The organism is Streptomyces sp. MMCC 100, from assembly GCF_041538145.2.
Lineage (GTDB): Bacteria > Actinomycetota > Actinomycetes > Streptomycetales > Streptomycetaceae > Streptomyces.
This window is the reverse complement of record NZ_JBGORK020000001.1, coordinates 3168646-3223884: the sequence shown is the minus strand read 5'-3', so window position 1 is coordinate 3223884 and position 55239 is coordinate 3168646. Positions and strand designations below refer to the sequence as shown.

52 protein-coding genes (1 of these 52 only partly in view) are annotated in these 55239 nt (G+C 72.9%); 21 read left to right on the top strand and 31 right to left on the bottom strand.

Annotation, left to right across the window (positions count from 1 at the left end; genetic code table 11):
* On the bottom strand, window positions 1-25 hold the 5' portion of the coding sequence (locus ABS735_RS14940; protein WP_373905687.1) for a protease inhibitor. Its footprint begins 410 nt before the window's first position; 25 of the gene's 435 nt are visible here — the first part of the coding sequence; it begins with the start codon at window positions 23-25; its stop codon lies off the left edge, out of view.
* A 358-nt stretch (window positions 26-383) separates the two neighbouring features.
* Here ABS735_RS14940 and ABS735_RS14935 point away from each other — a divergent pair, with 358 nt between their 5' ends.
* Window positions 384-1553, top strand: coding sequence for a lactate 2-monooxygenase (locus ABS735_RS14935; protein ID WP_373905688.1), 1170 nt, complete (start codon window positions 384-386; stop codon window positions 1551-1553).
* Window positions 1554-1593: 40 nt separating this feature from the next.
* Here ABS735_RS14935 and ABS735_RS14930 read toward each other — a convergent pair whose 3' ends face one another.
* The 3 genes from ABS735_RS14930 to ABS735_RS14920 form a co-directional block, all read right to left on the bottom strand.
* Complete coding sequence (locus ABS735_RS14930; protein WP_373905689.1) at window positions 1594-3201, bottom strand: ricin-type beta-trefoil lectin domain protein; 1608 nt, start codon at window positions 3199-3201, stop codon at window positions 1594-1596.
* Between the two features lie 343 nt (window positions 3202-3544).
* Window positions 3545-5788 (bottom strand): cellulase, encoded by a 2244-nt coding sequence (locus ABS735_RS14925; protein ID WP_373905690.1) that lies wholly within the window; start codon window positions 5786-5788, stop codon window positions 3545-3547.
* 154 nt (window positions 5789-5942) lie between these two features.
* Window positions 5943-9029: a glycoside hydrolase family 2 TIM barrel-domain containing protein gene (locus ABS735_RS14920; protein ID WP_373905691.1), complete on the bottom strand. Its 3087-nt coding sequence runs from the start codon at window positions 9027-9029 to the stop codon at window positions 5943-5945.
* Window positions 9030-9307: 278 nt separating this feature from the next.
* Between ABS735_RS14920 and ABS735_RS14915 the strand changes: the two genes are divergently transcribed.
* The gene (locus ABS735_RS14915) at window positions 9308-11689 is read left to right on the top strand and encodes a SpoIIE family protein phosphatase (protein ID WP_373905692.1); all 2382 of its coding nucleotides are present in this window, start codon (window positions 9308-9310) and stop codon (window positions 11687-11689) included.
* A 132-nt stretch (window positions 11690-11821) separates the two neighbouring features.
* Window positions 11822-12508, top strand: a complete 687-nt coding sequence (locus ABS735_RS14910) for a DUF4232 domain-containing protein (protein ID WP_373905693.1) — start codon at window positions 11822-11824, stop codon at window positions 12506-12508.
* Window positions 12509-12538: 30 nt separating this feature from the next.
* Here the strand turns inward: ABS735_RS14910 and ABS735_RS14905 are convergent, their stop codons facing one another.
* The 4 genes from ABS735_RS14905 to ABS735_RS14890 form a co-directional block, all read right to left on the bottom strand.
* Entirely contained in the window at window positions 12539-13507 is a 969-nt protein-coding gene (locus ABS735_RS14905; protein ID WP_373905694.1) for an aldo/keto reductase, read from the bottom strand.
* A 77-nt stretch (window positions 13508-13584) separates the two neighbouring features.
* Entirely contained in the window at window positions 13585-14133 is a 549-nt protein-coding gene (locus ABS735_RS14900) for a flavoprotein (protein ID WP_373905695.1), read from the bottom strand.
* A 67-nt stretch (window positions 14134-14200) separates the two neighbouring features.
* A complete protein-coding gene (locus tag ABS735_RS14895; RefSeq protein WP_007389386.1) occupies window positions 14201-14401 on the bottom strand; it encodes a ferredoxin in 201 nt (66 codons plus the stop codon).
* Window positions 14402-14413: 12 nt separating this feature from the next.
* On the bottom strand, window positions 14414-15652 hold the full coding sequence (locus ABS735_RS14890) for a cytochrome P450 (RefSeq protein WP_373905696.1): 1239 nt from the start codon (window positions 15650-15652) through the stop codon (window positions 14414-14416).
* Window positions 15653-16032: 380 nt separating this feature from the next.
* Between ABS735_RS14890 and ABS735_RS14885 the strand changes: the two genes are divergently transcribed.
* A complete protein-coding gene (locus ABS735_RS14885; protein WP_373905697.1) occupies window positions 16033-16482 on the top strand; it encodes a nitroreductase family deazaflavin-dependent oxidoreductase in 450 nt (149 codons plus the stop codon).
* A gap of 64 nt (window positions 16483-16546) precedes the next feature.
* On the opposite strand, the gene ABS735_RS14880 is transcribed toward ABS735_RS14885, so the two are convergent.
* Window positions 16547-17461 (bottom strand): cation diffusion facilitator family transporter, encoded by a 915-nt coding sequence (locus ABS735_RS14880; RefSeq protein ID WP_373905698.1) that lies wholly within the window; start codon window positions 17459-17461, stop codon window positions 16547-16549.
* A 190-nt stretch (window positions 17462-17651) separates the two neighbouring features.
* Between ABS735_RS14880 and ABS735_RS14875 the strand changes: the two genes are divergently transcribed.
* On the top strand, window positions 17652-18677 hold the full coding sequence (locus ABS735_RS14875) for a glutathione S-transferase family protein (RefSeq protein WP_373905699.1): 1026 nt from the start codon (window positions 17652-17654) through the stop codon (window positions 18675-18677).
* Between the two features lie 47 nt (window positions 18678-18724).
* Window positions 18725-19030 (top strand): DUF4235 domain-containing protein, encoded by a 306-nt coding sequence (locus ABS735_RS14870; RefSeq protein ID WP_373905700.1) that lies wholly within the window; start codon window positions 18725-18727, stop codon window positions 19028-19030.
* A 17-nt stretch (window positions 19031-19047) separates the two neighbouring features.
* Here ABS735_RS14870 and ABS735_RS14865 read toward each other — a convergent pair whose 3' ends face one another.
* Window positions 19048-19443: a VOC family protein gene (locus ABS735_RS14865; RefSeq protein WP_373905701.1), complete on the bottom strand. Its 396-nt coding sequence runs from the start codon at window positions 19441-19443 to the stop codon at window positions 19048-19050.
* A 214-nt stretch (window positions 19444-19657) separates the two neighbouring features.
* On the opposite strand from ABS735_RS14865, the gene ABS735_RS14860 reads away from it, so the two are divergent.
* A complete protein-coding gene (locus tag ABS735_RS14860) occupies window positions 19658-20599 on the top strand; it encodes an NADP-dependent oxidoreductase (protein WP_373905702.1) in 942 nt (313 codons plus the stop codon).
* Window positions 20600-20791: 192 nt separating this feature from the next.
* Entirely contained in the window at window positions 20792-21178 is a 387-nt protein-coding gene (locus tag ABS735_RS14855; protein ID WP_373905703.1) for an anti-sigma factor antagonist, read from the top strand.
* Here ABS735_RS14855 and ABS735_RS14850 read toward each other — a convergent pair.
* Window positions 21144-22097, bottom strand: coding sequence for a ribose-phosphate diphosphokinase (locus tag ABS735_RS14850; RefSeq protein WP_373905704.1), 954 nt, complete (start codon window positions 22095-22097; stop codon window positions 21144-21146). The genes ABS735_RS14855 and ABS735_RS14850 overlap by 35 nt on opposite strands.
* Window positions 22098-22298: 201 nt before the next feature.
* On the opposite strand from ABS735_RS14850, the gene otr(A) reads away from it, so the two are divergent.
* Window positions 22299-24164: a tetracycline resistance ribosomal protection protein Otr(A) gene (gene otr(A) / locus ABS735_RS14845; protein ID WP_373905705.1), complete on the top strand. Its 1866-nt coding sequence runs from the start codon at window positions 22299-22301 to the stop codon at window positions 24162-24164.
* A gap of 110 nt (window positions 24165-24274) precedes the next feature.
* A complete protein-coding gene (locus tag ABS735_RS14840) occupies window positions 24275-24958 on the top strand; it encodes a DUF4230 domain-containing protein (protein ID WP_373905706.1) in 684 nt (227 codons plus the stop codon).
* Between the two features lie 25 nt (window positions 24959-24983).
* Here ABS735_RS14840 and ABS735_RS14835 read toward each other — a convergent pair whose 3' ends face one another.
* Genes ABS735_RS14835 through ABS735_RS14810 form a run of 6 tightly spaced genes read right to left on the bottom strand, consistent with a single transcriptional unit; the run spans window position 24984 to window position 28828 of the window.
* The gene (locus ABS735_RS14835; protein WP_373905707.1) at window positions 24984-26765 is read right to left on the bottom strand and encodes a complex I subunit 5 family protein; all 1782 of its coding nucleotides are present in this window, start codon (window positions 26763-26765) and stop codon (window positions 24984-24986) included.
* Window positions 26765-27124, bottom strand: a complete 360-nt coding sequence (locus ABS735_RS14830; RefSeq protein WP_373905708.1) for a sodium:proton antiporter — start codon at window positions 27122-27124, stop codon at window positions 26765-26767. The genes ABS735_RS14835 and ABS735_RS14830 overlap by 1 nt, the downstream gene beginning before the upstream one ends.
* A 7-nt stretch (window positions 27125-27131) precedes the next feature.
* A complete protein-coding gene (locus ABS735_RS14825) occupies window positions 27132-27908 on the bottom strand; it encodes an MnhB domain-containing protein (RefSeq protein ID WP_373905709.1) in 777 nt (258 codons plus the stop codon).
* Window positions 27905-28204: a hydrogenase subunit MbhD domain-containing protein gene (locus ABS735_RS14820; RefSeq protein ID WP_373905710.1), complete on the bottom strand. Its 300-nt coding sequence runs from the start codon at window positions 28202-28204 to the stop codon at window positions 27905-27907. Before ABS735_RS14820 ends, ABS735_RS14825 begins: the two co-directional genes overlap by 4 nt.
* A complete protein-coding gene (locus ABS735_RS14815; RefSeq protein ID WP_373905711.1) occupies window positions 28197-28649 on the bottom strand; it encodes an MrpF/PhaF family protein in 453 nt (150 codons plus the stop codon). Before ABS735_RS14815 ends, ABS735_RS14820 begins: the two co-directional genes overlap by 8 nt.
* The gene (locus tag ABS735_RS14810; protein ID WP_373905712.1) at window positions 28646-28828 is read right to left on the bottom strand and encodes a hypothetical protein; all 183 of its coding nucleotides are present in this window, start codon (window positions 28826-28828) and stop codon (window positions 28646-28648) included. Before ABS735_RS14810 ends, ABS735_RS14815 begins: the two co-directional genes overlap by 4 nt.
* A 315-nt stretch (window positions 28829-29143) precedes the next feature.
* Here ABS735_RS14810 and ABS735_RS14805 point away from each other — a divergent pair, with 315 nt between their 5' ends.
* On the top strand, window positions 29144-29728 hold the full coding sequence (locus tag ABS735_RS14805; protein ID WP_373905713.1) for a VanZ family protein: 585 nt from the start codon (window positions 29144-29146) through the stop codon (window positions 29726-29728).
* A gap of 127 nt (window positions 29729-29855) precedes the next feature.
* Window positions 29856-31130 (top strand): ricin-type beta-trefoil lectin domain protein, encoded by a 1275-nt coding sequence (locus ABS735_RS14800; RefSeq protein WP_373905714.1) that lies wholly within the window; start codon window positions 29856-29858, stop codon window positions 31128-31130.
* 34 nt (window positions 31131-31164) lie between these two features.
* Here the strand turns inward: ABS735_RS14800 and ABS735_RS14795 are convergent, their stop codons facing one another.
* On the bottom strand, window positions 31165-31401 hold the full coding sequence (locus tag ABS735_RS14795; protein ID WP_373905715.1) for a hypothetical protein: 237 nt from the start codon (window positions 31399-31401) through the stop codon (window positions 31165-31167).
* 161 nt (window positions 31402-31562) lie between these two features.
* Here ABS735_RS14795 and ABS735_RS14790 point away from each other — a divergent pair, with 161 nt between their 5' ends.
* From ABS735_RS14790 to ABS735_RS14775, 4 genes are all read left to right on the top strand, one after another.
* Window positions 31563-32594: a PHP domain-containing protein gene (locus ABS735_RS14790; protein WP_373905716.1), complete on the top strand. Its 1032-nt coding sequence runs from the start codon at window positions 31563-31565 to the stop codon at window positions 32592-32594.
* 60 nt (window positions 32595-32654) lie between these two features.
* Window positions 32655-33311, top strand: a complete 657-nt coding sequence (locus tag ABS735_RS14785; RefSeq protein ID WP_373905717.1) for an HAD family hydrolase — start codon at window positions 32655-32657, stop codon at window positions 33309-33311.
* Window positions 33312-33387: 76 nt separating this feature from the next.
* Window positions 33388-34614: an FUSC family protein gene (locus ABS735_RS14780; protein ID WP_373905718.1), complete on the top strand. Its 1227-nt coding sequence runs from the start codon at window positions 33388-33390 to the stop codon at window positions 34612-34614.
* Window positions 34615-34984: 370 nt separating this feature from the next.
* Window positions 34985-36016, top strand: coding sequence for an SDR family oxidoreductase (locus tag ABS735_RS14775; RefSeq protein WP_373905719.1), 1032 nt, complete (start codon window positions 34985-34987; stop codon window positions 36014-36016).
* Window positions 36017-36139: 123 nt separating this feature from the next.
* Here ABS735_RS14775 and ABS735_RS14770 read toward each other — a convergent pair whose 3' ends face one another.
* Window positions 36140-36448, bottom strand: a complete 309-nt coding sequence (locus tag ABS735_RS14770) for a hypothetical protein (protein ID WP_373905720.1) — start codon at window positions 36446-36448, stop codon at window positions 36140-36142.
* Window positions 36449-36552: 104 nt separating this feature from the next.
* Window positions 36553-37842 carry an ROK family transcriptional regulator gene (locus ABS735_RS14765; RefSeq protein WP_373905721.1) on the bottom strand — a complete coding sequence of 430 codons (1290 nt, stop codon included), beginning with the start codon at window positions 37840-37842 and terminating at the stop codon, window positions 36553-36555.
* A 195-nt stretch (window positions 37843-38037) separates the two neighbouring features.
* Between ABS735_RS14765 and ABS735_RS14760 the strand changes: the two genes are divergently transcribed.
* The 4 genes from ABS735_RS14760 to ABS735_RS14745 all read left to right on the top strand — a co-directional run bounded on the left by ABS735_RS14760 (window position 38038) and on the right by ABS735_RS14745 (window position 42575).
* Window positions 38038-38532, top strand: coding sequence for an FBP domain-containing protein (locus ABS735_RS14760; RefSeq protein ID WP_373905722.1), 495 nt, complete (start codon window positions 38038-38040; stop codon window positions 38530-38532).
* A gap of 105 nt (window positions 38533-38637) precedes the next feature.
* Complete coding sequence (locus ABS735_RS14755) at window positions 38638-39894, top strand: FUSC family protein (RefSeq protein WP_373905723.1); 1257 nt, start codon at window positions 38638-38640, stop codon at window positions 39892-39894.
* A gap of 66 nt (window positions 39895-39960) precedes the next feature.
* Window positions 39961-41019 (top strand): hypothetical protein, encoded by a 1059-nt coding sequence (locus tag ABS735_RS14750; RefSeq protein ID WP_373905724.1) that lies wholly within the window; start codon window positions 39961-39963, stop codon window positions 41017-41019.
* A 332-nt stretch (window positions 41020-41351) separates the two neighbouring features.
* Entirely contained in the window at window positions 41352-42575 is a 1224-nt protein-coding gene (locus tag ABS735_RS14745) for a lactonase family protein (RefSeq protein ID WP_373905725.1), read from the top strand.
* On the opposite strand, the gene ABS735_RS14740 is transcribed toward ABS735_RS14745, so the two are convergent.
* The gene (locus ABS735_RS14740) at window positions 42543-43268 is read right to left on the bottom strand and encodes a DUF2470 domain-containing protein (RefSeq protein ID WP_373905726.1); all 726 of its coding nucleotides are present in this window, start codon (window positions 43266-43268) and stop codon (window positions 42543-42545) included. The two genes, ABS735_RS14745 and ABS735_RS14740, sit on opposite strands and share 33 nt — an antisense overlap.
* Before the next feature lie 108 nt (window positions 43269-43376).
* Entirely contained in the window at window positions 43377-43985 is a 609-nt protein-coding gene (locus ABS735_RS14735; protein ID WP_373905727.1) for a TetR/AcrR family transcriptional regulator, read from the bottom strand.
* 123 nt (window positions 43986-44108) lie between these two features.
* Here ABS735_RS14735 and ABS735_RS14730 point away from each other — a divergent pair, with 123 nt between their 5' ends.
* Window positions 44109-45725, top strand: a complete 1617-nt coding sequence (locus ABS735_RS14730) for a cytochrome P450 (protein ID WP_373905728.1) — start codon at window positions 44109-44111, stop codon at window positions 45723-45725.
* On the opposite strand, the gene ABS735_RS14725 is transcribed toward ABS735_RS14730, so the two are convergent.
* The 9 genes from ABS735_RS14725 to ABS735_RS14685 form a co-directional block, all read right to left on the bottom strand.
* Entirely contained in the window at window positions 45687-46580 is an 894-nt protein-coding gene (locus ABS735_RS14725; RefSeq protein ID WP_373905729.1) for a pentapeptide repeat-containing protein, read from the bottom strand. The genes ABS735_RS14730 and ABS735_RS14725 overlap by 39 nt on opposite strands.
* Before the next feature lie 120 nt (window positions 46581-46700).
* Window positions 46701-47444 carry a PIG-L deacetylase family protein gene (locus ABS735_RS14720; protein WP_373905730.1) on the bottom strand — a complete coding sequence of 248 codons (744 nt, stop codon included), beginning with the start codon at window positions 47442-47444 and terminating at the stop codon, window positions 46701-46703.
* 88 nt (window positions 47445-47532) lie between these two features.
* Window positions 47533-48834: an alpha/beta fold hydrolase gene (locus ABS735_RS14715; protein ID WP_373905731.1), complete on the bottom strand. Its 1302-nt coding sequence runs from the start codon at window positions 48832-48834 to the stop codon at window positions 47533-47535.
* Window positions 48835-49003: 169 nt separating this feature from the next.
* A complete protein-coding gene (locus ABS735_RS14710; protein WP_373905732.1) occupies window positions 49004-50029 on the bottom strand; it encodes a LacI family DNA-binding transcriptional regulator in 1026 nt (341 codons plus the stop codon).
* A gap of 91 nt (window positions 50030-50120) precedes the next feature.
* Complete coding sequence (locus ABS735_RS14705; protein WP_373905733.1) at window positions 50121-50441, bottom strand: L-rhamnose mutarotase; 321 nt, start codon at window positions 50439-50441, stop codon at window positions 50121-50123.
* A gap of 30 nt (window positions 50442-50471) precedes the next feature.
* Window positions 50472-51554 (bottom strand): rhamnose ABC transporter substrate-binding protein, encoded by a 1083-nt coding sequence (gene rhaS / locus ABS735_RS14700; RefSeq protein WP_373905734.1) that lies wholly within the window; start codon window positions 51552-51554, stop codon window positions 50472-50474.
* Window positions 51555-51594: 40 nt separating this feature from the next.
* Complete coding sequence (locus ABS735_RS14695; RefSeq protein WP_373905735.1) at window positions 51595-52608, bottom strand: ABC transporter permease; 1014 nt, start codon at window positions 52606-52608, stop codon at window positions 51595-51597.
* Window positions 52601-53641, bottom strand: coding sequence for an ABC transporter permease (locus tag ABS735_RS14690; protein WP_373905736.1), 1041 nt, complete (start codon window positions 53639-53641; stop codon window positions 52601-52603). The genes ABS735_RS14695 and ABS735_RS14690 overlap by 8 nt, the downstream gene beginning before the upstream one ends.
* Complete coding sequence (locus ABS735_RS14685; protein WP_373905737.1) at window positions 53638-55155, bottom strand: sugar ABC transporter ATP-binding protein; 1518 nt, start codon at window positions 55153-55155, stop codon at window positions 53638-53640. The genes ABS735_RS14690 and ABS735_RS14685 overlap by 4 nt, the downstream gene beginning before the upstream one ends.
* Between the last annotated feature and the right edge of the window lie 84 nt (window positions 55156-55239).

Genomic DNA, 55239 nt, shown 5'->3' with positions numbered 1-55239 from the left:
CTGCCCAGCGCGCGGTGTTCCGCATTGTGTGCATCCTTCCGCTCGTTTCGAGGGTGGTGCCGGCCCGGCTCGGTCGGTGCCGGAACGGCGAGCGCGAGTCTGCCGAGTCCGGCACCGGAACTCATCTCGACCCCACGGATTTCAGTAACCTTGGGTATTCAATCAGTGGCGTGAAGTCACGGAATTCGAACGTTCCAAGTCCGGAACTGGGCGATTCTTGATCGATTATTGAGATCAGAACTGGCCGAATGGCGTGATCCGCACGTTCGCCAATAGTCCTGAAACACCCCCGAAACAGGCCCGCCGACCCTGGCGGCCACTCCCGGCATACCCACGGGTATGGTGCTGGCTGCGCGAGCTCGACGACGAGAGGCGGACGTGGAATGCCGAAGCACTGGGCGGACTTCCAGTACGAGATCTACCTGAACGGCATGACGGGCGCGGTCCCGCGGCTGCCCACCGACCTGACCCGGCTGGAGGAGCTCACCGAGCGGCGCCTGGGCCCCGGTCCCTTCGGGTACGTCGCGGGCAGCGCGGGTGACGGCAGCACCGCCCGCGCCAACCGGGCGGCGCTGGCCAGGCGCCGGATCGTCCCGCGCATGCTGCGGGACGTCCATGAGCGCGACCTGCGGGCCGAGGTGCTGGGCCGCGACCTGCCCGCACCGCTGGCGCTTGCGCCGGTCGGCGTCCTGTCGATCATGCATCCGGACGCGGAGTCCGCCGCCGCCCGGGCCGCGGCCGCGCAGGGTGTGCCGTACATACTGTCCTCCGCCTCCAGCACGCCCATGGAGCAGGTCGCCGAGGCGATGGGCGAGGCCGAGCGCTGGTTCCAGCTGTACTGGCCCAAGGACCGCGAGGTGGCGCGCAGCTTCCTGGACCGCGCCGGGGCGGCCGGCTACACGGCGCTGTTCGTCACGCTGGACACCCCGCTGCTGTCCTGGCGCCCGCGCGACCTCGACCAGGCGTACCTGCCGTTCCTGCACGGGGTGGGCACCGCCAACTACTTCTCGGACCCGGCCTTCCGGGCCGGTCTGGCCAAGCCGGTGCACGAGGACCCGAACGCGGCGGTGATGCATTTCGTCGGCATGTTCTCCGATCCCGCCAAGTCCTGGCCCGACCTGGCCTTCCTGCGGGAGAACTGGGACGGTCCGATCGTCCTCAAGGGCGTCCTGCACCCGGACGACGCCCGGCTCGCCGCCGACGCCGGGATGGACGGCGTGGTCGTCTCCAACCACGGTGGCCGCCAGGTGGCCGGTTCCGTCGCGGCGGCCGACGCCCTGCCGCGCGTGGCGGAGGCGGTCGGCGACCGGCTCACCGTGCTGTTCGACAGCGGTGTCCGCACCGGCGACGACGTCTTCAAGGCCCTCGCGCTCGGTGCGCGGGCGGTGCTCCTGGGCCGTCCCTACGTCTACGGACTGGGCCTGGACGGACAGGCCGGCGTCGAGCACGTGATCCGCTGTCTGCTCGCCGAACTCGACCTCACCCTGGCCCTGTCCGGGCACGCCTCACCGGCCACGCCGGGGCCCGCCGACCTCGTCGAGGACCCGGCGTGAGGGGACGGTGGCGCCGTCCCCCCGGAAGGTGCGGGTTCCCTCAGCCGCCGGACAGGTCCACGGCCCGCGCGCCCGGGGCGTCGGTGCGGGCGATCGACAGGGAGCCGTCCGCCGCCGGTACCGGTTCGGTGCTCCAGCGCTGGTCGTCGGAGCCGTCGTGCACCTTGACGACGATGTCGGCGTCCGGGGCACGGGTGGTGGTGGCGAGCGCGAGCAGCCTCTGCCCGCGCGGCACCAGCTCCCCCTGCGCGGTGAGGTCGTAGCGCACGTCGTCGCCCCGCTCGGTGCCCTCGTCGGCGCAGGTACCGAGAATGACGACTCCGGCGTCCGCCCGCGAGTCCAGACACAGCCCCGGATCGGCGACGCTGCGCAGCAGCCCGTCGTCCTCGTGGGTCCACTGCTGGGTCCAGGCTTCGGAGCACTTCGCCAGCCGGGCGCCCGCTCCGGCCTTGGGCTCGCCCCGCACGTCGAGGCACAGGTTCGCGGCGACGTTGCGCAGCCGCGTGCGGTCGGCGGACGTGGGCATCCCGGCCGCTCCGGGCGGTTTCGGGCGGCTCGTCGCGGACGTCTCGCCCTCGCCGTCGACGGCGCTGGTGGAGGCGGCCGGATCGGCGCCGCCGCCGTCGTACGACCAGACGCTCACCACCAGCACGATGGCCAGCACTCCGGCGGAGGCGGCGCCGAACTGCCTGAGCACCGACCGGCCCGAGCGCGGCCGGCCCGGAATCCTGCGCACGTGCACGGGAATCCGGCCCAGCAGCCCGGGGCGTGAGCCGCGGTGCCGGGAGGCGCCCTTGGCCAGGGCGCCCAGCGTCGCGCGCGCCGGACGTGAGTCGAGATAGCGCCGGGCGCCCCAGCCGAGCACGGCCTCGGCGATCAGCGTGCCCAACTCCCGCTCGAAGTGACCGAGTTGGTCGGCGGCGTGCCGACAGTGCCGGCAGTCCGCCAGATGCTTGCGGACGTCCGGCAGCAGGGCGCCGCCCCGGCGGATCGGGACGTCGAGCAGCCGGCTCTGGAAGCGGCACTCCTGGCTCGGCGCGAGCTGCCTGTGGGCGTGCAGACAACCCTCGCGGAATTTCTCACGCGCTTGTTCGAGAGTGGCCGACGCGGTGTCGGTATCCATGCCGAGCAGACCGGCCGGGACACTTATGGACTCCCCTTCAACCTCCGTGTGCCACAGCAAACAACGGGCCGGTCCGGGAAGAGAGGCGAATGCCCGGGCGGCCAGCGTGCGGTTTTCCGGAGTCAGGGACTTCGCCGCCCGCATACCGCGCCCGCCGGCGGGTTTGAGCAGGTGCGGCAGCACGCCGGATATCGCGTCGTCGGCGGACCACTGGCGGACCGTGTCACGCACGGCCACCAGCAGGCGCGGGCGCAGCGCGGTGGCCGGTTCGCCCTGGGCGAGACGGGCCAGCACCCGGTGCCAGGCGGCGGCGGTGACCATGGCGGTGACCTCGGCCGACGTGGCGAGGCAGATGGTCGCGTAGTCGTGCGCGGGCTGCCAGTGGCGGGCCATCAGCAGCGCGGCGATCCGGGTGGCCTCGCTCTCCGGACCGTCCCGGAGCCGCGCGGCCAGCAACTCGTCGGACTCCCCGGGGTCGCCGCCGGAGGGCGGGTAGGCAGGCCGAGGGGGGTGGGGGGTGGGCACTGAGATGTTCCTTCCCACGCGCAGGTGACTCAGAAGTTCGGATCGCCGAAAAGGACCCACGGATTGGTGTGTACCTCTTGGGCGTGGCGCGGGAGGTGTGAATTCGCCATGGCGAAATCGGACCCGGCCCGTCAAAGCGCGTGCGAGACCCGGCCTTTACCCCCCGCACGGGTGCTTCACTCTCGCACAAACCACTCATGGTCAACAAGGCGACCGAGCAACCTCGGCCGCCTTTGAAAGAAGGTCAGAATCCCCGGCATGCCAAGAGGGCCGCACCGGCATTCCACTTTCTCGAGCGGAAGCGGCGCGACCCTCGACGGGGGGCGGCGGCAGGGTCAGCCGGTCAGCCCAGATCCGCCACGAAGGAGGCCATGCGGGCCAGTGCGGCGTTCCAGTTGATGGTGTGCTCGTTGGTCGACCAGGACTGGATGTCGTCGATGAAGCAGAACTGACCGACACAGCCCTGGAGTTTGCTCTGCGCGTAGGGGTCCTGGATGCTCGAGTTCGGACCGCCGGACAGCGTGCCGTCGGGCGGCGCGGGCAGCGCCGGGTCGAGCTGGTGGGCGTACCAGCGGCTGTGCTGGTTGTGCGCGTTGACCTCGCCGTATCCGGTGACGTACGACATGTTCAGCGCGTTGCGGCCGAGGATGTAGTCCATGCTCTGGACGGCGCCGTCACGGTACTGGGAACCGCCGGTGATGTCGTAGGCGGTGGCGAGGACGACCGCGTTGTTCAGGATCTGGTGGCTGGAACCCCAGTCGTACACGTTGCCGTCGGGGGCGTAGGGCATGCCGTACGGGTGCGCCTTCAGCGTGGCCAGGTAGCCGTCGGCGCCCCGGACGACGGAGCGGCGGACCTGGTCCCGGCCGGGGAGCCGGCTGGGCACGGTCGCCAGGTCCAGCCGGGCGGCGGCCGCGGTGCGTGCCCAGTCGAAGCCGATCGGGCCGAAGATGTCGGCGGTGTGGACCGGGGAGTCCAGCACGTACTCCTTGAAGCCCCGCTCCCCCGTCGTCAGGTACAGCTCGGCCGCGGCCCAGTAGAACTCGTCGGCGACCTCGCCGTCGGGGTAGGCGCCGCCGCCGATGCCGTCGCTCTCGTCGGCGAGCAGGTCCGGGTGGGCGAGCGCCGCGGCCCAGGCGGTGCGGGCGGCGTCGAGCGCCTCCGCGGCGAACTCCCGGTCGTAGGGGCGGTACAGGCGGGCGGCCTGCGCGGCCGTCGCCGCCAGGTTGAGGGTCGCCGCGGTGGTCGGCGGGTGCAGCTCACGCTTCTGCGGGTCGTCGCTCGGCAGCAGCGGCAGCCCGGTCCACTGCTCGTCGTGGATCTTGTGGTGGGCCATGCCGGCCAGCGGCTGTCCGTCCGGCACCTGCATCTTCAGCAGGAACTCCAGCTCCCAGCGGGCCTCGTCGAGGATGTCCGGCACCTTGTTGCCGCTCTCGGGGATGTCGAGCGAACCGTCGCCGAGCTTCGAGGGCTCCCCGGTGCGGGCGTGCAGCGAGCGCTCGTAGGTGCTGAGCAGCTCCCAGGTCGAGATGCCGCCGTTGACGACGTACTTGCCGTGGTCGCCGGCGTCGTACCAGCCGCCGGAGACGTCGAGGGTGTAGTCGCACACGCCGGGTTGGCAGGGCACCTCGGTGTCGCCCTGGTTCGGTGCCGTGCCCACGTGTCCGGCGGGGCGTCCGTAGCCGGGGCGGAGTCCGTCGCTGATGGTGGTGCCGCTGCGCTGCGTGTAGTAGTACTTCGCGGAGTCCAGGCGCAGCCGCTCGTAGGCGGCCGTGCCGATGTCGAAGGGGCGGCTGGTCTCGCCGTCGGCGACGAGCGCGTAGCCCTCGCCGCGCTTCTTGTAGCGGCCGAAGTCGATCGAGTGGACGTTCTGTCCGGAGGAGGCGTCGACGCCCCGGGGCACGCTCCAGCCGCGGGCGACGACCCGTCCGGCGTCGTTCTTCAGCTGCCACGGCAGTCGGGACGTGGCGTCGGTGACGAGGGTGGCGTTCTTCGGGCCCGACGGCAGGTAGGCGACCTGGTTGACCCGCACCCGGGGCCCGGTGTCCGGCACGTACGGCTCGGGCTCCACGCCGCCCAGCAGCGACACGTCGTCCACGCAGAACCGCCAGGCGTCGGGCGTACCGCCGAGCTGGAAGCCGACCTGGCCCTGGGCTGTGTCGACGGGCGAGGTGAAGGTGTACGAGTAGGTGTTGCCCGAAACGCTCAGCTGCGGGCTGACCTCGAAGTAGGTGTCGTACGGGGACACCGACAGGCCGACGATCGCCCGGACCACGTGGTCGGCGGGCGCGCCGGTGGCGGTGAAGGAGAACTTGTACGACTCCCCCGCGACCAGGGTGACGTCGTTCTGGCCGAGGGCGGCGTCCCAGCGGTTGGCGGTGCCGCCGGGGGCGTCGGCGCACAGCCGGCCGTCGGTCACGGCGGCGGTGACGTTGCTGCTCGTCCACCAGGAGTCGGTGCCGTTGTCGAAGGTGCCGTTCCTGACCTGCTCGGTCTCCTCGGCGCCGGCCGGGGCGGCGGGCAGCGCGGTGACGGCCGCCGCCAGCAGGGCCGTCAGGGAGACGAGCGCGGTTCTGCGTCTTTTCACGTCCGGGCTCCTCGGGAGAGGTGGCGCTCGCCGCTGATGGGAGCGCTCCCAAATCGGGTCGCAGGACATGCTTGTGGCAGACATGACACGCCGTCAACGGTCCGGACGGGACCGGTTTCCCGACCGGCTCCCGCCCGGAACGTCGTACGGCGACTCAGGCGGCGGGCGCCTCCAGACGGCTGACGCGGATCGCTCCCCGCGCCTCGCCCGGGTGACGGCTGGTCAGCGTGAGGCGGACCCGGGAGCCGCGCAGCGGGTCGAAGGTGACGACCGTGGGCGCGTCGGAGGCGGTGGCCCAGTCGGTCCGCGCCCCCTTGGCCGTACGCCAGGCACGGCCGTCCCAGACGGCGACCTCGACGGTCGCGGGCAGACTGTGCCCGTCGTCCACGGTGAAGGAGACCTCCACCCGGTCGTAGCCGCGCGTGCGTCCGTGGTCGACCGAGATCCAGTCCTCGGCGCGGGCCCCGTCGAAGGCGGGCAGCAGGGCGGTGGCCGCCTTGTGGAAGCCGTTGGACCAGCCGGTGGCCGGGTCGCCGTCGAGCACGGCGGCGGGGAGGGTGTCGGGCCGCCCGGAGTAGCTTGCGTCGGCGTGCGGGTGGTCCACGGGCGCCGGGTGCTCGGGGCGGAACTCCTGGGCCGGTGTGGTCGCCCGGTCCGGGGCCCGCCGGGCGCGGACCGTCGCCGTACCGGTGCGCAGCCCGTCCGCGCGGGCCGTCACCCGGACCGTGCCCGTCCCGGTGCCGGACCGGACGATCGCGAGCGCCTTGCCGTGGAAGGCGGTGCGCGTGGACGCCTGGTAACGCTCGGCGCTCTCCTGGCGGCCGTTGTCGAGTCCGGCCAGCGAGCCGCCCGCGACGTCGAAGGAGATCAGGTGCTCGGCGCCGGGCACCACCACCCCGTGCCGGTCGACCACCTCGGCGGTCACGAAGACCAGGGAGCGGCCGTCGGCGGCGACGGTCTCGCGGTCCGGGGCGAGGCGCAGGGCGTGCGGCGTCCCGGCGGTGCGCAGGACGTCGGTGGCCACCGCCCTGCCGTTCCGCCGGGCGACGGCCTTCAGCTCGCCCGCCTCGAAGGGCACCTTCCAGGCCAGGTGCAGCTTGCCCGCGCTGCCGTTGGGACTGGTGTAACTGCCGGGGTAGGGGCCGTCGGTGAAGGTCTTGTCGTCGCCGGTGGCCTCGGTGGTCTCCAGGTACGTCCGGCCGTCGACCGTCTTCTTCCTGTCGAAGCGGCGGGTGCCGAGGGACTTCCCGTTCAGGTACAGCTCGACGGTGTCGACGTTGGTGTACGCCCAGACCTCGACGGTGTCGCCCTCGCGGTGGTTCCACGTCGTCGGCAGCAGGTGGACCATCGGCTCGTCCGTCCACTGGCTGCGGAAGAGGTGGTACATGTCCTTCGGGAAGCCGGCCGTGTCGACCGCGCCGAAGAAGGACGCCTTGACCGGGAAGACGTCGTACGGCGTCGGTTCCCCGATGTAGTCGATGCCGGACCACAGGAACTGCCCGGCGAACCACTTGCGGTCCCGGTCCTTCTTGTGGCCGTACTCGCCGCTCATCGTCCAGGAGGCGAGGTTGTTGTCGTAGGAGGAGGTGGCCCGCCCGCCCGGGGTGTGGTTCTCGCCGGTGTTCAGGTGCTCCGGTTCCTGGTAGGTGCCGCGGGTGGAGGTCTCGGAGGACGACTCGGACTCGAAGAGGAACAGGTGCGGGTAGGCCGCGTGCAGGTCGTCCACCGACTTGGCGGTGTTGTAGTTGAGGCCGAGTCCGTCCAGCTTGGCCAGCATCAGGTCGGCGGCGGAGCCCTTGGCGGGCAGCCGGCGGTACTTGTCGGAGCCGATGACCAGGGGGCGGGTGTCGTCGGCGGCGCGGATGGCGTCGATGATCCGGTCGGCCATGGCGAGTCCGGCGGTGGAGGTGGAGTCGGGGACCTCGTTGCCGATGGACCACATGACGACGGCGGGCGAGTTGCGGGCCGCGAGCACCATCTCGGTGGCGTCCTGCTCGCACCACTCGTCGAAGAACCGGCCGTAGTCGTAGCGGTTCTTGCCGGTGCGCCAGCAGTCGAAGGCCTCCACCAGCATGATGATGCCCATTTCCTCGCAGACCTCGATCATCTCGGGCGAGGGCGGGTTGTGCGAGGTGCGGAAGGCGTTGACGCCCATCGACTTCATGAGGGTCATCTGGCGGCGGATGGCGTCGATGCTGACGGCGGCGCCGAGCGCGCCGAGGTCGTGGTGCAGGTCGACGCCCTTGATCTTGGCGTACCCGCCGTTGAGGTGGAAGCCCTCGTCGGGGTCGACGTGGAAGGTGCGGATACCGAACGGGGTGCGGTACGTGTCGACGCTCCGGCCGCCGACGCGCAGTTCGGTGCGCAGGGTGTACCGGTGCGGTTCCGCGAAGTCCCACAGTCGCGGGTGCCTGACGGTGAGTTCGTGGGTCTCGGTCGCCGTGTCGGTGACGTCCACGGTGGAGGCGGTGCGGGCCACGGTGCGTCCGTCGGCGTCCTCGACCGTCGACCGGATCTCGACCTCGCGGGCGCTGCCCGAGGCGTTCACCACGGACGTCTCCACCCGGACGACGGCGCTCTCCCCGCTCACCCGCGGCGTGGTGACGTACGTGCCCCAGCGCCGTACGTGCACCGGCTCGGTGACGACGAGGCGGGCCTCGCGGTAGATGCCGCTGCCGGAGTACCAGCGGCTGCTGGGCAGCTGGTTGCGCACCCGCACCGCGAGGACGTTCTCGGTGCGGCCGTCGGTGTGCACCAGGTCGGTGAGGTCGAGGGCGAAGCCGGTGTAGCCGTAGGGGTGGCGGCCGGCCTCCCGGCCGTTGCAGTGGACGCGGGCGTCCATGTACACGCCGTCGAACTCGACCGAGATCCGCTTCCCGGCGAGCGCCGGCGGCAGCGTGAACGCGAGCCGGTACCAGCCGAGGCCGCCCGGCAGGAAGCCGGTGCCGCTGGTGGTGCCGTGCTCGGTGGTGGGCGTCTGCTCGATGCTCCAGTCGTGCGGGACGGCGACCTCGCGCCACGCCGAGTCGTCGTGGGCGGGATCGGCGGCGTCCGTGGAGTCCTCGGCCGCTCCGTCGGGGTCCACCAGTCTGAAGCGCCAGCCGTCGCGCAGGGCGACGGTACTGCGGCCTGCGGAGCCGCCGGTCGCGTCCGCGGCCCGTACCGACGGGGCGGCGAGTGCCGTCCCCACCGCGGGCGTGGCGGCGGAGGCGATCAGAACCGATCTACGCGTGACCGTCATGACGGGTCTCCCTCAGCAGAACTCATCGAGGCTCATCAGAACTCAGAAGTACTCACAAGCGATCGCGAACAAACAGATTCTGTCGTCGGGCCATACGCGCCCGTCAAGGGCACGGAAAGCACTTTCTACCCTGCCCCGCCCGGACCACCCGGCGTCCTGCGCGACGGTCGGGCTCCGTGGGGCCGGTGAGTTCGGGGTCCGCGCGGGGCCCGAACCCACTAGGCTGGGAACAAGGTGACGCGCTGATCACTGTGAGTGTGCGCAATGGAGTGGCGACGATGAGTCCGGTCAACCCGTTCGACGATGCCGCCACGGCCCGCGCCGTCGTCGACGGCTCCGGCACCTTGCGCGAGTGGAACGAGGGCGCCCGCCTGCTGCTCGGCCACCCGGCCGCCGAGGTGGTGGGGCGTCCTGCCGCCGACCTGCTCGCGGACGGTCGCGACGGCACACCCCCCGGACGCGACGACGAACAGTGGAGCGGCACCCTGGCGCTGCGGCACCGCGACGGGCACACCGTGTCGGTGTGGGTGCTCGCGCACCGCAGACCGGCGGCGGACGACGCCCCGGCCACGTGGCTGGCCGTCACCCCGCTGGACTCCGGTCCCGAACCGGAGGACGATCCGCTGGTCAGAGCGGCCCTCGCCCAGTCGCCCTGCGCCATGATGATCTTCGACGACCGACTCCTGCTGCGCGGGGTCAACGACGCCATGGCGCGTCTGCTGGGACTGCCGCCGGACCGGGTGCGCGGTCTGCGGGCCACCGACATCAGCGGCCGGCCGCAGAACGCCGAACTGGAACGGCAGATGCGGCGAGTGCTGACCTCCGGCCGCCGGCACGACATGCAGACCCGTCTCAAGGCCGTCGGCGAGAGCCGCGCCCACGCGTGGAACGCCCGGATCGCACCGCTCACCGACGCCGACGGTCAGGTGTGCGGCGTGTGTGTGAGCGCCCACGACTTCACGGAGCAGCACCGCGCCCGAGAGCGGCTGCAACTGGTCAACGAGGCCAGCGTGCGCATCGGCACCACCCTCGACGTCACCCGTACGGCGCAGGAACTGGCGGACGTGTGCGTGCCCGCGCTCGCCGACTTCGTCAGCGTCGACCTGCTGGACCCGCACGAGCACGGCGGTGAGCCCGCAGCCGTGGTCGAGCCGCCGGTCGGCCTGCGCCGCACGGCGCACCGGTCGGTCACCGCCGACTGCCCGCAGGCGGTGGCCGCGACCGGAGAGCTGGACGTCTACCCGGCCGGCTCCCCCCAGGCCGAGTGCCTGCTCTCGGGGCAGGCCATCGTGGCCGCCGAGGCATACGGCGATCTGGAACGCTGGCTGCAGTGGGACCCCGCCCGCCTGCGGCGGGTGAAGGAGTACGGCATCCACTCCACGATGTCGGTGCCGCTCCAGGCCCGCGGTACCACCCTCGGCGTCGCGGTCTTCACCCGGTTCCGGCGTCCCGACCCGTTCGCGCACGACGACGTGCTGCTGGCCGAGGAGGTCAGCGCCCGCGCCGCCGTCTGCATCGACAACGCCCGCCGCTACTCGCGCGAGCGCGAGGCCACACTGACCCTGCAGCGCAGCCTGCTGCCCCGGTGGCTGCCGCCCACCGCCGCGGTGCAGGCGACCTCCCGCTACCTTCCGGCGGCCCGCTCGGGCGTCGGCGGCGACTGGTTCGACGTCATCCCGCTGTCCGGTATGCGGGTCGCCATGGTCGTCGGGGACGTCGTCGGCCACGGGATCCCGGCCTCGGCCACCATGGGCCGGCTGCGCACCGCCGTGCGCACCCTCGCCGACATCGACCTGACGCCCGAGGAGTTGCTCACCCACCTCGACGACCTGGTGGTACGGCTGTCCGAGGAGTCCGGCGACGACCGGGCGGGCGAGGTCGGCGCGACGTGTCTGTACGTGGTGTACGACCCGGTGTCGCGGCACTGCGCCATGGCACGGGCCGGGCACCCGGCACCCGTGCTGATCCCGCCGGACGGCCCGCCCGAGCAGGTCGAACTGCCCTCCGGGCCACCGCTGGGCGTGGGCGGGCTCCCGTTCGAGTCGGCCGAGCTGGAGCTGCGCGAGGGCAGCGTGCTGGCACTCTACACCGACGGTCTGGTCGAGAGCCGGGACCGGGACACCGACGCCGGCCAGGCGCTGCTGCGCGAGGCGCTGGCCGCCCCCGCCGACTCCCTGGACGCCGCCTGCGACCGCGTACTGCACACCCTCCTCCCCGCGGGCAGCGCCGCCGACGACGTGGCCCTGCTGCTGGCCCGCACCCGGGGGCTGCCCGCCGGACAGGTCGCCACCTGGGACATCCCGGCCGACCCCGCACTGGTCGCCCCGGTACGCAAGCAGGTACTCGAACAACTGTCCAACTGGGGCCTGCTGGAGGCGACCTTCACCGCCGAGCTGGTCGTGAGCGAACTGGTCACCAACGCCATCCGGTACGGCTCCCCGCCGATCCGGCTCCGGCTGATCCACGACACGGCCACGCTGATCTGCGAGGTCTCCGACACCAGCCACACCGCGCCGCATCTGCGCCGGGCCAGGACCTGGGACGAGGGCGGGCGCGGCCTGCTCCTCGTGGCCCAGCTCACCCAGCGCTGGGGCAGCAGGCACACGGCCGAGGGCAAGACGATCTGGGCGGAGCTGGGACTGCTCGACGACGAGGAGTGAACAACTCGCCTCGATGCGGAGTGCGCCCCCTCGTTTCCCGGACCGCGCGACGGGACACTCGACAGGAGGGAGCACACGGTGCCGGTCGCCGAGGGACCGGGTGCGAGAACCTGACGGGAGTGTGGAGAAGCGATGGCTGACACGTCCCAGCCGGTACGCCGGGCGGCCCTGTTCGCGAGCGGGGTCGCGTTGCTCGGTCTGCTGACCGCCTGCGGCAGCGAGAGCGCCACGTCGAGCGGCACCCCGGAGCCCGGCAAGGCCGCCCGCAGCAGCAGCACCGACCCGGGCAGCAGCAGCGCGGACCCGGGCAGCGGCTCCGCGACGCCCGGCGACACCGCCCCGGCGGTCGGTGCCACGCCCAGCGACACCGCGGGTTCGGCCTCCGCTTCGGCCCGCACCGACGGCCGATGCCACACCTCCGAACTGCGGGCCGCCGTCGGCCGCGTGGACCCGGGGGCCGGTCAGCGCAACTTCCCCGTCGTGCTGACCAACACCTCGGAGCGCACCTGCACGATGTACGGCTATCCCGGCGCCGCCTTCGTGGACGCGTCCGGCAAGCAGCTGGGCCCGGACCCCGAGCGGGCGCCCGGCTCCCCGCAGACGGTCACGCTGACGCCGGGCAAGAGCGCGTGGGCCGGGCTGTCGTTCTCCAGTCCGCAGATCAGCGGCGCCCGCACGGCCACTCCGGCGGCGCTGCTCGTCACGCCGCCGGACGAGCGGGAGCCCCTCACGGTGAAGTGGACGGCCGGTGAGGTCCCGGTCGGCGGCAACGCGTCGTCGGTGTCCGTCACCGCCCTGGACGCGGGCACCGGCCCCTGAGGCACCCGTCCTCGAAGTGCCGGTCCGTGATCAGTGACCGGCGATCGGGTGCGGCGCGTAGGGCCGCTCCAGTTCCTCCGTCTCCTTCTCGCTGAGCGTCAGTTCGACCGCCGCCACGGCGTCCTCGAGATGGCCCGGCTTGGAGGCGCCGACGATGGGCGCGGTCACCGGGTCCTGGTGCAGCAGCCACGCCAGGGCCACCTGGGCGCGCGGGACCCCGCGCTCGCCCGCGATGCGGGTGACGGCCTCGACCACGGCGCGGTCGCCCTCCTGGTACAGGGTGCTGCCGAAGTTGTCGGTGGCGCTGCGCCCCGTGGCGGTGTCCCAGTCACGGGTGAGGCGGCCGCGGGCGAGCGGGCTCCAGGGCAGCACGCCGACGCCCTGGTCAGCGCAGAGGGGCAGCATCTCGCGCTCCTCCTCGCGGTAGACGAGGTTGTAGTGGTTCTGCATGGACACGAACTTGGTCCAGCCGTTCCGCTCGGCCGTGTACTGCATCTTGGAGAACTGCCAGGCGTACATCGAACTGGCCCCGATGTAGCGGACCTTGCCCGCCTTGACCAAGTCGTGCAGGGCCTCCATCGTCTCCTCGACCGGGGTGTGCGGGTCGAAGCGGTGGATCTGGTAAAGGTCGACGTAGTCGGTGCCCAGGCGCCGCAGGCTGTGCTCGATCTCGGTCATGATCGCCTTGCGGGACAGCCCGGCGCCGTTCGGCCCGGGGCGCATCCGGCCGTTCACCTTGGTCGCGAGCACGATGTCGTCGCGGCGCGCGAAGTCCCCGAGCGCCTTGCCGACGATCTCCTCGCTGGTGCCGTCGGAGTAGACGTTGGCCGTGTCGAAGAAGGTGATGCCGGCCTCCAGCGCCTGCCGGATCAGCGGGCGCGAGGCCTCCTCGTCGAGGGTCCACTCGTGCGTGCCGCGGTCGGGCACGCCGTAGGTCATGCAGCCCAGGCAGACCCGCGACACGTCCAGGCCCGTCGAACCGAGCTTCACGTACTGCATCGTTGCCGCTCCTGTCTTCGCCGATCATCGGTACCAGGGCGAGCGTACGTCTTCGTGCGGGCTCGAACCCCGTCCGGTCAGCGTCGTTCGAGCAGGTCCAGTGCCCTCTCCCAGCCGAACTCCGGGCGGTCCCCGTCCTCCCCCGCGTCCCCGGTGTACGGGTCGCCGAAGCGCACGCCCATGCCGCGCAGCCGGGCCAGGCTCTGACCGTACGCGGGGTGGGAGGCCAGCGCGTCGGCCACGCAGGGCAGGACGGCGACGGGGACACCCAGACCACTCGCCTCGCACAGGGTGGCCACGGCAAGGGTGTCGGCCAGGCCCGCGGCCCACTTGTTGATCGTGTTGAAGGTGGCGGGCGCGACCACGACGGCGTCGGGCGCCGGGAAGGGCCGCGGATCGCCCGGTGTGCGCCAGGCCGAGCGGACCGGGCGGCCGGTGCGCGCCTCGACGGCGGCCACGTCGAAGAAGCCGCCCATGGCGACCGGTGTCGCCAGGACCCCGACCTCCCAGCCGCGTTCCCGCGCCGCGTGGATCAGCCGGCCGACGTCTTCGGCCACGCCCGCGGCGCAGACGACGACGTAGAGGAAGGGGCTCGCGCCGTTGTCATTTCCCGCCTGTTCGCTCACCCCGGAACCCTACTCAACGGGCGTCGGACGCCGGCGTCGGGCCGGGAGCGAGGTGCGGGTGCCGGGGTCAGCCCACCCGCTCCGACACGGTGATCGCGCCCACGGGGCACGCGCGGGCCGCCTCCCGTACCAGCGCGCTGCCGCCGCCGTCCTCGCGGCCGGGCCTGAGTGTGCTGTAGCCGTCGTCGTCCTGGGTGAACACATCGGGGGCGGTCAGGGCGCACTGGCCCGCGCCGATGCAGGTGTCCTTGTCGATGCCGATACGCATGTGGCGACCCTCCTACCAGGTCACGGGGAGTTCCAGCATCCCCTGGATCGTGTCGCCGGGTTTGAAGGGGATCTCCTCCGCCGGGACGGCCGGTCGCAGCGTGGGCAGCCGCTCGAAGAGGGTGTGCAGGGCGATCTCCAGTTCGGCGCGGGCCAGGTTCTGACCGAGGCACTGGTGGATGCCGAATCCGAAGGCGACGTGGTGGCGGGCGGGGCGGTGCCAGTCGAGGGCGTCCGGGTCGGGGTAGACGGACTCGTCCCGGTTGATGACCGAGGTCGAGAAGACGACCGCGTCTCCGGCCCGGATGGTCTGCCCGTCCACCTCGATGTCCTCGGTGGCCATCCGCAGCAGCCCGTCCGCGATCGACAGGAGGCGCATCAGCTCCTCCACGGCGCCGGGCAGCAGGGCGGGATCCGCGCGCAGTTCGGCCAGCCGCCGGGGGTTGGTCAGGAGAGTGAAGGTGCCCAGCGAGATCATGTTGGCGGTCGTCTCGTGGCCCGCGACCAGCAGGATCACCGCGACCGCGATCAGCTGGTCGCGGTCGATGCCGCCCTCGTCCAGCTGCCGCCGGACCAGGTCGTCCAGCAGGCCGTCGCCGGGTGCCCTCCGCTTGTGGTCGACCAACTCCCCCAGATACGCCTCCAGTCGGTCGCGAGCGTCCTTGGTGTCGGCGGGCAGGGGGCCGCGCAGCAGCCGGCGGGACTGTTCCTCGAAGAAGTCGTGGTCGGCGTAGGGCACGCCGAGCAGCGCGCAGATCACCATCGAAGGCACGGGCAGCGCGAAGGCCGTCACCAGATCGACGGGCGGACCCTGCGCGATCATCGCGTCGAGCCGTTCGTCGACGATGCGCTGAATGCGCGGGCGCAGCGCGGCAGCGCGTTTGAGGGTGAACTCCGGGAGCACCATCTTGCGCTGGGCGCGATGTTCGGGGTCGTCCACGCCGAGCAGGGCGGCCCTGCGCCCGCGTACGGCGGCCAGACGCGCCGAGGTGGCGGGGAAGCCGTCGCGGGTGCGGTCGGTCGACAGGCGTTGGTCGGCCAGCAGCCGGCGGGCGGCGGCGTGTCCCGTCACCAGCCAGGCCGGGCGGCCGTCGTAGAGCGTGATCCGGGCCAGCGGCCGGGCGGCGCGCAGCGGGTCGTAGGCGGCGGGCGGGTGGTAGGGACAGGTCCGGTTCTGCGGGAAGGCGACGGGGTGCGCCGTTCCCGTGTCCGTCGTCGTGTCGGTGTCCGTCGTCGTGTCGGTGTCCGTCATGGAAGACCTCGCAGACGAAGAGAGCGTCGTACCGATCTTCATTAGATGCCTCGGGCATCTATGGGGCGATGGCAAGTTCGGCCAGATCGGTGGCGGGAGCAGACTGGCCGGGGATCACCGGTCAGGGGCGGCAGGAACCCTTCCGGGCGGTCGGGTCCGCGGCGCGAGTGGCGCGATCGGGACCTCCGGCGGCCCCGGCCGCGCCCTGGAACTGGCCGAGCGGCACGGTCCGACCGACCGGCGGCCGGAGTGGCTCCGTCCGGATGTCCGCGCGGCCACGGGGTACGAGGGGCAGGATGCGGTAAGGATGGTCACGCGCCGGTCGTTGGTGTCCACCGGTCCGGCCGGCCTCACGTCACGACGACTACGGACGGATGCACATGCCTCTTGACGGCGAGTACGAACCGAGCCCGACGCAGTGGGTGCGCGAACAGGTCGAGCTGTACGAGAGCTCGGGCGGCACCAAGGGCACGACTCTGAGGGACACCGGCCTGCCGGTGATCGTGCTGACCACCCGGGGCGCGCGGAGCGGCAAGCTGCGCAAGACGCCGCTGATGCGCGTCGAGCACGAGGGCCGCTATGCCGCGGTCGCCTCCCTGGGCGGGGCTCCCAAGCACCCGGTCTGGTACTTCAACGTGACCGCCGATCCCCGGGTGGAGCTCCAGGACGGCCCGGTGAAGCAGGACATGACGGCCCGTGAGGTGACCGGCGCGGAGAAGGCCGAGTGGTGGGAGCGCGCCGTCGCGGCGTTTCCGCCGTACGCCGACTACCAGGAGAAGACGGACCGGGAGATCCCCGTCTTCGTCCTGGAGCCGTCCGACGCGAGCTGAACCGGGCGCGCCGAAGTTTCCCGGATCGGTGTGCATGGACCGGCCCGTGCCGGGAACACGTTGTTCAGGCCCCGCCGCGTTCCCCCGTCGCGGCGGGGCCTTCCGCTGCCTCCCGCGTGGGCCGGTCCGTGACGTCGAGGAAGACCTGCCCCGCCTCGGGGACGGTGCGTGCGATCGACCTCTTGATGCGCACGGCGACCTCCTCCACCCGTTCGCTGTCCAGGCCCGGCACGAGATCGACGCGTGCGGCCACCAGGGTCGAGTCGAGGCCGGTCTTCATGGTGAACAGCGCCTCGACGCTGTCGATCTCGGGCTGGGCCCGCAGCAGCGCCCGGATCCGGCCGCTGGCCTCGGGGTCGGCGGCCTCGCCGATCAGCTGGTCGCGGGCCTCGCGGCCCAGCCGGTAGGCCACGTAGACGAGCAGTGCGCCGATGCCGAGCGAGGCACAGGCCTCCCACACCACCTGCCCGGTGACCATGTGCAGCGCCATGCCGGTCATGGCGAGGCTGACGCCGAGCACCGCGGTGCCGTCCTCGGCGACGACCGTGCGCAGCGCCGGGTCCCGCAGCCCGTCGGCGAGCCCGCCCTGGCCCCGCACCTGGTGCAGGGCCCGCAGCAGGGAGCCGCCCTCCGCCAGCAGGGCGATGCCGAGCACGATCAGACCGGCCACGTAGCCGCTGAGGCTCTCGTCCGCTCCGTTGCGCAGGGCCTCGGCGCCCTGGAAGAAGGAGAAGCAGCCGCCCATGACGAAGATGCCGACGGCCGCGAGCAGCGACCAGAAGAACCGTTCCTTCCCGTAGCCGAAGGGGTGCTTGCGGTCGGCGGGGCGACGGCTGCGGCGCAGTGCGGCAAGGAGGAAGATCTCGTTCAGGCTGTCCGCGACCGAGTGGGCCGCCTCCGACAGCAGCGCGGGCGACCCCGCGATGAACCCGCCGACCGCCTTGGCGACGGCGATGATCAAGTTGGCAGCCAGGGCCACGAGTACGGTGACGCGTGTCCTGCGGTCGGCCTTCCGGCCCGGCTTCTCTTCCCCGGCTGTCCCACTCACGAAGCCCCGACTGCCCCGGCCGGCGCGACTCACACCCCGCCTTGCGGGTGGCCACCAGTGCCGACGGGCGAAAACGGGGAACGCCTACACAGGGACACACGGACAGCGGAGAGGCAGTGCCATGAGCGGTGACGACGGGACCCCCGGCAACAGCGGCTACGGGACGAAGGCGTTCAAACGCTCCCGGAGCCATTTCGCGGACCGGATCACGGCGGACGGCCGGGACGGCTGGCCGGTGGAGGCCGGCCGCTACCGGCTGGTGGTGAGCCGCGCCTGTCCCTGGGCGAGCCGGGCCCTGGTCTCCCGGCGGCTGCTCGGTCTGGAGGACGCCCTGTCCCTGGCGGTCGCCGACCCGATCCAGGACGACCGCAGCTGGCGGTTCACGCTGGACCCGGACGGCCGGGACCCCGTCCTCGGCATCCGCTATCTCAGCGAGGCCTACGACCGGCGGGAGACCGGCTACCCGGGCGGGGTGAGCGTGCCCGCGGTCGTGGACGTGCCCAGCGGGAAGCTCGTGACCAACGACTACCAGCAGATCACGCTCGACCTCGCGACCGAGTGGACCTCCCTGCACCGGCCGGGTGCGCCCGACCTGTATCCGCAGGCCCTGCGCGACGAGATCGACACGGTGATGTCCGACGTGTACGAGGACGTCAACAACGGCGTGTACCGGGCGGGTTTCGCCACCGGCCAGGAGGAGTACGAGACCGCGTGCGCGGGGGTGTTCCGACGGCTGGAGCAGCTGACGCCCCGGCTGGAACGGCAGCGCTACCTGGTCGGCGACACGATCACGGAGGCGGACATCCGGCTGTTCACGACGCTGGTCCGCTTCGACGCGGTCTACCACGGCCACTTCAAGTGCAACCGCTGGAAGCTGATGGAGAACCCGGTGCTGTGGGGGTATGTCCGCGACCTGTTCCAGACGCCCGGATTCGGGGACACCGTCGACTTCGACCACATCAAACGCCACTACTACCAGGTGCACACCGGCATCAACCCGACCGGCATCGTGCCCATGGGCCCGGACCTGACCGGCTGGCTCACGCCCCACCACCGGCAGGAACTGGGCGGCCGTCCGTTCGGCGACGGCACCCCGCCGGGGCCGGTCCGGGCCGACGAGGAGGTACCGGTACGGGGCAGGCCCTGACCCGGTACGCATACGACTGCAAGCACACAGAAGGCTAGGAGATTCCCATGGCGAAGACAGCGAAGAAGAAGAAGCTCCCCCTCGCCTACAAGCCCGTCGGCTTCGCGCTCGGCTGGCTGGGCGGCACGCTGGCCGGGATGACGTTCCAGAAGACCTGGAAGGTGATCCGGCACGAGGACGACGCACCCGACGCGCTGGACCCGGACCGCGGCTGGGGCGAGATCCTGCTGGCCGCGGCGATCCAGGGCGCCATCTTCGCCGCGGTGCGCAGCGCCGTGGACCGCACGGGCGCCAAGGTCATCCAGCGATCCACCGGGGCCTGGCCGGTCGCCGGGAGCGGCGGCCGGGACTGACCCCCCGCGGACGCCCCCTATCCCTGTTTGGGTGCCGTGGACGCGAGGGCGTGGCGGAGGGTGAAGGAGTGGCCGGCCGGGTCGGAGAAGCCGCGTTCCTCGTGCGGGCCGGCCGGGTCCTTCGCCTCCACCGGCCGCCCGCCGAGCCCCACGATCACGCGTTCGGCCTCGTCCAGGTCCGCCACCACGAAGTCCAGGTGGACCTGGAGGGAGTTCTCCGGGCGCGGCCAGCTCGGCGGGGTGGCGTTCACGTCCCGCCGGAAGGCCATGCGGAAACCGCGGGGGCCCTCGATCTCGATCCGGTTGGCGCTCACTTCGCTCTCCTCCGCCCCCAGCAGCCCCTTGTAGAACTCGGCGAGCCGCTCGGGTTCGGCGCAGTCGAGCACCACGACGCCCGCGTTGACCAGTGCCATGTCTCCTCCGATGGGTCGCGGGCGTGGGACGTCGTGCCCCGTGCCCCCTGTCTTGCGGATATCCCGGCCCGGCCGAATCAGTCGGGCGGGCAGTCACCGGCCGTCACGCGGCGGTTCACGCCGGCTCCCGGTGCCGGGCGGCACCGGGAATGGCACGATCATGTCGGAGGTTGCAGACCGTGCCACCGTTCCCTCCCCGAGTTGAGAGGTCCCGATGAACACCATGCGCGCCATCAGCCAGGACGTACTCGGCGGTCCCGAGGTCCTGAAGGAGGTGCGGCTCGAGCGCCCCGAGCCACGCCCGAACGAGGTGCTGGTGCGGGTGCGTGCCGCCGGGGTGAACCCGACCGACTGGAAGCACCGGGCGACCGGCGCCTTCCTCGGCGAACCTCCGTTCGTCCTGGGCTGGGACGTGTCGGGCGTGGTGGAGTCGGTGGGGATCGGCGTCGCCGCGTTCCAGCCGGGTGACGAGGTCTTCGGCATGCTGTCCTACCCCTTCGGCCACGGTTCCCATGCGGAGTACGTCACCGCTCCGGCGCGCACCTTCACCCGCAAGCCGGCCGGGATCGACCACGTCCAGGCGGGCGCGCTGCCGCTGGTGTCGCTGACGGCGTGGCAGGCCCTGGTGGAGCGCGCGGACGTGCAGCCGGGGCAACGGGTGCTCATCCATGCGGCGGCCGGCGGTGTGGGCCATGCGGCGGTGCAGATCGCCAAGGCCCGGGGCGCCCATGTGATCGGTACCGCCAGCGCCGGCAAGCACGAGTTCCTGCGCTCACTCGGGGCGGACGAGACCGTGGACTACCGGGAGACGGACTTCACCGAGGCCGTGAAGGACGTCGACGTCGTCCTGGACACGATCGGCGGCGACACGTCCCTGCGGTCCCTGCGGGTGCTGCGTCCGGGTGGAGTCGTGGTGTCGATCCTGGCCTTCGGGGCGGAGGAGTTCGTCGAGGAGGCCGGCCGGCTCGGCGTACGGGCGGTGCCGATGCTGGTGGACGCCGACCGGGCGGACATGGAGGAGATCGCCCACCTGGTCGAATCGGGGAAGTTGCGGGCCACGATCGCGGAGACGTTCCCGCTGGCGGAGGCGGCGCGGGCGCACGAGCTGGGCGAGACCGGTCGTACGACGGGCAAGCTCGTCCTCGTGGTCGACTGACCGTTCGGTCCTCCGGCTCGCGGACGGGTCGCGGGGCCCCACCGGCGTGGGCGTCAGCGTGAGATTTCGCTGACATATGTCAATCGAACATGCTCAAACTCGCTCGATCGGGGTAACTTTCCGAACGGACTGGGTAGTTGAGCCACCGGAAGCAGGCCGGAACGGGCCCGCAACAGGCTGGAGGCAAGGTTCGTGCGGCAGGAATCGGCGTCGCCCACCCGGCACCTCCGTGTGCGCCACCACCGGGGGCACACGGTGCTGGAGTTCCGGGGCGAGATCGACATCGCCTCGGCGGCGGAGATCACCCCGCACCTGGACCGGGAGACCCGGCGCCCCGGCGCCCGGGTGGTCCTGGACCTCGGCGGCATCGACTTCTTCGACTGCTCCGGGCTGCGCCTGCTGTACCGGGCCCGCAGCCAGGTGCTCGAACAGGGCGGGCAGGTGCACCTGGTGTGCGCCCACCCGCTGACCCTGCGCATGCTGCGGATCACCGGTCTGGGGCGGCTGCTGCCGCCTTGGCCGACCCTGGACGAGGCCCTCGGCGTCAGCCGGCCGGCCGGGCGTCGAACAGGGCGCTGACCGACTCGCCGTTGTGGATGCGGCGCACCGCCTCGGCGAGCGCCGGGGCGATGGACAGGATCCGCAGCTTGTCCGTGTGGTCGTCCACCGGCACCGGCACGGTGTTGGTGCACACGATCTCCAGCACGTCCGGCTGCTCGCTGAGCCGCCCCAGCGCACCGGCCGCGAACAGCCCGTGCGTACAGGCGAGGCGGATGGTGCGCGGGCCCGCCTCCCGCAGCCGGTCGAGGAGTTCCAGCACTGTGCTGCCCTTGGCGATCTCGTCGTCGAGCACGATCACGTCCCGCCCCGCGACGTCCCCGATCACCGAGCTGATGCTGACCCGGTCGTCGGCGTACCGCTGCTTCGCGCCGGCCGCCACCTGGGCGCCGAGCATCCGGGCGAACGCGGCGGCCTCCTTGGCGTTGCCCAGGTCCGGCGAGACGACGGTGGCGCGGGAGAGGTCGTACTGCCGGAAGTGCGCGGCGAGTTCCCGCAGCGCGTGCAGGTGGTCGACCGGGACCGAGAAGAAGCCGTGCACCTGGGGCGAGTGCAGGGTCATGGCGAGGACCCGGCTCGCTCCCGCCGCCACCAGCAGGTCGGCCACCAGGCGCCCGCCCAGCGAGATGCGCGGCGCGTCCTTCTTGTCGGAGCGGGCGTAGGAGTAGTGCGGCATGACCACGGTGATGCGGCCGGCCGACGCCCCGCGGGCCGCGTCGCACATCAGGAGCAGCTCGACGAGGTGTTCCTGGACCGGCTTGACCAGCGGCTGGACGAGGAACACGTCCCGCTCGCGGCAGTTCGCCATCAGCTGCACCTCGAGGCAGTCGTTGGCGAACCGGCTGACCCGGGTGGGACTGAGCGGCACGCCCAGCTGGGCACAGACCTCCTCGGCCAGCTCGGGGTGGGCACTACCGCTGAACACGGCGATGTCTCGCACGGACCGCTCCTCGCGTGATCCTGTCCGGCCGGGATCCCCAGCTTACGGAAATCCTGTTGCGCCGCTCCCGGGACCCCGCGCCATGATGGCGCCGTCCGCGGTCCCTCCGCTCCTCACACGTCAGGACTCCTCGCATGCGCCGACTCCTCGGAATCCCCCAGTGCCCCTTCCGGCCCACGGCTTTCGAGGACTCGTCCACGCATGCGCACCCTGAACATCGGCATCCTGGCCCACGTCGACGCCGGTAAGACCAGCCTCACCGAACGGCTCCTGTTCGACCACGGCGCCATCGCCCGGCTCGGCAGCGTCGACACCGGCGACACCGTGACCGACGACGGCGGCATCGAGCGCCGCCGCGGCATCACCGTCCGCTCCGCCGTCGCCGCCTTCACCGTCGGCGACACACGCGTCAACCTGATCGACACCCCGGGACACTCCGACTTCGTCGCGGAGGTCGAGCGCGCCCTGGAGGTGCTCGACGGCGCGGTGCTGCTGCTGTCCGCCGTCGAGGGCGTACAGGCGCGCACCCGCGTCCTCATGCGCACCCTGCGGCGGCTGCGGCTGCCCACCCTCGTGTTCGTCAACAAGATCGACCGGGCCGGCGCGCGGACCGACGGCCTGCTCGACGACGTCCGGCGCCTGCTGACGCCGCACGTCGCGCCGCTCACCGAGGTGACGGGCGCGGGCTCCCACCACGCCCGGGTCATCCGCCGCCCGCCCGACGGGCGGACCGCACAGGCGCTCGCCGAGGTCGACCCGGACGTCCTGGCCGCGCTGGTGGACGGCCCCGAGCCGACCGCGGGGGAACTGGCCGCCGCCCTGGCCTCGCGTACCGCCGACGGCTCGTTCCACCCGCTGTTCCACGGCTCCGCGCTCGGCGGCCAGGGCGTCGCGGAGCTGGTCGCGGGCGTCGTCGCGCTGGTCCCGGCCGCCGCGCCCGGCACGGCCGGAGCCGCGGAACCGCGCGGCACGGTGTTCGCCGTACGCCCCGGGCCCGCAGGCGAGCGCACGGCGTACCTCAGGCTGTACGCCGGTGAGGTGCGCCCGCGCCGGCGGCTGACGTTCCTGCGGCGCGAGTCCGACGGGCGGACCACCGAGGTCTCCGGCCGGGTGACCCGCCTCGACGTGGTCGGCGGGGACGCCACACTCACCGCCGGGAACATCGCCGCGCTCACGGTCCCCGGGGGCCTGCGCGTCGGCGACCGGCTCGGTGAGCCGGCCGACCGCGCACCGCAGTTCGCGCCGCCGACCCTGCAGACGCTGGTCCGGGCCCGGCACCCGGAGCAGGCGGCAAAGCTGCGCTCGGCCCTGCTGGCGCTGGCCGACCAGGATCCGCTGCTGCACGCCCGCCCGGCGGCGTCCGGCGCCACCGCGCTGCTCCTGTACGGCGAGGTCCAGATGGAGGTGCTCGCGGCGACGCTGGCCGAGGAGTTCGGCGTCGAGGCGGAGTTCGCGCCCGGACGGGTCCGGTTCCTGGAGCGCCCGGCCGGCACCGGTGAGGCCGCGGAGGAGATGCCGTGGCTCGACCACACCCGGTACTGGGCGACGATCGGGCTGCGCGTCGAGCCGGGTCCGTACGGTTCGGGCGGGGTGTTCGCATACGAGACGGAACTCGGCGCGCTGCCCCGCGCCTTCCACCAGGCGGTCGAGGAGACGGTCCACGCCACGCTGCTGACCGGGCTGACCGGGGCCGCGGTCACCGACTACCGGGTGACGCTGACCCGCTCCGGTTTCGTCGCGCTCAGCACCGCCGCCGACTTCCGCGGGCTGACGCCGATCGTGCTGTGCCGCGCCCTCGCCCGGGCCGGGACCGTGCTGTACGAGCCGTACCTCGCCTTCGAGGCGGAGGTCCCGCCGGACGCGCTGGCGGCCGTGACGGCCCTGCTGGCCTCGCTGGGCGCGGACTTCACCGGGACGGTGGGCGGCGACCCTGCCTGGATCGTCACCGGCGAGCTGCCGGCCCGGCGGGTGCGGGAGGCCGAGCTGCGGCTGCCGGGGCTCACGCGCGGGGAGGCCGTCTGGTCCTCGCGCCGGTCCGCCGACCGTCCGCTCAAGCCGGGGCGCTGAGCCGCCGCCGTGCACCCCGCGTACTCCCTCTCCCCGTGCCGTGCTCCAACTGCGCTGTCTGGCGCGGGAGATGGGGGGCATGCGGGTGAGTAGGAAGGAGGGCCGTCGCCATGACGACTCCCGTCAGGAAGCCCACGAGTTCCGTCGAGCGGCCCGCGAGGCGCATGCCCGGCTGGGCGAAGGCGCTGACCGCGGTGGTGCTGGTGCTCGTCGTGCTGTTCGCGGGGCTGCGGCTGAGTGTCGTACCGGGGCTGAAGGACCTGTTCGGCTCCGAGACCCACGACCGTTCGGGTCCCGCGCTGCTGCAGTCCGTCCAGGACATCAGCCGTTACGATGCCGCGTCCGGCAACTTCCAGGTCGTCGTGGACCTGGAGAAGGACGCCAAGTTCCTGCCCGACGCGATCCGCGGCACCCGCACCCTGTACGTCGGGGCGGGCACCGTCGACGCCTACGTCGACCTCGGGAAGGTGGGCGAGGACGACGTGGCGGTCGACGAGGAGCGGACGTCGGCCACGCTGCGGCTGCCGCACGCGGCGCTGGGCGAGCCGGCCCTCGACCCCGACCGTTCCTACGCCGTCTCCAAGCAGCGCGGGCTGCTCGACCGGCTCGGCGACCTGTTCTCGGACAACCCGAACGGCGAGCAGGCCGTGCAGAAGCTCGCGGCCCGGCACATCGGTGACGCGGCGAAGGACAGTGAGCTGAAGGCGCGTGCCGAGAGCAACACCACCGCCATGCTCCGGGGGCTGCTGACCTCCCTCGGCTTCGAGAAGGTGCGGGTGACGTACGGGACGTGAGCTCTTCCCGCGGACACCGCCCGGTTCACCCGGACAGGACCGCCGGGAGCGCCAGCACTCCCAGCACGGTGGTGCCCACCAGCAGCCACGCCACGTAGTCACCGACGTGCCCGGACTGCAGCCGCCGCAGTACCGTCGCCCAGCCCGGTGCGATGAGCCGCCCCGGGCGGGCGACGGCGACGGCCGCCAGGGCCACGGCCAGGACGGTCGACAGCAGTCCCAGGCCGACGCCCAGGGGCGTCCAGTGCGCGGAGGTGTGAACCAGTCCGGCGGTGGTGGCCTCGCCCATGGCGTGGGCCACCGCGTCACCGAAGCCGGGGACGGCGCCGGCGGCGAGGGCCCCGGCCAGCAGGAGGGCGGGGACCGTCGTCATGGTGTCGGGCACCCGGCCGAGGCGCTGCGTGGTTTCGGGCTCCTCCCCGGAGCCCGTCGTCTCGTCCGGGTCGGCGGCGCCCTCTCCCCCGGCGTCCCGCGGTGCCGGGCCGAGCCCCCAGAACACCCGTGCCGCGACCCGCAGTACGGCGGCCGCGGTCACCGCGCTCGCCAGGACGTAGAGCACGGTGAGCGGGCCGCCCACCGCCTCCTCGGCGATGGACTTGCCGAGCGCCGTGCCGAACGGTGGCAGCCCCGCGAGGCCCAGCGCGCCGACGACGACCATCACGGCGACGCCGCGCAACGGGCGGGCGCGGCCGTGCAGGACGTGTTCGTCGACGCTGCCGTAGCGGTCCAGGAGGATGCCCGCGCAGGCGAACAGCGCGGCCTTCACCCCGGCGTGCCCGACGACGTACAGCGCGACCCCGTCGTCGCCCTCGGGCGTGAGGGTGCCGATACCGAGCAGGAACAGGCCGGTGTGCGCGATCGTCGAGTACGCGAGGAGCCGTTTGATGTGCCGCTGGTGCCAGCACATCACCGCGCCGATCACCGCCGTCAGCGCGCCCAGCACCGTCAGGACCCGCTCCGCGTCGGCGGCGGGCAGTCCGCCGGGACCGGAGAACACGGTGTCGTAGACGCGCCAGACGCCGAAGACGCCCAGCTCGACCATGACGCCGGACAGCAGCATGCACACCGGGGTGGGGGCGACCGCGTGCGCGTCCGGCAGCCAGAACTGGAACGGGACGGCCGCCGCCTTGACCAGCAGCCCGGTCAGGACGAGGACGAAGCCGGCCAGCACCAGCGCGTCGGGAGGCCCGTGGGAGTCCAGCGCACCGCCGATCTCCGTCAGGGCGAGCTCCCCGGTGCGGGCGTAGAGCAGGGCGATGCCCATGAGCAGGGCGTAGGCCCCCAGCGAGTTGACCACCGCGAAGGCCAGCGCGCCCTGTACGGCCCTCGCCTCCTCGACCCGGTGGCCGGTCAGGGCGTAGGCGACGACGCTCATCAGCTCGAACCAGACGAACGCGTTGAACAGGTCGCCCGCGATCGCGAAGCCGCACATGCCGGCCTGGAAGACCAGCACGAGCGCCGGGAAGGCCCCGGCGTGGCCGTGCGGCGGTTCGTCGAAGGAGCGCCACGAGTAGGCGAGGGCGGCCAGGGTCAGCACGGACACCAGCGCGGCCATGCCGAGCCCGGGTCCGTCGCCGGTCAGGACGATGCCGACGCTGTGGCCTTCCACGGGCTCCCAGCCGCCCGCCCACTCGGTCAGCGGCGGGGAGGAGTGCGTCAGCAGGAGGACCGCTAGCGCCGCGGTGCCGGCCGCGACGGCGCAGGCCACGCTCTCCGCGACGAAGCGGGGCACGAGCCGGCCCCCGGCGGCGAGCAGGGCGGCGCCGAGCAGCGGGACGGCGACGAGGAGGGGCAGCAGGTGGTGCATCAGCCGCGCAGCTCGCTCAGTTCGTCGGGGTCGACCGTGCCGTGCCGCTTGGCGACCTGCACGACCAGGGCCAGCAGGAGGGCGGTGACGGTGGCGCCGACGACGACGTCGGTCAGGGCGAGGGCCTGGACCACGGGGTCGACCACCGGCCGGGAGCCGGGTGTGATGTCGGAGAACACCGGCGCGGTGGCGCCGTCGCGGTAGCCGACGGCCAGCAGCAGGACGTAGGTGGCGGCCTGGCACACGGACAGACAGCCGACGGCGTGGATGAGGTTGCGGCTGGTGGCCAGGCCGTAGCAGCCGGCCAGGAAGACCCAGGCGGCGACCAGGTAGGGCAGTACGTGCGTCAGGGCGGTCATGGCGCTCTCACTTCCCGCGCTTGTCAAAGGTGTCGTGGCTGTCGCCGCTCTCGCCCTGGTCCACGATCTCCACGGCCTGGTCCAGGAACCCGGCGAGCAGGACGACGACCGCGCAGGCGACCTCCATGCCGATCGCGGCGTTCAGCAGCGGGACGGTGCCGCCGGAGGCGAGGGTGTTGAACGTGCCGTACGGCAGCAGCGTGTTGGCGAGGAAGGCGGAGCCCCCGAGCAGGGCGGCGAGGCCGGTGACGAGGTAGGCGGAGGCGGCGAGCGCGTCGCCCGCCTCGTAGGGGGCGATGGGCCGCACACGTTCGAGGGCGCGGTAGTCGGCGCCCAGGTACAGCAGGTGCAGGGCGGTGGCCGCGACGACGCCGCCCTGGAAGCCGCCGCCGGGGCTGACCTGGCCGTGGGCGACGACGTAGAGGCCGGTCAGCAGGGCGACGGGCAGGACGAGCAGGGTGTAGCGGCGCACGGGCCGGGAGACGGCGGCGGGTTCGGGAGCGGCCCGGTGTTCGTCGCGGGTCTGGCGCAGCAGGACCACGCTGCCGAGGACCGCCGCGAACAGGATGCTCATCTCGCCGAGCGTGTCGAAGGCCCGCTGGTCGAAGGTGACGGAGGCGACGGTGTTGGCGGTGTGCCGGCTCAGGGAAGCCTCGACGGCCCGGTCGCCGTAGGGGTGGCGGTCGCCGCCGAAGCCGGGCAGGCGCAGGCAGGCGGCCACGAGGAGCGCGGCGAGGCCGGCGCCGCCCACGGCCACCAGCCACAGCCGCATGCGTGAGCTCACGATCCGCTCTCCCTTCCGCGCTGCCCGGCGTGCCCGGCCTGACCGCGCTGCCCGCCCCGACCTCGCCTGCGCACCTTGCGGACCGTCAGCAGCAGGAGGAGAGGGGTCAGGGCGGAGCCCACCGCCAGCTGCGACAGACCGACGTCGGGTGCCTGGAGCACGGTGAACAGCACGGCCAGGACGACGCCGAGGACGGCCAGGACCAGGGACTGGCGCACGGGGTCGCGGACGGCCACCGCCGCCGTGGCGGACGCGGCGACCAGCAGCAGCGCGACGACGGTCACGGTTTCAGTCACGACGACCCTCCTGCATCCCGCCGGCGAGGGCGCGGGAGGCGACCAGGTTGCCGCCGACCAGCAGCGCCCCGATCACCAGCAGCTTGATCAGGGCCCTGCCCGGCCCGGTGGCAACGCCCACCGCCACCACGACCCCGGCGCCGAGGGCCGCGGCCGTCCAGGTCGGGCCCCGGGCGTGCGGCGGGTCGTCGGCCAGGTCGTCGGCGAGCAGCCGGGCGAACACGAGCGTGCCGACCGGCCCGAGGACGGCGAGCACCAGGGCGAGGTCGACGTACGCGGGGCGGTCGTAGCCCTGGGCGAGCAGCAGGAGGGCCGGGCAGGCGAGCGCGGTGGAGAGGTTCTGGGCGGTGGCGCGGCGGCGCAGGGGCCCGGTCGCCACGCCCCACAGGGTGGCACCGACTCCGGCGGCGAGGACGACGACGGCGGCGAGGATCCAGCCGTTCACCGCCCGGTCACCGCCTGCCGAGCGCCGCGCGCCACGAGCGCCGTCACGGCCGAGGCGCCCGCGCCCACGGCGAGTTCCAGGGGGTCGACGGTGCTGACGAGGACCAGCCAGAGCGCGGCGAGCGGGACCCACCACGCGGCCACCTCGGCCACGGCGAGGAGTGTCCTACGGCCCTTCACACGCCACCTCCACGGCCCGTCACGGCCGGGCCCGGTGTTTCGACCCCGGATGCCCTTTGTGCCGCTCCTATTGCTTTTCGTTCCGACTTCGCCGTCATCCAAGCACCGTGCGAGGGGCGGCCGACGGCGGCGCGCGGCGGCTCCACCGGCCGGAGTGCCCCGGCCGGGCGAGGGAAAACCGGGAGCGGGACCCGGGGGGCAGCGAGCCGACGGGCCGGGGCGGGCGCGGCCGGTCGTGCGGTTCGCCGGGCATCCTCGACGGCTCGGCGGGTAACCGCCCTACCACGCGGGGAAGTTGACGACTGGAGGACCGAGATGGCTCGTGCCGCCTCACGGCCGCGTTCGTGGCCGCGCCCCCGTGCCGCCAGGACGCGGGACACCAAGACGGCGAACAGCAAGACGGGGAACACCAGGACGGGGGACTCCGGCCGTGGCGAACGGCACGCGCTCGCCCTGCCGTTGCGGCTGCTGGCGACGGCGTGCGCGTTCGTCTTCATGGTGGTGTTCGCGGTGGTACTGGCGCGACTGACCCTGCATCCCTCCCCCGCGTCCGAGGCCCTGACGCACACCAACCTGCACCCCGGGCGCTCGCTGAAGGCCTATCTGGACCAGCCCGCGCTGCGCGACGCCGTCAAGCAGATCGGCGGGAACATTCTGCTCGGGGTGCCTTTCGGGGTGCTGGTCCCGGTCGTCGCCCCGCGTACGCGCGGGGTGCTGCGCGTGCTGCTGCTGACGGCCGTCGTGATGCTGCTGGTGGAGTTCGCCCAGGGCGCCCTGGTCACGGGGCGGGCCTTCGACATCGACGACGTCATCCTCAACACGGGCGGCGCGCTGGTCGGTTACCTGCTTCTCGGCCGGCGGATGAGCCGCACGGTGCACGCGCGCGCGGCGCGTACCTGAGAGCGAGAATCTGGTCCGTACCAAGGTATTGACCGGCCCTTATTTCACTACTTGAATAAAGAGGCGACACCACCCCACCCCCCACCTCGGTCGGCGCCCCGCGGGGCGCCGTACGGAAGGGAGAGCCGTGGCCCGCCCACGCCTGCTCCGCAGATGTCTCCTCGCCGCCGCCCTGTCCGCCGGACTGGCCGCGTCCCTCGTGGCCGGCCCCGCCCAGGCGGAACCGGACGGCTCCCGGACCGCCGGGGCCGTCGACGCCTCGTCCGCCTCGTCCGCCGCGGCCGCCGCCGTGGCCTTCTCCGACACCTTCGACGGTCCGGCCGGAGCCGCGGTCGACTCCTCGAAGTGGCAGATCGAGACCGGCGACAACGTCAACAACCACGAACGGCAGTACTACACCTCCGGCAACAAGAACGCCGCCCTGGACGGCCAGGGCCACCTGGTCATCACCGCCCGCAAGGAGAACCCGGCCAACTACCAGTGCTGGTACGGCACCTGCCAGTACACCTCCGCACGGCTCAACACCTCGGGGAAGTTCACGGCGCAGTACGGGCACGTCGAGGCACGGATGAAGGTGCCGCGCGGGCAGGGCATGTGGCCGGCCTTCTGGATGCTGGGCACGCCGGTGAACTGGCCGGACTCCGGCGAGATCGACGTCATGGAGAACGTCGGCTTCGAGCCCTCCACCGTGCACGGCACCATCCACGGCCCCGGCTACTCCGGCTCCGGCGGCATCGGCGCCGGCTACACCCTGCCGGGCGGCCAGGCCTTCGCGGACGCCTTCCACACCTTCGCCGTCGACTGGGCGCCCGACTCGATCACCTGGTCGGTGGACGGCAACGTGTACCAGCGGCGCACCCCGGCCGACCTGGGCGGGAAGCAGTGGGTGTTCAACAGGCCGTACTTCCTGATCCTCAACCTGGCGGTCGGCGGCTACTGGCCGGGCGACCCGGACGGCTCCACGGTATTCCCGCAGACACTGGTGGTGGACCACGTCTCGGTGACGACGGGCGACTCCTCCACCGGTGGCGCGATCAGGGGCCTGGCCGGCAAGTGCGTGGACGTCGCCGCGGCGAGCACCGCCAACGGCACACCGGTACAGCTCTACGACTGCAACGGCACCGCGGCCCAGCAGTGGACGGTGGGCTCCGACGGCACGATCCGGGCGCTCGGCAAGTGCCTGGACGTCAACGCCGGCGGCACGGCGGACGGCACGGTCGTCCAGCTGTGGGACTGCAACGGCAGCGCGGCCCAGCGATGGGTCGTCACCGCCGCGCAGGACATCGTCAATCCCCAGGCCGACAAGTGCCTCGACGTCACCGGCAACAACTCGGCCAACGGCACCCGGCTGCAGATCTGGACCTGCACGGGCGGCGCCAACCAGAAGTGGACGGTCGGCTGAGGCACCGCACCGGGCGGGGCGGCCCGGACTCGTCCTAGTGCGCGGTCCAGGTGAACTTGTCCCCGCCCACCCAGCGGACGACTTCCGGATCGTCCAGGTCGTGGACGGTGATGCCGAAGGCTGCGGCGGCCTCCAGTACGTCGGTGACGGCCTTGGCCTCACCGACCACCTGGCCGTCGATTTCCACGATCCGGAACGGGGGCGGGCCCGGGTGCACGCCGAACACGAGGATCCGCGGACTGCCGATGTGCGGGCTGTCGATCTCGGTCATGCATCGAGGGTAGGCCGCAACCCGCCGGAGCGGGGAACCGTCCCGCTCCGGTACGGGCACGACCGCCCGGCTCGTGGTGCGGGTCCCGGTGCTGTGGGGAACCCTGGACTTGTCGGCAGAGGTCGGGTGGGGGCCGGTCGAGGTCGGACGAGGAGGTGGCGATGGACCCCGTCGAGGCGCTGGAGCGGATCGCGTTCCTCCTGGAGCGGGCCCAGGCGCCGACGTACCGCGTCCGCGCCTTCCGCACCGCGGCGGGGGTGCTCGGCGGGCTGCCGGCCGCCGAGCTGCGCGAGCGGGCCGGCTCGCTGGAGTCGCTCAAGGGTGTCGGACCGAAGACGGCGCAGGTGGCGCGCGAGGCGCTGGACGGACAAGTGCCCGGCTACCTCGCGAAACTGGAGGGCGAGGCGGACACCCCGCTCGCCCGGGGCGGTGAAGAGCTGCGGGAGCGGCTGCGCGGCGACTGTCATCTGCACTCGGACTGGTCCGACGGCGGCAGCCCGATCGAGGAGATGGGCCGGACCGCGGCGGCGCTCGGGCACGAGTGGGCGGCCCTGACCGACCACTCGCCGCGGCTGACGGTGGCCCGCGGGCTCTCCCCCGCGCGGCTGCGCGAGCAGCTGGACGTGGTGGCGGAGCTCAACGCCACCTGGGCGCCGTTCCGGCTGCTGACCGGCATCGAGTGCGACATCCTCGACGACGGCTCGCTCGACCAGGAGCCGGAGCTGCTGGAGCGGCTCGACGTGGTCGTCGTGTCCGTACATTCCAAGCTGCGGATGGACGCCCGCTCGATGACCCGCCGGATGGTGGCCGCCGTCCGCGACCCGCACGCGGACGTGCTCGGGCACTGCACCGGCCGCCTGCTGACCGGGCGGGGGCGGCCGGAGTCGGAGTTCGACGCGGACGAGGTGTTCGCCGCCTGCGCGGAGTCCGGCACGGCCGTGGAGATCAACAGCCGCCCGGAGCGGCTCGACCCGCCGCGGCGGCTGCTGCGCCGGGCGGTGGCGGCCGGCGTGCTGTTCTCGATCGACACCGACGCGCACGCGCCCGGTCAGCTGGACTGGCAGATCCACGGTTGCGCACGGGCCGAGGAGTGCGGGGTGCCCCCGGAGCGCGTGGTCACCGCCTGGTCCCTGGACGAGCTGCTGGCCTGGACGCGTGAGGGCCGTACACCGTCCGGAGTGGCGGGCCGCTGACGTGGTACCCGTCCGCCGGTCCCGGGCCGGGAAGGGACCAGGACAGGAAAGGAACAGTGCATGGAACGGGCGGCCGTGTTCGACGTCGACGGAACCCTCGTCGACACCAATCACCTGCATGTGACGACCTGGTGGGAGGCGTTCAGGCAGGCGGGTCACCGGGTGCCGATGCACGCGATCCACCGGGCGGTGGGACTCGCCTCCACCGACCTGATCGCACATCTGCTGGGCGAGGACCGGGACACGGACCAGGACGCCGGACTGAGCGCCGCGCACAAGGCACTGTACGGACAGTACTTCGACCGGCTGCCGGCGCTGCCGGACGCCGGTGAGCTGCTGCGCCGCCTGGCCGGTGACGGCTGGAAGGTGGTCCTCGCCACCTCGGCGGGCGGCGCGGAGCTGGGCGCGCTGCGGCGGGCGATCGACGCGGACGACGCGATCGCCGCCACCGCGAGCGCCGACGACGTGGACGCGGGCAAGCCGGCGCCGGAGCCGGTCGAGCACGCCCTGGACCTGGCCGGGGTACCGGCCGAGCGGTCCGTCTTCGTCGGCGACACCGTGTGGGACATGCGTGCCGGCAGCCGGGCCGGGGTGCGCTGCGTGGGCGTGCTGTGCGGCGGTCTGACCCGCGCCGACCTGGAGGAGGCGGGCGCTGAGGCGGTCTACGCCGACCCGGCCGACCTGCTGGCCCGCCTGCGCGAGAGCCCGTTCGCATGAGCCGCGGGTCCGTGTTCCACAGGGAGACATTGCACTGCGAGACGAGTCCGCGCGCCGTGCGGACGGCCGGTACCGCATGACCGCTGTGACACACACCCTCCGGGAAGCGCTCCGGGGAAGGCGGCCCGTGGCCGCGGTGTGGTGGGAGGCGTGTGCCGTCGGACGGGCCGTGCGGGCGGCCTGGCGTGAGCCGGGACGCGAACGCGACCTGGTGGTGCAGTCGCTGAAGGCCGCGGGCGCGGCGCTCATCGCCTGGGCCGTCGCGGGCGTGTGGCTCGGCGATCCGATGGCGTTGATGGCGCCCTGGGTGGCGCTCGTCCTCGTGCAGGCCACCGTCTACAGCTCGGTGCGGCAGGCCGGGCAGCAGTTCGCGGCGATCTGCGCCGGGGCGCTGGTGGCCTCGGCGGCGCAGGCGATCACGGAGGACAACACGGGGGCGCTGGTGCTGTCCCTGCCGGTGCTGATGCTGGCGGCCAACTGGTCCCGCTTCGGCCGACAGGGCATCTACACGGCCACCACGGCCGTGTTCGTGCTGGCCTCCGGTACGACCGTGTCGGCCGCCGCGGTCGGCCACCGGGTGGGACAGGCGGCGCTCGGCGCGGTCATCGGAGTGGCGGTCAACGCTCTGGTGCTGCCGCCGATCCATCTGAGGGACGTACGGGAGAACCTCGCGGCGCTGGCCCGGGAGTCGGGCGACCTCCTGTGCACCGTCGCCGCCGACCTGCGGGAGACCCAGTGGGACTCGCAGAGCGCGGCCGGCTGGTCCGATGACGCCGCACGGCTCGAACGGCGGCTGGACGCGCTGTACTCCGCCCGGTCGTGGAGCCGGGAGAGCCTGCGGCTGACCTCGGGCCCACTGCGCCGGTTGCACCGCGGGCCCACCGTGGCGCCGCCGGAGGACGAGGACCAACGGTGGAGCCGGGTCACCGGGAACATCGGCGCGCTGACCCGGACGCTGGCCGTGGCGGCCGACGAACACCGGACTCCCGCGCCGCCCGAGGGGCCGGTCCTCGACCTGTACGCGCGCCTGCTGCGGCTGATCGGCGACGCCTGCCACGCCGAGGCGAACCGGCTCGTGGGCGAGCGGAGCGAGGGCGACGCGGCGGCAGCCACCGAGGAGACGATGGAGGAACTGCACCGGCGGGTGCAGGAAGGGCTGCGGGAACACGCCGGACAGGGGGCCGCTCGGACGGCGGTCCTCGGCACGCTGCTGCTGCAGGCGGAGAACCTGTGGACCGAGGTCGTGCCCGAGCCCCGCGAGTCGAACGACCCCCGTGAGTCGAACGACCCCCGCGACCAGTGACGCACATCACCCCAAACCGCGACAGACCGTGGAACACCGGCGGGTCGTTCGCCGTTGAACAGAACGTGGGTACGGATGGGACAGTGTCCCCGGGCCTCACCTATTGCCCACAGGGACGATCGTTCGGCTGAAGCCCTGTGGAGCCCTTCGCCGCGAGGCGACCGCCATCCGTATCCGCCTCAAGCCGCCCCGGCCGTGATTCCCCCGTCGCGGTCGGGGCTTCCCCTTGTGCGCCTTCTGGGTGCCCGCCTTCCCAGGCGTGCCTTTCCCGCCCGTTCCTTTCCCGCGCGTTCCTTTCCCGCGCGTGCCTTGCCCGGGCGACGGGTACCCGGTGCTCTCCGCACGGGCAGGCGGCCGAAAGGAGCACAGGGTGAGCAGCGCAACGGGCAGCAGGATCGTGGTCACGGGGGCCACGGGCAACGTGGGCACCAGTGTGGTGCGGCTCCTCTCCGAGGATCCGGAGGTGGGGTCCGTGCTGGGGCTGGCCCGGCGAATCCCCGAGTGGTCGCCCGCGAAGACCGAGTGGGCCGCGGTAGACCTGGCCTCGGAGCAGACCGACCTGACCGGCCACTTCGCCGGCGCCGACGCCGTCGTCCATCTGGCCTGGGCCTTCCAGCCGACGCACGATCCGGCGACGACCTGGCGCACGAACGTACTCGGCTCCATCCGGGTCTTCGACGCGGTGGCCGCGGCCGGGGTGCCGGCGCTGGTGCACGCCTCGTCGGTAGGCGCGTACTCGCCGGGACCCAAGAACCACGCGGTGGACGAGTCGTGGCCGACGCACGGCTGGCCGGACGCCGCGTACTGCCGGGAGAAGGCCTATCTGGAACGGGCCCTGGACACCTTCGAGCGCGACCATCCGGGGATCCGGGTGGTGCGGATGCGGCCGGCCTTCCTCTTCAAGCGGGAGTCGGCCAGCGAGCAGCGCCGGATCTTCGGCGGCCGGTTCCTGCCGGGTCCGGCGGCGCGTCCGGAGCTGCTCCCGTTCCTGCCGGACATCCCCGGGCTGCGTGTGCAGGCCCTGCACACGGACGACGCGGCCAGCGCCTACCGGCTCGCGGCGCGTTCCGAGGACGCCCGGGGCGCGTTCAACCTCGCGGCCGAGCCGCCGGTGGACGCCGAGTTGCTGGGCGAGCTGATCGGGGTGCGTCCGGTGCGGCTGCCGCGCACCGCGGCCCGCTCGGCCATCGCCGCCGCGTGGGGGCTGCGGCTGCTGCCGGCCTCGCCGCACCTGTTCGACGCGGTGCTGCGGCTGCCGATCATGGACTGCACGCGGGCGCGGGTGGAACTGGGCTGGCGCGCGACGCGTACGGCCACGGAGGTGCTGGAGGAGTTCCTGCGGGGGCTCCAGCAGGGCGCTGGGGCGGACACGGAGCCGATGCGCGGTCGCAAGGTCGGCTGAGCGCGACGCGTGAGGGGCGGCGGTGCGGGTGCCCGCCGCCCCTCACGCACGGCCCCTCACTCCCGGGGCGTTCAGGTGGCTCGTCTCGGTCGCTCGGTCGCCCGGGTCGTTCAGGTGGCCCGTTCAGCCGGAGGATTCGTCGGGCACCGGGTGCTCGGGGTGTACGGCGCCCGAGTGCGGTGCGCCCTGCCGGCCCGTTCCCGCCTCGTCGGTGTCGGGCACGTCGGTCGCGGGCCCGGTCTCCGCGTCACCGGCGGCCTCCCCGTCGCCCTCGGGCCCTTCGTCCTCCAGGCCCTGCCGCTGCTCGCGCTGCTCGCGGGTGGGCGCGGCGGCCTCCCACGGGTCGTCGTGGTCCCCGGCCTGCTGGTCCGGCATGTCGCGCGGGACGGGGGCACCGTTCTCACCCGGCCCTTCGTGGCGGTGGTCGGACACGGCGCGCTCCTTCCCGTGGTTCTCCGTTCGTCCGAGGCCGTCCGGCAGTGGTTCCGACGGCCTTCGGGGCGGCGTCGGGTACCTCCTCGGTGACCGGCGAAACCTCAGTGCGGCGCCCGCTCCTCGAGCGCGGTGCGCCAGGCGGGAACCGGGTACTCGGGGGCCGGCTCGGGGCGTCTGCCGCCGCGCGCGAAGAAGTCGGCCAGGGGCAGGATCGCGGCGCCGACGGTGACGGCGTCCGGGCCGAGCCGCCCCAGGTCGACCGTCACCTTCCTGGCCGGGTGGCGCAGCGCGTACGACACGGCGTGGCGGCGTACGGCGGGCAGGAAGCGGGTGCCGAGCTGGAGGCCGGCCCAGCCGCCGATGAGGATGCGCTCGGGCTGGAAGAGGTTGATCAGGTCGGACAGGCCGGCGCCCAGGTACTCGGCGGTCTCCTCCAGGACGGCGAGCGCGACCGGGTCGGCCGCCTCGCCGCCGGACGGATAGGCGGCGGCGAGCAGCGCGGTGAGGGCGGTCTCCTCGTCGGTGCCCTCCGGCACCCGGCCGCCCTCCTCCCGCCAGCGGGCCAGCAGTGACTCGGCGCCCGCGTAGGCCTCCAGGCAGCCGAGGGCTCCGCAGCGGCAGCGGCGGCCTCTGACCCGGACCGTCAGGTGCCCCCATTCGACCGCCCGGCCCTGCTCGGCCTCGGGAGTGACGAGGCTGGCGCCGACGCCGGAGCCGAAGAGGACCACGACCGCGTTGCGGGCGCCGCGTCCGGCGCCGAACCACATCTCGGCCTGGCCGAGGGTCTTGGCGCCGTTGTCGATGAGATAGGGGACGGTGTCGGGCAGCGGGGATCCGGCGCGGAGCAGGGCCTCGAGCGGTACCGCGTCCCAGCCGATGGTCTGGCCGTGCACCACGGCCCCGCGGTCGGCGGTGTGCTCGACGATGCCGGGGACGCCGATCCCGGCGCCGAGCAGCCGTTCGGGTGGGAGTCCGGCCGCGGCCAGCACCTCGGCGATGCCGTCGCGGATGTGGCCGACGATGACGTCGACGTCGTAGCGCTGCTGGGCCAGTGGGCGTTCGGCGCGGGCGAGTTCGGTGAGCGTCAGGTCGAACAGTTCGACCCGTACACGGGTCTCGCCGACGTCCACGCCGATCATGTGGCCGCTGGCGGGAGCCACGCGCAGCAGGGTGCGGGGCCGGCCGCCGTCGGAGTCGACGCTGCCGGCCTCCTCCACCAGTCCGTCGGCGACCAGGTCGGCGACCACGTTGCTGACGGAACCGGAGCTGAGGCCGGTGGCCGGGCCCAGTTCGAACCGGCTGAGCGGTCCGTCGAAGTAGAGCCGTTGCAGCACGGCCGTACGGTTGGCCCTCCTGAGGTCGCGCACCGTGCGCCCGTTCCGCCCCGCCATGTGGCTCCTCCCCTGCCGTGCCCGGTCTGCAACATACCTCTGCGGGACAGCCGCACGCGACTTCCCTTCACCCTTAATTCATGCTATGAACTCGCGCTCTGCGAAAACAGATGGCGACTCGCCCCGTAGGCTATCTACGCTAGGTGGAAACCTAGAGACCCTAGGACACCTTTTTTCGACCAAGGGGAGGCTCCCATGAGAGCGCTCGACGAGCAGGACATCCGCACCTCCTTCATCAACTGCTCGAAGGGCGAGGCCAAGCGCCTGACCGTTCCCCGCGGTCTCGACGAGCGCCCCTGGGACGATCTCGACTTCCTCGGCTGGCGGGATCCCGGGGCACCCGACCGCAGCTACCTGGTCGCCGACCACGACGGACGCCTCACCGGTGTGGCGCTGCGGTTCCAGCAGGCCCGGAGCGGCTACTTCCAGCGCAGCATGTGCGGGCTGTGCCTGACCACCCATCCCCGGGGCGGTGTGTCGCTGATGACGGCGCGCAAAGCGGGGGCGGCCGGCCGTGAGGGCAACTCGGTCGGCCTGTACATGTGCACCGATCTCGCCTGTTCCCTGTACCTGCGGGGCATGAAGGTGCCGGAGAACGGCGGCCGGTTCGAGGAGACCCTCACCCTGGAGGAGCAGATCGCCCGGACGCTGGGCAACCTGTCCGCGTTCGTCGCCAAGGTGACCGGCTGATCCGTCCGGCGGCGCCCGGCGCGTGAGAAGGGCCCGGCCGCCCGCGTCCGGCTACCGTCCTGATCGGACACGTTCGAGGCGTCTGCGGAAGGGAACAGCCCGAGGATGCGGGATGTGCTTGAGGCCGCGAGGGCGGCTCTGCGGCGGGTGAAGTGGCTGAGGGACCCCATGGTCGTGCAGGCCGTGCGCTCCGCCGCCGCGGCTTCGATCGCCTACGTCATCGCGGTACGGCTGACCCCCGACAAGTCGGCGGCGCCGCTCACCGCGCCCCTGACCGCGCTGCTGGTCGTCCAGGTCACCCTGTACGCCACGCTGAAGATGAGCTTCCGCCGGGTGAACGCCGTGGTCGCCGGTGTCCTGGTCGCCATCGCCTTCAGTCAGCTGGTCGGGCTGAGCTGGTGGAGCCTGGCCCTGATCATCCTGGCGGCACTGGGCGTCGGGCACCTGGTGCGCGCCGAGGAGTTCACCGCCGAGGTGGCGATCAGCGCGATGCTGGTGCTCGGCGTGACCTCGCACGGGAGCCTGGCGTGGGCCCGGGTGGTGGAGACGCTGATCGGGGCGATCGTCGGTCTGGTCTTCAACCTGATCCTCGCGCCCCCGGTGTGGGTGGAGCAGGCCGGCGAGTCCGTCGTGGGGCTGGCCAGGCAGGTGCGTCAACTGCTGCTGCGCATGGGCGAGGAGGCAGCGGGGAGCACGCCGTTCCACGAGGCGGCGGCCCGGCTGCACGAGGCGCGCCGGCTCGACCACGACATCGGTGAGGTTGACGAGGACCTCCGCCAGGCCGAGGACAGCCTGCGGTTCAACCCCCGGGTGCGTGAGGGACTGCTGCACCGGGTCGTGCTGCGCACCGGTCTGGACACCCTGGAGATCTGCACGGTGGTCATGCGGGTCCTCGCGCGCAGCTTCACCGACCTGGCCAAGGAGCGGGAGCCGGAGCCCCTGTTCGCGCCGGAGACGGGGGCCGCCGTCCAGCAGCTGCTGTCCGAGATCGCCGACGCCGTGGTGAGCTTCTCGGTGCTGGTCACCAGCAGCGCGAGTGAGAACGCCGAGTCCGCGGAGGAGCGTCTGGCCACCGAGTTGCGCCAGGCCGCGGCCACCCGGGACAGGCTGGCCGACCTGCTGCTGGACGAGGTCCGGCGCGACGCCCGGCAGTGGCAGCTGCGGGGCGCGGTGCTGACCGAGGTGAACCGCATCATCGACGAGATGGACACCGAACACCGCTCCCGCCGGCTCCTGGAGGAGCTCGACCGCCACACGCGCGAGCAGCGCGAGCGCATGCCGCGGCTGACCCGCTTGTGGGACCGGGTACGGGCCCGGCCGCGCAGGCGGAACCGCGGCACCACCGCCCGGCGTTCCTCTTGAGGAACGACGAACAACGAACAGTGCGCAGGCGTATGACACAGGCACAGCGATCGAGGGGGCGTTCGGATGACCGACACCAGTGTGCGGATCGACGGGAACCGGCTGTCGCTGCCGGGCGGTGCGGCGGTGCGCTTCATACGCACGCTTCGGCTGCCCGAGACGGGGACGCACCCGCTGCCGCCGGGGCTCGGCGAGTTCCCGGTCCGCCGGGTCTCCGACTACGCCGACACCGTGCCCGAGGAGTGGCGTGCCCGCGGCGGTGTGATGCTGCCGGTGTACCTGCGTGAGGCCATGTGGCTGAGTTTCGCGGGCACGAGGGAGCCGGCCGCCCTTCAGGTGGGTGTGGGCAAGGTGTGCGCGGTCTCGGGCAGGCCGTGGAGCGACCGGCTGTCCCGCGATCCGCAGAACTACGTGGTCCTTCCCCGCCAGCCCTGGCTGGACGGCATCAACTCCGGGACCGGCACGGTCCGTCAGTTCGTGGCGGTGCCGCTCGGCATGGGGGCGACCGTCGAGGGCCAGGTCACCGGTGAGGAGGTCTGGGGAGGCGTCCAGCTGCAGGCGTTCGCCCTGGGCGCCACGGAGCTGGCCCGCTGGCGCAAGGAGGAGCGGCGGCGCACCGAGCCGGCCCGCGGGGCGGCCCGTTCGGGCGGGGCCTTCGGAGCTGCGGCGCCGGCGCCGGCGGCGGCCCCGGCCGCGCCGGGCGCGGCCCCGGGCTACGGCGGTGCGCCCCGGCCCCGGTCGGCGCCCGCCATGGGTCTCGGCGTCGGCGGCTCCATGCGCCAGGAGGTGTACCGCGACCAACGGCCGCTGACGGACTGGGCCGAGCGGCCGGCCGGCCGGGTCTTCGTGCACCTGGTGACGCCGCCGGAGTGGCGCCGCATCACCGGTGAGGCGCCGCCGCCGTCCCCCGTGGACCGGGCCGCGTACACCCGGGCCGGTCTGCCCTGGTACGACTACTACGACCAGGACGCCCACGACCTCGCGGCCGCCGAGCCGCTCCAGGACGTCAAGCCGGTCGGGGACTGGATCGGGGACGACCACGAGCCGTGGCAGGCGCCCACGCCCCACCAAGTCCACCCCCTCAAGGACGCCTCGGGCAAGCCGGTGCAGGACGGGGACTGGTAGGGGACCGGTAGAGAAACAGGACGTGCGCACGGCGGGGACGGGCAGGAGACGGGGCGGGAACGCCGCGGGCGGCGGACGGACGGGACCGGACGGGAGGGCGGCATGCGCGCTGAGCCGGAACAGACGGCGCTTCGTCGGGCTCCTCTCGCGGCCCTCCCCGCGGCAGCGGCCCTCCCCCGGCAACGACCCTCCCCCGGTAACGGCTTTCCCCCGGCAACGGCCCTCCCGCGGCAGCGCCGTGCGCCGGCCCGGCTGAGCCGGAAGCGTCACCGTCACCACCGCCCGCCCCACGGCCCCCGACCCCCGGCCCCCGGCCCCCACAGGAGAGCGGCATGAACCGTGACAGTCGGAACAGGCGGCGATTCCTCGCGCTCCTCGCGCGGACCGCCACCGCGGCAGCGGCCCTCCCCGCGGCAGCGGCCTGTGGCGGACCGGCGGAGTCGGAGGGACCGGCCACTACGGCCACCGCGCCCGGGGCGAGCAGCGGTGCGTCGGGGAGGCGGCGGGAGTCCTCCGGACCGCGCCCGCTCCTCCTCGGCACCTACACCTCCGCCGAGGCGGGCGGCGAGGGCATCGGGCTCGCCGAGTACGACCCCGGCACGGGCCGGATCACCGGCCGCGGGATCCTCGCCGAGGTGGACGATCCCTCGTATCTGGCGGTGCACCCCGACGGCCGCACCCTGTACGCGGTGAACGAGCGCGAGGACGGGGCGGTGACCGCCGTCCGGCTGTCGGACCACAGGGTGCTGGGCAGCCGGAGCACCGGCGGCGTGGCGCCCTGCCACCTGTCCGTGCATCCGGGCGGACGCTGGCTGCTCAGCGCCAACTACGGCTCGGGCAGCGTCGCGGTGCACCCGATCGACGCCTCCGGCGCGCTCGGCGAGCGCACCGACCTGGTCACGCACTCCACTCCCCCGCCGGGCCCCGGACAGCGCGGTCCGCACGCCCACCAGGTCGTCACCGGCCCGGACGGGGACCATGTCCTCGCCGTGGACCTCGGCACGGACACCGTGTACACCTACCGCCTGGACGAGGACGCGGGGACCCTCGTGGAGGTCTCGCGGGCACGGGCCCGCCCGGGCGCCGGGCCCCGGCACCTCACCTTCCATCCCGGCGGGCGCCACGCCTATCTCGCCAACGAGGTCGACAACACCGTCGCGGTCTGCGCGTACGACCCGGGGACGGGACGCCTGACCGTGGGCGAGTCACAGTCCACCGGGGCGGAGCCGAGCCCGGGGTCCGGCACCAACTACCCCGCGCAGTTCCTGGTCACGTCCGACGGCGCTTACGCCTTCCTCGCCAACCGGGGGCACGACAGTCTGAGCCGGTACGCGGTGGAGGCGGAGGGCGCCCGGCTCCGGCTCCTCGACACGGTGCCGGTGGGCGGCGGCTTCCCCCGGCAGATCGCCTTCTCACCGGACGGCGGGCTGTTGTTCGCGGCCAACCAGCGGTCCGGCACCGTCAGCGCGTTCCGCGTGAGCGAGGACGGTGGCGAACTGCGCCCTGCGGGAGAGCCGTTCGCCTCACCCGTCGCCGTCTGCGCGCTGCCGCTGTAGGGCCCGGGGGCAGGAGGCGGCGCTCGCCTGCGCGAGGAGCACGTGCACCCGCTCCGTGAGCTGCGCGATCTCGTCGGCGGGCGCGTGGAAGGGCAGGCGTACGTCGCCGTGGTCGCGGACGCGTTCGATGCGCAGGGTCAGTCCGTGCCGGTCGACGGCGAACGGCCGCACCCGGACCGCTCCGTGCAGGCTGTCCGGGTCCACGAGCCGGGTCAGCCGCTGGACGGCGTCGTCGTGGCAGTCGGCGAGATGGGTCAGCAGCCGTGCCTCGGCCAGGGCCAGCGGATCGGGCGCGGCGGCGGTGAACTCGTCGACGTCGACCACCACGGCCCCGGACGGCCGCCGCAGCACCACGCGGGTGGGCCGGAAGGCCAAGTGCCCGTCGGTCACGGCGAACCAGCCGGCGAGCCAGAGCCGGGCCCTGATCCGGCCCCGCACCGGGACGGGCGCCACGTCGGCGAACTCCAGCACGGCGGACGGCTCCCCGCGGGGCGCGCACACCGCCGCAGCGAGCAGCGCGCTGTCCTCGGGCACGTGCAGGAGCACCCGGCCGTCGTCGGCCATGGTGTGCGCGCCGACGAACTCCTCGCGGCCGCCCTCCGCGGTCACCGCGCAGGACCAGGCGGCGGCGAGCACGGACCGGGCCTGCTCCGCCGCGGCCGGCGCGGCCGTCCAGGCGTGGCTGTCACCCATCCCAACCTCCGTTCGGCAATTCATTAGGTAAGGCTCACCTAACCTACCGGAGTTCGGGGAGTGCGCCAACCACGACACCGGCTCGATCCGCCGCGCCGGCCCGCGTCGTCAGGGGGCGATGGCTCCCAGGAGAGCCCGTGCGCACAGGTCGCGCACCTGTTCGCGAGCGGGTTCCGGATCCCGCAGCCACTCCAGGCAGACCGCGGTGGTGAAGGCCAGCCAGCCACGCACCGCCAGCCGTACGTCGCCGCGCTCCTCGAAGGCCGGGCCGAACTCCGGGTCGGCGGCCAGGGCGGCGAGGATCTGCTGCTCCTGCGCGGCGAGCGCCTTCTGGTAGACGCGGCGCACGGCCTGGTCACCGGTCGCGTCGGCGCGGTGGAAGGCGCGGTAGCCGTGCGCGTGGGCCCGGACGTACTCCAGGTACGCGTCGAGGCCCGCCGTGAGCTGCTCGCGGACCGGGACGCCGGGCACGGCCGCCGTCATCCGCAGCATGCGCTCGCTCTCCCGCTCGACGACCGCGGCGAAGAAGTCCCGCTTGTTCGGGAAGTAGTGGTACAGCAGCCCGCGGGAAACCCCGGCGATCTCGGCGACCTGCTCGATCCAGACCTCGTCGTAGGGACTGTCCGAGAACAGCCGCGCGCCCACCGAGAGCAACTGTTCCCTGCGCTCGGCGGTGCTGAGCCGGCGGCGGGTGCGTTCGCCCTGGTTCGCGGCCATGCCCGCACCTTACTTGACGTCGGTTCAACAACGGTACGAGACTGGGGCCGCGTTATTGAATCCATGTACAACACGCTCGCCTCGGCTCGTGCAACACGCCGCTGCGTCAAGGGAGATCGCGTCATGGCCCAGACAGCGAGGGAAACGGCCCGGGACGGGCTGCCCAAGGGTTTCCGCAGCGCCGAGCTGGGCTGGCCCGAACTGCACCGCATCCCGCACCCCCCGTACCGGCTGCCCCTGCTCGGTGACGTCGTGGGCGCGAGCAGGCGGACCCCGATGCAGGACTCGCTGCGGTACGCGCGGCGGCTGGGGCCGATATTCCGGCGGCGGGCCTTCGGCAAGGAGTTCGTGTTCGTGTGGGGCGCCTCCCTCGCCGCCGACCTGGCGGACGAGGCGCGGTTCGCCAAGCACGTCGGCCTGGGGGTGGCCAACCTGCGGCCGGTCGCCGGGGACGGGCTGTTCACGGCGTACAACCACGAGCCCAACTGGCAGCTCGCGCACGACGTGCTGGCGCCCGGGTTCAGCCGCGAGGCCATGGCCGGGTACCACGTGATGATGCTGGACGTGGCCGCGCGGCTCACCGCCCACTGGGACCTGGCCGAGGCGTCGGGCCGGGCGGTGGACGTGCCCGGCGACATGACCAAGCTGACGCTGGAGACCATCGCGCGCACCGGTTTCGGGCACGACTTCGGCTCCTTCGAACGCTCCCGCCTCCATCCCTTCGTCACCGCGATGGTGGGCACGCTCGGCTACGCGCAGCGTCTGAACACGGTGCCCGCTCCGCTCGCACCCTGGCTGCTGCGCGGTGCGAGCCGCCGCAACGCCGCCGACATCGCGTACCTCAACCGCACGGTCGACGACCTCGTCCGCGAACGCCGGGCGGCCGGCGGCACGGGCGGCGAGGGCGACGGCGGCAGCAAGGGCGGTGACGGAGACCTGCTCGACCGGATGCTGGAGACGGCCCACCCGGAGACCGGTGAGCGGCTGTCGCCGGAGAACGTCCGCCGGCAGGTCATCACCTTCCTCGTCGCCGGTCACGAGACGACCTCGGGCGCGCTCTCCTTCGCCCTGCACTACCTCGCCCAGCACCCCGAGGTCGCCGCCCGCGCCCGCGCCGAGGTCGACCGCGTGTGGGGCGACACCGAGGCGCCCGGATACGACCAGGTGGCCAAGCTGCGCTACGTGCGCCGGGTGCTCGACGAGTCGCTGCGGCTGTGGCCGACCGCCCCGGGCTTCGCGCGGGAGGCCCGCGAGGACACGGTGCTCGGCGGCGCGTACCCGATGCGGCGCGGGGCCTGGGCGCTGGTGCTCACGGGCATGCTGCACCGCGATCCGGAGGTGTGGGGGCCGGACGCCGAGCGGTTCGACCCGGACCGCTTCGACGCGAAGGCCGTACGGTCGCGCGCCCCGCACACGTTCAAGCCGTTCGGGACGGGGGCACGGGCGTGCATCGGGCGGCAGTTCGCGCTGCACGAGGCCACGCTGGTCCTCGGGCTGCTGTTGCGCCGCTACGAGCTGCGGCCGGACCCCGGCTACCGGCTGCGGGTGACCGAACGGCTGACGCTGATGCCGGAGGGGCTGCGCCTGCACCTGGACCGGCGGACCCCGTCGGCGCCTTCGACGCCGACGTCCGCTCCCCGCACGTCCGACGCCGGGAAGGGCGGGACGGCCGGGGAGGCCGAGGGCGCCGGGGACGCCGTTTCAGCGTCCCGCTGTCCAGTGCACCGGGCGGGTGACTGAGTCCGGCAGCCTGGTGCCGGGGCCGCCCCGGGCCGCGTTGACCTGCGGCTGGGTCAGGAAGAAGGCGCCCGTCAGGTCCGCGTCGGTCAGGTCGGCGTCGCGCAGGTCCGCGCCGATCAGGTCGGCGCTCCGCAGGTCGGCACCGGTGAGGTCGGCGGCGATGAGGTAGGCCCCGCGCAGGTCGGCGCCGGCGAGGTCGGCTCCCCTGAGTCGGGCGCCCATCAGATCGGCGTTGCGGCGGTTCTTCTCCCGGCCGCGGGTGCCGGCCCGGGCCAGCTCGCTGGTGCGCAGCAGCAGCACGTTGACCCGCTGCCGGTGTGCGGCCACGTCGAGGGCGGCCAGCTCCTCGGGGGTTCCCCCGGCGAGGCGTTCGGTGCCGGCGAGGGCCCGGCGCAGGTCGGCGTGGACCGGGCGGGCGGCGGGCAGGGTCAGTGCCTCGGTCAGGTACCGGAGCAGCTCGTGCAGCTGCCGGACGACCGGGAACACGTCGAACATGCGGCGGGCCCGCTCCGGAGGGCCGCCGCGCCAGTCCTCGCCGCCGAAGGTGACCTGCGAGACCCGCTGCCCGGCGCCGAAGCAGTCGTAGACCGTGCAGCCGGTGAAGCCGCGCTCCCGCAGCGTCGCGTGGATGCCGCAACGGTGGTCGGTGCGAAGGTTCGTGCAGGGTGTGCCGGCGTCCTTGTCGATCGCGAAGTCCGCCGAGCGGGCGAACGGCAGGGCCACGCAGCACAGGCCGAAGCAGCTCCCGCAGTCGCCGCGCAGTTCCTCGCGGGCCAGGAGGTCCGCCCGGCCCGAAGGATCTGCCCGGCCCGAAGGATCTGCCCGGTCCACCCGGTCCGCCGTGTGTTCTCGCATGTCGTCGAGGATACGGGCCGCCCGCACGCCGCCACGCCGACGGCCCACGCAGCCCCGAACCACTCCGCCAGAAGCTGCTGCCCAAGCATGTCCTGCTGCCCCCGCTCCCCCGCCATGCCGCTACCGTCCGAACACTTCGAAGGTCACCGCCGGCTTTCCGCCGAACCGCTCCCCCGCGGCCTCGGCGAAGCCGGTGAGGAATCCGCGCACATACGTCTCCGGGGCCTCCTCGGTCAGCACCTCGATGTACGTGCGGTGTTCGAGCAGCGAGCGCACCGCGCGCTCGAGCCCCGGCGCCGCGTCCACGGCGTGGGTGGGCGAGGAGGAGCCGGCGACCGCGACCCAGCGCACGCCGTTCCACGGTTCGAGGCCCTGCTCGGTCAGCTCCGGGAAGATCCACCGGTTGCCCGCGTCGGCCGCCGCGTCGAGGGTCGCGCGGCCGACGGCGACGTGGTCCGGGGTGTTCCAGGCGACACCGCCCCAGGTGTCCCGGTGGTTGAGGGTGATGACCAGCTCGGGCCGGTGCCGGCGGATCGCGGCGGCGATGTCGCGGCGCAGCGCGGTGCCGTACTCGATGACGCCGTCCCGGTGGTCGAGGAACTCCACCTCGCTCACCCCGACGACGGCGGCGCTCGCGCGCTGCTCCCGCTCACGCAGCGGTGCGCACTCGTCGGGCGGCAGCGTGTCGATTCCCGCCTCGCCCCTGGTCGCGAGCACGTAGACGACCTCGCGGCCCTCGTCGGTCCAGGACGCGATCGCCGCCGAGCAGCCGTACTCCAGGTCGTCCGGGTGGGCCACGACGGCCAGGGCGCGGCGCCAGTCGCCGGGCATGGGCTCCAGTTGCGTGATCGTCGGCTCCGTCATGCCCGCACACTAACCCGCGCCGCTGACATCCCACCCGGATTTCAGACGTCGCCCCTCGTCCCTCGCGCCTCGCCCCTCACACCCCGCCTCACGCCTCGTCGCGGGCGAGCGCGAGCAGCCGGTCCAGGACCCGGGGGCCGCCGGCCCGTACGCCGTCGTGCTCGAACTCGCCGGTGACCCAGGTGCGCAGGCCCCGGATCGCGCGGGCGGTGGTCAGCGCGTGCGCGGTGTCGACGTACATGTCGTCGTGGTAGACGGCGGCGGCGGCCGGCACGTCGTTGGCGGCGAGGCGGGCGGGATCGTACAGCGGGGTCCAGTCGGTGCGGGCGGCGAGCAGTTCCGCCGTCTCGCGCAGCGGGCGCAGGGCCGGGTCGCAGTCGAACATCCAGGGGTGGATGGACTCGCCGGTGAAGAGCAGCGGTTCGTCGCCGGCGAGGGCCTTGGCCGCGTCGAAGCGCGGGAACTCGGCGCGGACCCGCTCGGCGGACCAGTCGGTGGGCCGGGCGTCCTGGCCGTAGATGGCCTCGTGGACGAGGGCGTACAGCGGGCGGCCCGCGTACGACAGCAGGTTCTGCGCCTGCTCCTGGAAGGCGTCGGAGAGTTCGTGTCCGTTCGGGGTGCGGACGAAGGCGTCCTCGAGGAGGAAGTGCAGCCGGTGGCTGCCCTCGCCGCCGCCCAGCATGATGCCGAGCGACTGGAAGGCCTCCACGGTGAGGCGGTAGCCGTTCGGCAGGACCACGTCGTGGGTGAGGAGGTGGTCGGCGATGCGGCGGGCGCGCTCGATGTCCTGCGGATAGCGGGCGTAGTGCGCGACGACCTTGCGCTCGATGCGGGGGTAGGCGGCCCGGTAGACGTCGTCCGCGTGAGCGTCCAGGGAGGGCAGGCCGCCGGTGATCAGGGCGGTGCTCAGGCCCTCGGGGGCCAGCGAGAGGTAGGCGACGGTGCAGAAGCCGCCGAAGCTCTGGCCGAGGACGGTCCAGGGGGCACCACCGGTGACCTGGGGGCGGATGGCCTCGCAGTCGCGGACGATGGCGTCGGCGCGGAAGTGGGTGAGGTAGTCGGCCTGCTCCGCGGGGCCGCCGCGCAGCGGGAGCGTCTGGCGGCCGGCCGGCGTGGAGGCGCCGGTGCCTCGCTGGTCCAGGAGCAGGACGCGGTACTCCTCGAGGGCCCGGCCGAACCAGGCGGGGCGGCCGACGAAACGGTCCGCCTTGCCGCCGGGGCCGCCCTGGAGGTAGAGCAGCCACGGCAGGTCCTCGTCGGCCTTGTCGCTCGCGACGGCCTCGCGGGCGTACAGCTCGATCGTCTCCCCGGTGGGGTCGGCGTGGTCGAGGGGTACGGTGAAACGGCGGTCGGTGAGGACGACGCCTGGCTGGCGGTAGCTGACGCTCAACGGGGCTCCCGGGGGCGGACGGACCTGACGGTGCGGATCCGGCGGTGCGGTTCGCGGCGCGGATCCGGCGGACGGATGCGACGGCCGATTCTTTCGGCCGTGTCCCAGTTCAGCACACGGCCTTGCGGCCGCCGACCCCCGGGATCATGGAATCGTGCTGAACGACCGGTCAGCGGGCGGCGAGGCTGGAGCGCCGCACCACCAGTTCCGGCTGGAGGACGACGCGCCGGTGCGGGTGGGTCCGGTCCGTGCCCTCCAGCTCGGTCTCCTCCAGGAGCAGCTCGGCGGCCATGGCGCCCATGGTGACGGCGGGCTGGCGCACGGAGGTGAGCGGGACGGCCGCGGCGGCGGCGAACTCGATGTCGTCGTAGCCCACGATCGCGAGGTCGTCGGGGACGCGGACCCCGGCGGCGTACAGGGCCTGCAGGACGCCGAGGGCGAGCAGGTCGTTGGCGCAGAAGACGGCGGTCGGCCGCTCGGCGAGGCCCAGGAGGCGGGCGCCGGCGTCCCGGCCCGCGGCGACGTCGAGCCGCTCGGTGGGCAGTTCGCGCAGCGCGTCCGGGCCGAGTCCGGCCTCGGCGAGCGCGGCGAGGGCTCCGGTGCGGCGGTCGCGCACCTGATTGAGGCCGGGCGGGCCGCTGACGTAGGCGATGGAGCGGTGCCCGGCGTCCACGAGGTGGCGCACGGCCAGCGCGCCGCCCGCGACGTCGTCGACGGAGACCGAGCACTCGGTGGTGCCCTCGGCGACCCGGTCGACCAGAACGAAGGGGATGTTGTGGCGCCTGAAGCCGTCGATGTTGCGGCCGGTGGCGTCGGCGGGGGTGAGCAGGACGCCCCGCACCCGCTGCTCGGCGAAGAGCGAGAGGTACTCGGCCTCCTCGCCCGGGCTCTGGGCACTGTTGCAGACCATCACGCCGAGCCCTGCCTCACGGGCGGCCCGCTCGGCACCGCGTGCGACGTCGACGAAGAACGGGTTGCCCATGTCCAGGACGAGCAGCCCCATGATGCGGCTGCGGCCCGCGCGCAGCTGACGCGCGGACTCGCTGCGGACGTAGCCCAGCCGGTCGATCGCGGACAGCACCCGCGCCCGGGTCTCGGTCGCGACGGTGTCGGGGCGGTTGATGACGTTGGAGACCGTGCCCACGGAAACTCCGGCGGCGCGGGCGACATCCTTGATACCCACGGAATGGGCCATCTGGCAGGGACCTCCGAGGTCGGGGCGGATGTGGGGGGGCGGCCGCAGGACCCTTCACACAGTACCTGTGCCGCCCCTGCGGGGGCTCCCGTCAGGCGAGGTGGAACACCTCGGTGAGCGGCTTCATCGCCTCGTCGGGGCGGGCCCCGTCGAGGGACTCGAAGAGCGGGCCCATCTCCGCCTGCCAGCGGGCGTTGACCTCGGTGGCCTCCATGCCGGCCCGGGCGGCGGCGAAGTCCTCGGTCTCCAGGTAGCCGACGAGCAGGCCGTCGTCACGCAGGAAGAGCGAGTAGTTGTGCCAGCCGGTGCCGGAGAGTGCCTCGCACATCTCCGGCCACACGGCGGCGTGGCGTTCGCGGTACTCCGCGATGCGGTCCCGGCGGACCTTGAGCAGGAAACAGACGCGCTGCATGGACTGCCGCTCCCGTACGAGGGGTGGTGACTAGAAGTTGAACTGGTCGACGTTGTCGGCGGTGAACACGGTCGGCTTGCCGAGGTTGATCACGCCGTCCTTGCCGATGGTGTACTCGCCCATGGCGCCGGCCTTGAAGGTCTCGCCCTCCTTGCCGGTGATCTGCCCGGAGGACAGGGCGACGGCGGTGCGCGCGGCCAGCTCGCCGAGCTTGGCCGGGTCCCACAGCTCGAACGCCTCGACGGTGCCGTTCTTGACGTACTTGCGCATGTCGTTGGGGGTGCCGAGGCCGGTCAGCTTGACCTTGCCCTTGTACTTGGAGCCGGACAGGTACTGGGCGGCGGCCTTGATGCCGACGGTGGTCGGGGAGATGATCCCCTTCAGGTTCGGGTGCTCCTGGAGCAGGCCCTGGGTCTGCTGGAAGGACTTCTGGGCGTCGTCGTCGCCGTAGGCGACCTTGACCAGCTTGATGTCCTTGTACTTCGGGTCCTTCAGCTCGTCCTTCATGATCTCGATCCAGGCGTTCTGGTTCGTCGCGGTCTGCGCGGCGGACAGGATCGCGATCTCGCCCTTGTTGCCGATCTGCTCGGCCAGCTGCTGCACCTGGGTGCGGCCGATGTCGTCGGCGGACGCCTGGGAGATGAAGGCGTTGCGGCACTCGGGGTTGGTGTCCGAGTCGTAGGTGACGATCTTGATGTCGTTCTTCATCGCCTGCTTGAGCGCGGTGCACAGCGCGCCCGGGTCCTGCGCGGAGACGGCGATGGCGTCGACCTGCTGCTGGGTGAGCGTGTTGACGTAGGAGACCTGGCCGGCGGTGTCGGTGCCGCTGGAGGTGCCGACCTCCTTGTAGCTGGAGCCCAGCTCCTTGAGGGCCTTCTCGCCGCCCTTGTCGGCGACGGTGAAGTAGGGGTTGTTGACCTGCTTGGGCAGGAAGCCGACGGTCAGTCCCTTCTTCGTCGCGGCGTTCGGGTCGGCCTTGCCCGCAGCGGCGGCCGAGCCGCCCTCGTCCTTGACGTCCTCCTTCGTGGTGCCGCCGCAGGCGGTGGCCGCCAGGGCGAGGGAGGTGACGGCGGCGAGGGCCGCGCAGGTACGGCGGATGGACGACTTGCGCATGGTGGGTTCCTTAGGAGGGTGGACGGAGCCGGTGACAGCGTTACGGGGTGGGCGCGGGCGCCTTGGACGGGGGCGTCGCTGCCGCCCTGCGTCCGGCCCTCGCGACGGAGATCTGCCGTGCGAGCCGGGGGCCGAGCACGGAGAGGACGAGCAGGACGCCGGTGACGACGATCTGCGACTGGGCGGAGACGTCCTGCAGGCTCATCACGTTCTGCAGCGCGCCGAGCAGGAACACGCCCGCGATCGCCCCGCCGAGCGTGCCCTTGCCGCCGTCGAAGTCGATGCCGCCCAGGAGTACGGCGGCGACGACGGAGAGTTCGAGGCCGGTGGCGTTGTCGTAGCGGGCGCTGGCGTAGTGCAGGGCCCAGAAGACGCCGGTGAGAGACGACATCAGGCCGGTCAGCGTGAACAGGATCAGCTTCTGCCGCTTGACCCGGATGCCGGCGAAGCGCGCGGCCTCCTCGCTGGCGCCGATGGCGAACAGGGACCGGCCGAAGGGCGTGGCGTGCAGGGCGAGAACGGCGATGGCCAGCAGCACGAGGAAGGGCAGGAAGGCGTACGGGAGGAAGGTGCCGTCGACGCGCCCGGCCGCGAAGTCCAGGTACTGCGAGGGAAAGTCGGTCACCGCGTCGGAGCCGAGCACGATCTGCGCGATGCCCCGGTAGGCGGCCAGCGTGCCGATGGTGACGGCGAGGGAGGGCAGTCCGAGCCGGGTCACCAGCAGGCCGTTGAACAGGCCGCAGGCCACGCCGAGCAGCAGGCAGATCGGGATGATCGTCTCGATGGTCATGCCCTGGTTCCACAGGGCGCCCATCACCGCGCCGGACAGCCCCGCGGTGGAGGCGACCGACAGGTCGATCTCGCCGGAGACGACCAGCAGCGTCATCGGCAGGGCGATGAGCGCGATCGGCAGCGTGTTGCCGATCAGAAAGGACAGGTTGAGGGCGTTGCCGAACCCGTCGACGAAGCCGAAGGAGAGCAGCAGCACGACCACGAGGAGGGCGCCCACCACAGTGTCCCAGCGGACGGCGCGCGTCAGGGAGCTGTCAGCCATGGCGGGCGTTCCTCTTCTTCAGGGCGTTGGCCACGCGCAGCGCGACGATCCGGTCGACCGCGATGGCGAGGATGAGCAGGATGCCGTTGATGGCCAGCACCCACACGGAGCTGACGCCGAGGGCGGGCAGCACGCTGTTGATCGAGGTGAGCAGCAGCGCGCCGAGGGCCGCGCCGTAGACGCTGCCGGAGCCGCCGGTGAAGACGACGCCGCCGACCACCACGGCGCTGACGACGGTCAGTTCGTAGCCGTTGCCGGTGCCGGAGTCGACGTTGCCGAACCGGGCCAGGTAGAGGGCGCCGGCGAGTCCGGCGAGGGCGCCGCAGAAGGTGTAGGCGGCGAGGATCCGCTTGCGGACGGGGATGCCGGCCAGCCGGGCGGCCTCGGGGTTGGAGCCGAGCGCGTACAGCTCGCGTCCGCTGCCGTAGTGCTTGAGGTAGTACGCCGTGGCGACGAGCACCGCGAGGGCGATCAGCGCCAGCCACGGAACCGCGGAGATGCCACCGGAGCCGAAGTCGACGAAGCCGCCGGGCAGGTCGGCCGCGGTGATCTGCCGGGAGCCGACCCAGATCGAGTCGATGCCGCGGATGATGTACAGGGTGCCGAGGGTGACGACCAGGGCGGGCACCTGGCCGAGGCTGACCAGCAGGCCGTTGAGGAGTCCGAAGCCGATGCCCAGCAGCACCGCCAGCAGTACGGCCACCACGGGGTTGCCGCCGCCCTGGAGGTAGGTGCCGGCGGCGAAGGCGCTGATGCCGAGGGTGGAGCCGACGGACAGGTCGACGTTGCGGGTGATGACGACCAGGGACTGTCCGGTGGCGACCAGGACCAGGATGGTCGCGTTCAGCAGCAGGTCCTTGATGCCCTGTTCGGACAGGAACTCGCTGTTGCCGGCCTGGGTGATGGCGATCATCACCAGGAAGACGAGCAGGATGGCCAGTTCGCGCATCTTGAAGATGCGGTCCACCAGCCGGGTGGCGCCGGCCTTGGGCACGTCGGCCACGGGGGCCTGGTCGGGTGCGGTGACCGTCATGCGGCGGCCCTCCCCGTGGCTGCGGCCATCACGGTCTCCTCGGTGGCGTCGGTGCGGGGGATCTCGGCGGTCAGACGTCCCTCGTGCATCACCAGGACGCGGTCGGCCATGCCGAGGACCTCGGGCAGGTCGGAGGAGATCATCAGGACGGCCACGCCGTCGGCGGCGAGTTGGCTCAGCAGCCGGTGGACCTCGGCCTTGGTGCCGACGTCGATGCCGCGGGTGGGTTCGTCGACGATCAGCACCTTGGGGCCGGTGGCCAGCCACTTGGCGAGGACGACCTTCTGCTGGTTGCCGCCGGACAGGGTGGCGACGGTGTCGGCGATGCGGGCGTACTTGACCTGGAGCTTGACGGCCCAGTCGAGGGAGCGGCTGCGCTCGGCGCCGCGGTCCATGAGGCCGGCCTTCACGGTCGTCCGCAGGCCGGTGAGGCCGATGTTGCGCTCGATGGACATGTTCATCACGAGGCCCTGGGCGCGGCGGTCCTCGGGGACGAGCGCGAGGCCGGCGGCCATCGCGGTGGAGGGGGCACCGTTGACGAGCGGCTTGCCGTCGACCTCGACCTCCCCGGCGTCCCAGCGGTCGACGCCGAAGACGGCGCGGGCGACCTCGGTGCGTCCGGCGCCGACCAGTCCGGCCAGCGCGACGATCTCGCCGCGCCGCACCTCGAAGGAGACGTCGGTGAAGACGCCCTCGCGCGTCAGCCTGCGCACGCTCAGGGCGGTCTCGCCCGGGGTGACCTCCTGCTTGGGGTACAGCTCGTCGAGGTCGCGGCCGACCATGCGGCGCACCAGGTCGTCCTCGGTCATGCCCTCCAGGGACTCGCTGGCGATCCAGGCGCCGTCGCGCAGGGTGGTGACCCGCTCGCAGATGCGGAAGATCTCCTCCAGGCGGTGGGAGATGAACAGCACCGCGGCGCCCTGTTCGCGCAGGGTGCGCACCACGCCGAAGAGCCGGGCCACCTCGCTGCCGGTGAGGGCGGCGGTCGGCTCGTCCATGATCAGGACGCGGGCGTCGAAGGAGAGCGCCTTGGCGATCTCGACGATCTGCTGGTCCGCGATGGACAGGCCGCGCGCGGGCCGGTCGGGGTCGAGTTCGACACCGAGGCGCAGCATGAGTTCGGCGGTGGCGGCGTGGGTCGCCTTGTGGTCGATGCGGCCGAGGGCGCGGCGCGGTCGGCGGCCCATGAAGATGTTCTCGGCGATCGACAGGTCGGGAAAGAGGGTGGGCTCCTGGTAGATCACGGCGATGCCGGCGTCGCGGGCGTCGCCGGGGCCGTGGAACACGACCGGCGCGCCGTCGAGCAGCACCTGGCCGGCGTCCGGCCGGTGCACTCCGGCCAGCGTCTTGATGAGGGTCGACTTTCCGGCGCCGTTCTCGCCGGCGAGGGCGTGCACCTCGCCGGGGAACAGCTCCAGGGAGACGTCCCTGAGCGCACGGACCGCGCCGAAGGACTTGGAAACGTCCCTGAGCGCCAGAACCGGGGCCGTACCCGTGTCGGACGGGTGGGTCATTGGGGGCTCCTCGACGACGCCGGGCGGGGCGGCCCTCACGGCGTCGTGAAAGGTTTCAACTCGGTTGCCGGGGACGTTAGGCAG

Bases quoted from the DNA above. Each gene is read 5' to 3' on its own strand.
- ABS735_RS14750 (WP_373905724.1), top strand. From the start codon at position 39,961: ATGACCGACACCAGTGTGCGGATCGACGGGAACCGGCTGTCGCTGCCG.
- ABS735_RS14780 (WP_373905718.1), top strand. From the start codon at position 33,388: ATGACCGCTGTGACACACACCCTCCGGGAAGCGCTCCGGGGAAGGCGG.
- ABS735_RS14695 (WP_373905735.1), bottom strand. From the start codon at position 52,608: ATGGCTGACAGCTCCCTGACGCGCGCCGTCCGCTGGGACACTGTGGTG.
- ABS735_RS14830 (WP_373905708.1), bottom strand. From the start codon at position 27,124: ATGACCGCCCTGACGCACGTACTGCCCTACCTGGTCGCCGCCTGGGTC.
- ABS735_RS14730 (WP_373905728.1), top strand. From the start codon at position 44,109: ATGGCCCAGACAGCGAGGGAAACGGCCCGGGACGGGCTGCCCAAGGGT.
- ABS735_RS14760 (WP_373905722.1), top strand. From the start codon at position 38,038: ATGAGAGCGCTCGACGAGCAGGACATCCGCACCTCCTTCATCAACTGC.
- ABS735_RS14705 (WP_373905733.1), bottom strand. From the start codon at position 50,441: ATGCAGCGCGTCTGTTTCCTGCTCAAGGTCCGCCGGGACCGCATCGCG.
- ABS735_RS14735 (WP_373905727.1), bottom strand. From the start codon at position 43,985: ATGGCCGCGAACCAGGGCGAACGCACCCGCCGCCGGCTCAGCACCGCC.
- ABS735_RS14915 (WP_373905692.1), top strand. From the start codon at position 9,308: ATGAGTCCGGTCAACCCGTTCGACGATGCCGCCACGGCCCGCGCCGTC.
- ABS735_RS14835 (WP_373905707.1), bottom strand. From the start codon at position 26,765: ATGCACCACCTGCTGCCCCTCCTCGTCGCCGTCCCGCTGCTCGGCGCC.
- ABS735_RS14890 (WP_373905696.1), bottom strand. From the start codon at position 15,652: ATGACGGACACCGACACGACGACGGACACCGACACGACGACGGACACG.
- ABS735_RS14690 (WP_373905736.1), bottom strand. From the start codon at position 53,641: ATGACGGTCACCGCACCCGACCAGGCCCCCGTGGCCGACGTGCCCAAG.
- ABS735_RS14685 (WP_373905737.1), bottom strand. From the start codon at position 55,155: ATGACCCACCCGTCCGACACGGGTACGGCCCCGGTTCTGGCGCTCAGG.
- ABS735_RS14745 (WP_373905725.1), top strand. From the start codon at position 41,352: ATGAACCGTGACAGTCGGAACAGGCGGCGATTCCTCGCGCTCCTCGCG.
- ABS735_RS14875 (WP_373905699.1), top strand. From the start codon at position 17,652: ATGAGCGGTGACGACGGGACCCCCGGCAACAGCGGCTACGGGACGAAG.
- ABS735_RS14720 (WP_373905730.1), bottom strand. From the start codon at position 47,444: ATGACGGAGCCGACGATCACGCAACTGGAGCCCATGCCCGGCGACTGG.
- ABS735_RS14740 (WP_373905726.1), bottom strand. From the start codon at position 43,268: ATGGGTGACAGCCACGCCTGGACGGCCGCGCCGGCCGCGGCGGAGCAG.
- ABS735_RS14755 (WP_373905723.1), top strand. From the start codon at position 38,638: ATGCGGGATGTGCTTGAGGCCGCGAGGGCGGCTCTGCGGCGGGTGAAG.
- ABS735_RS14805 (WP_373905713.1), top strand. From the start codon at position 29,144: ATGGCTCGTGCCGCCTCACGGCCGCGTTCGTGGCCGCGCCCCCGTGCC.
- ABS735_RS14920 (WP_373905691.1), bottom strand. From the start codon at position 9,029: ATGACGGTCACGCGTAGATCGGTTCTGATCGCCTCCGCCGCCACGCCC.
- ABS735_RS14790 (WP_373905716.1), top strand. From the start codon at position 31,563: ATGGACCCCGTCGAGGCGCTGGAGCGGATCGCGTTCCTCCTGGAGCGG.
- ABS735_RS14895 (WP_007389386.1), bottom strand. From the start codon at position 14,401: ATGCGTATCGGCATCGACAAGGACACCTGCATCGGCGCGGGCCAGTGC.
- ABS735_RS14710 (WP_373905732.1), bottom strand. From the start codon at position 50,029: ATGGCCCATTCCGTGGGTATCAAGGATGTCGCCCGCGCCGCCGGAGTT.
- ABS735_RS14905 (WP_373905694.1), bottom strand. From the start codon at position 13,507: ATGCAGTACGTGAAGCTCGGTTCGACGGGCCTGGACGTGTCGCGGGTC.
- ABS735_RS14935 (WP_373905688.1), top strand. From the start codon at position 384: ATGCCGAAGCACTGGGCGGACTTCCAGTACGAGATCTACCTGAACGGC.
- ABS735_RS14840 (WP_373905706.1), top strand. From the start codon at position 24,275: ATGACGACTCCCGTCAGGAAGCCCACGAGTTCCGTCGAGCGGCCCGCG.
- ABS735_RS14910 (WP_373905693.1), top strand. From the start codon at position 11,822: ATGGCTGACACGTCCCAGCCGGTACGCCGGGCGGCCCTGTTCGCGAGC.
- ABS735_RS14885 (WP_373905697.1), top strand. From the start codon at position 16,033: ATGCCTCTTGACGGCGAGTACGAACCGAGCCCGACGCAGTGGGTGCGC.
- ABS735_RS14870 (WP_373905700.1), top strand. From the start codon at position 18,725: ATGGCGAAGACAGCGAAGAAGAAGAAGCTCCCCCTCGCCTACAAGCCC.
- rhaS (WP_373905734.1), bottom strand. From the start codon at position 51,554: ATGCGCAAGTCGTCCATCCGCCGTACCTGCGCGGCCCTCGCCGCCGTC.
- ABS735_RS14765 (WP_373905721.1), bottom strand. From the start codon at position 37,842: ATGGCGGGGCGGAACGGGCGCACGGTGCGCGACCTCAGGAGGGCCAAC.
- ABS735_RS14865 (WP_373905701.1), bottom strand. From the start codon at position 19,443: ATGGCACTGGTCAACGCGGGCGTCGTGGTGCTCGACTGCGCCGAACCC.
- ABS735_RS14725 (WP_373905729.1), bottom strand. From the start codon at position 46,580: ATGCGAGAACACACGGCGGACCGGGTGGACCGGGCAGATCCTTCGGGC.
- ABS735_RS14860 (WP_373905702.1), top strand. From the start codon at position 19,658: ATGAACACCATGCGCGCCATCAGCCAGGACGTACTCGGCGGTCCCGAG.
- ABS735_RS14785 (WP_373905717.1), top strand. From the start codon at position 32,655: ATGGAACGGGCGGCCGTGTTCGACGTCGACGGAACCCTCGTCGACACC.
- ABS735_RS14795 (WP_373905715.1), bottom strand. From the start codon at position 31,401: ATGACCGAGATCGACAGCCCGCACATCGGCAGTCCGCGGATCCTCGTG.